This window comes from Phenylobacterium sp. (genome assembly GCF_004297125.1).
GTDB lineage: Bacteria > Pseudomonadota > Alphaproteobacteria > Caulobacterales > Caulobacteraceae > Phenylobacterium.
In genome coordinates, this window is record NZ_SCVD01000019.1 from 55941 (window position 1) to 111500 (window position 55560).

The 55560-nt window shown below is 69.5% G+C and carries 54 protein-coding genes (2 of these 54 running past the window's edge); 32 read left to right on the top strand and 22 right to left on the bottom strand.

Going from position 1 to position 55560, the window contains the following annotated elements; all coding sequences use genetic code 11:
* The 7 genes from EPO51_RS08575 to EPO51_RS08605 form a co-directional block, all read left to right on the top strand.
* Positions 1-1733 carry the 3' portion of a bifunctional helix-turn-helix transcriptional regulator/alpha/beta hydrolase gene (locus tag EPO51_RS08575; protein ID WP_293348749.1) on the top strand. Its footprint begins 109 nt before the window's first position, so the window shows 1733 of its 1842 coding nt (coding positions 110-1842); its start codon lies beyond the left edge, outside the window; the stop codon is at positions 1731-1733.
* Between the two features lie 81 nt (positions 1734-1814).
* The gene (locus EPO51_RS08580) at positions 1815-2288 is read left to right on the top strand and encodes a hypothetical protein (protein ID WP_293348752.1); all 474 of its coding nucleotides are present in this window, start codon (positions 1815-1817) and stop codon (positions 2286-2288) included.
* Positions 2289-2508: 220 nt separating this feature from the next.
* Entirely contained in the window at positions 2509-2913 is a 405-nt protein-coding gene (locus EPO51_RS08585) for a histidine kinase (protein ID WP_293348755.1), read from the top strand.
* 66 nt (positions 2914-2979) lie between these two features.
* On the top strand, positions 2980-3177 hold the full coding sequence (locus EPO51_RS08590; RefSeq protein ID WP_293348758.1) for a hypothetical protein: 198 nt from the start codon (positions 2980-2982) through the stop codon (positions 3175-3177).
* A gap of 48 nt (positions 3178-3225) precedes the next feature.
* Positions 3226-3414, top strand: coding sequence for a hypothetical protein (locus EPO51_RS08595; RefSeq protein WP_293348761.1), 189 nt, complete (start codon positions 3226-3228; stop codon positions 3412-3414).
* A 69-nt stretch (positions 3415-3483) separates the two neighbouring features.
* The gene (locus tag EPO51_RS08600; RefSeq protein WP_293348764.1) at positions 3484-4815 is read left to right on the top strand and encodes an amidohydrolase family protein; all 1332 of its coding nucleotides are present in this window, start codon (positions 3484-3486) and stop codon (positions 4813-4815) included.
* Positions 4812-5921 (top strand): dipeptidase, encoded by a 1110-nt coding sequence (locus EPO51_RS08605; protein WP_293348767.1) that lies wholly within the window; start codon positions 4812-4814, stop codon positions 5919-5921. Before EPO51_RS08600 ends, EPO51_RS08605 begins: the two co-directional genes overlap by 4 nt.
* Before the next feature lie 49 nt (positions 5922-5970).
* Here EPO51_RS08605 and EPO51_RS08610 read toward each other — a convergent pair whose 3' ends face one another.
* Entirely contained in the window at positions 5971-6204 is a 234-nt protein-coding gene (locus EPO51_RS08610) for a helix-turn-helix domain-containing protein (protein ID WP_293348770.1), read from the bottom strand.
* 249 nt (positions 6205-6453) lie between these two features.
* On the opposite strand from EPO51_RS08610, the gene EPO51_RS08615 reads away from it, so the two are divergent.
* The 3 genes from EPO51_RS08615 (at position 6454) to EPO51_RS08625 (ending at position 8399) form a co-directional block, all read left to right on the top strand.
* On the top strand, positions 6454-6690 hold the full coding sequence (locus tag EPO51_RS08615; RefSeq protein ID WP_293348773.1) for a hypothetical protein: 237 nt from the start codon (positions 6454-6456) through the stop codon (positions 6688-6690).
* A gap of 75 nt (positions 6691-6765) precedes the next feature.
* Positions 6766-7719: an aldo/keto reductase gene (locus tag EPO51_RS08620; RefSeq protein ID WP_293348776.1), complete on the top strand. Its 954-nt coding sequence runs from the start codon at positions 6766-6768 to the stop codon at positions 7717-7719.
* Positions 7716-8399: a polysaccharide deacetylase family protein gene (locus tag EPO51_RS08625; protein ID WP_293348779.1), complete on the top strand. Its 684-nt coding sequence runs from the start codon at positions 7716-7718 to the stop codon at positions 8397-8399. Before EPO51_RS08620 ends, EPO51_RS08625 begins: the two co-directional genes overlap by 4 nt.
* Here EPO51_RS08625 and EPO51_RS08630 read toward each other — a convergent pair.
* Entirely contained in the window at positions 8396-9226 is an 831-nt protein-coding gene (locus tag EPO51_RS08630; protein WP_293348782.1) for an FCD domain-containing protein, read from the bottom strand. The genes EPO51_RS08625 and EPO51_RS08630 overlap by 4 nt on opposite strands.
* A gap of 134 nt (positions 9227-9360) precedes the next feature.
* Positions 9361-11826, bottom strand: a complete 2466-nt coding sequence (locus EPO51_RS08635; protein ID WP_293348785.1) for a glycoside hydrolase family 3 C-terminal domain-containing protein — start codon at positions 11824-11826, stop codon at positions 9361-9363.
* Positions 11827-12095: 269 nt separating this feature from the next.
* Between EPO51_RS08635 and EPO51_RS08640 the strand changes: the two genes are divergently transcribed.
* Entirely contained in the window at positions 12096-14303 is a 2208-nt protein-coding gene (locus tag EPO51_RS08640) for a TonB-dependent receptor (RefSeq protein WP_293348788.1), read from the top strand.
* Positions 14304-14306: 3 nt separating this feature from the next.
* On the opposite strand, the gene EPO51_RS08645 is transcribed toward EPO51_RS08640, so the two are convergent.
* The 3 genes from EPO51_RS08645 to EPO51_RS08655 all read right to left on the bottom strand — a co-directional run bounded on the left by EPO51_RS08645 (position 14307) and on the right by EPO51_RS08655 (position 16905).
* Positions 14307-15170, bottom strand: coding sequence for a phytanoyl-CoA dioxygenase family protein (locus EPO51_RS08645; protein WP_293348791.1), 864 nt, complete (start codon positions 15168-15170; stop codon positions 14307-14309).
* A 13-nt stretch (positions 15171-15183) separates the two neighbouring features.
* Positions 15184-16002 (bottom strand): phytanoyl-CoA dioxygenase family protein, encoded by an 819-nt coding sequence (locus tag EPO51_RS08650; protein WP_293348793.1) that lies wholly within the window; start codon positions 16000-16002, stop codon positions 15184-15186.
* A 108-nt stretch (positions 16003-16110) separates the two neighbouring features.
* Positions 16111-16905, bottom strand: coding sequence for a phytanoyl-CoA dioxygenase family protein (locus tag EPO51_RS08655; protein WP_293348796.1), 795 nt, complete (start codon positions 16903-16905; stop codon positions 16111-16113).
* Positions 16906-17071: 166 nt separating this feature from the next.
* Between EPO51_RS08655 and EPO51_RS08660 the strand changes: the two genes are divergently transcribed.
* Positions 17072-18427 (top strand): MFS transporter, encoded by a 1356-nt coding sequence (locus EPO51_RS08660; protein ID WP_293348799.1) that lies wholly within the window; start codon positions 17072-17074, stop codon positions 18425-18427.
* Between the two features lie 18 nt (positions 18428-18445).
* Entirely contained in the window at positions 18446-19291 is an 846-nt protein-coding gene (locus EPO51_RS08665) for a sugar phosphate isomerase/epimerase family protein (protein WP_293348802.1), read from the top strand.
* Here EPO51_RS08665 and EPO51_RS08670 read toward each other — a convergent pair whose 3' ends face one another.
* The 3 genes from EPO51_RS08670 to EPO51_RS08680 all read right to left on the bottom strand — a co-directional run bounded on the left by EPO51_RS08670 (position 19292) and on the right by EPO51_RS08680 (position 23766).
* Positions 19292-20689 carry an MFS transporter gene (locus EPO51_RS08670; RefSeq protein WP_293348805.1) on the bottom strand — a complete coding sequence of 466 codons (1398 nt, stop codon included), beginning with the start codon at positions 20687-20689 and terminating at the stop codon, positions 19292-19294.
* On the bottom strand, positions 20686-21441 hold the full coding sequence (locus tag EPO51_RS08675) for a GntR family transcriptional regulator (RefSeq protein ID WP_293348808.1): 756 nt from the start codon (positions 21439-21441) through the stop codon (positions 20686-20688). The genes EPO51_RS08670 and EPO51_RS08675 overlap by 4 nt, the downstream gene beginning before the upstream one ends.
* A gap of 66 nt (positions 21442-21507) precedes the next feature.
* On the bottom strand, positions 21508-23766 hold the full coding sequence (locus EPO51_RS08680) for a TonB-dependent receptor (protein WP_293348811.1): 2259 nt from the start codon (positions 23764-23766) through the stop codon (positions 21508-21510).
* Between the two features lie 275 nt (positions 23767-24041).
* Here EPO51_RS08680 and EPO51_RS08685 point away from each other — a divergent pair, with 275 nt between their 5' ends.
* Genes EPO51_RS08685 through EPO51_RS08710 form a run of 6 tightly spaced genes read left to right on the top strand, consistent with a single transcriptional unit; the run spans position 24042 to position 29259 of the window.
* Positions 24042-24767, top strand: a complete 726-nt coding sequence (locus EPO51_RS08685) for an SDR family NAD(P)-dependent oxidoreductase (protein ID WP_293348813.1) — start codon at positions 24042-24044, stop codon at positions 24765-24767.
* Positions 24754-25800, top strand: coding sequence for an aspartate aminotransferase family protein (locus EPO51_RS08690; RefSeq protein ID WP_293348816.1), 1047 nt, complete (start codon positions 24754-24756; stop codon positions 25798-25800). The genes EPO51_RS08685 and EPO51_RS08690 overlap by 14 nt, the downstream gene beginning before the upstream one ends.
* On the top strand, positions 25797-26714 hold the full coding sequence (locus EPO51_RS08695) for a GNAT family protein (protein WP_293348819.1): 918 nt from the start codon (positions 25797-25799) through the stop codon (positions 26712-26714). Before EPO51_RS08690 ends, EPO51_RS08695 begins: the two co-directional genes overlap by 4 nt.
* Positions 26698-27258, top strand: coding sequence for a GNAT family N-acetyltransferase (locus EPO51_RS08700; RefSeq protein ID WP_293348822.1), 561 nt, complete (start codon positions 26698-26700; stop codon positions 27256-27258). The genes EPO51_RS08695 and EPO51_RS08700 overlap by 17 nt, the downstream gene beginning before the upstream one ends.
* 7 nt (positions 27259-27265) lie before the next feature.
* Positions 27266-28195: a glycoside hydrolase family protein gene (locus EPO51_RS08705; RefSeq protein ID WP_293348825.1), complete on the top strand. Its 930-nt coding sequence runs from the start codon at positions 27266-27268 to the stop codon at positions 28193-28195.
* Positions 28192-29259 carry a class I SAM-dependent methyltransferase gene (locus EPO51_RS08710; RefSeq protein WP_293348828.1) on the top strand — a complete coding sequence of 356 codons (1068 nt, stop codon included), beginning with the start codon at positions 28192-28194 and terminating at the stop codon, positions 29257-29259. The genes EPO51_RS08705 and EPO51_RS08710 overlap by 4 nt, the downstream gene beginning before the upstream one ends.
* A gap of 4 nt (positions 29260-29263) precedes the next feature.
* Here the strand turns inward: EPO51_RS08710 and EPO51_RS08715 are convergent, their stop codons facing one another.
* The 7 genes from EPO51_RS08715 to EPO51_RS08745 all read right to left on the bottom strand — a co-directional run bounded on the left by EPO51_RS08715 (position 29264) and on the right by EPO51_RS08745 (position 36655).
* The gene (locus tag EPO51_RS08715) at positions 29264-30304 is read right to left on the bottom strand and encodes a methyltransferase domain-containing protein (RefSeq protein WP_293348831.1); all 1041 of its coding nucleotides are present in this window, start codon (positions 30302-30304) and stop codon (positions 29264-29266) included.
* Between the two features lie 3 nt (positions 30305-30307).
* Positions 30308-31039 carry a hypothetical protein gene (locus EPO51_RS08720; protein WP_293348834.1) on the bottom strand — a complete coding sequence of 244 codons (732 nt, stop codon included), beginning with the start codon at positions 31037-31039 and terminating at the stop codon, positions 30308-30310.
* Complete coding sequence (locus tag EPO51_RS08725) at positions 31036-32157, bottom strand: DegT/DnrJ/EryC1/StrS family aminotransferase (RefSeq protein ID WP_293348837.1); 1122 nt, start codon at positions 32155-32157, stop codon at positions 31036-31038. The genes EPO51_RS08720 and EPO51_RS08725 overlap by 4 nt, the downstream gene beginning before the upstream one ends.
* A gap of 141 nt (positions 32158-32298) precedes the next feature.
* Complete coding sequence (locus EPO51_RS08730; protein WP_293348840.1) at positions 32299-33933, bottom strand: glycosyltransferase 61 family protein; 1635 nt, start codon at positions 33931-33933, stop codon at positions 32299-32301.
* Between the two features lie 59 nt (positions 33934-33992).
* Positions 33993-35003 (bottom strand): glycosyltransferase family 61 protein, encoded by a 1011-nt coding sequence (locus EPO51_RS08735; RefSeq protein ID WP_293348843.1) that lies wholly within the window; start codon positions 35001-35003, stop codon positions 33993-33995.
* Between the two features lie 28 nt (positions 35004-35031).
* Positions 35032-35235, bottom strand: a complete 204-nt coding sequence (locus EPO51_RS08740) for a hypothetical protein (RefSeq protein WP_293348846.1) — start codon at positions 35233-35235, stop codon at positions 35032-35034.
* 145 nt (positions 35236-35380) lie between these two features.
* Positions 35381-36655, bottom strand: a complete 1275-nt coding sequence (locus EPO51_RS08745) for a hypothetical protein (protein WP_293348849.1) — start codon at positions 36653-36655, stop codon at positions 35381-35383.
* A 255-nt stretch (positions 36656-36910) separates the two neighbouring features.
* On the opposite strand from EPO51_RS08745, the gene EPO51_RS08750 reads away from it, so the two are divergent.
* From EPO51_RS08750 to EPO51_RS08760, 3 genes are all read left to right on the top strand, one after another.
* Complete coding sequence (locus EPO51_RS08750; RefSeq protein ID WP_293348852.1) at positions 36911-37672, top strand: acyltransferase; 762 nt, start codon at positions 36911-36913, stop codon at positions 37670-37672.
* Between the two features lie 159 nt (positions 37673-37831).
* Positions 37832-38215, top strand: a complete 384-nt coding sequence (locus tag EPO51_RS08755; protein ID WP_293349962.1) for a sugar 3,4-ketoisomerase — start codon at positions 37832-37834, stop codon at positions 38213-38215.
* Complete coding sequence (locus EPO51_RS08760) at positions 38212-39312, top strand: DegT/DnrJ/EryC1/StrS family aminotransferase (protein ID WP_293348855.1); 1101 nt, start codon at positions 38212-38214, stop codon at positions 39310-39312. The genes EPO51_RS08755 and EPO51_RS08760 overlap by 4 nt, the downstream gene beginning before the upstream one ends.
* Here the strand turns inward: EPO51_RS08760 and EPO51_RS08765 are convergent.
* Positions 39293-40738, bottom strand: coding sequence for a glycosyltransferase family protein (locus tag EPO51_RS08765; RefSeq protein ID WP_293348858.1), 1446 nt, complete (start codon positions 40736-40738; stop codon positions 39293-39295). The genes EPO51_RS08760 and EPO51_RS08765 overlap by 20 nt on opposite strands.
* 164 nt (positions 40739-40902) lie before the next feature.
* Here EPO51_RS08765 and EPO51_RS08770 point away from each other — a divergent pair, with 164 nt between their 5' ends.
* The 3 genes from EPO51_RS08770 to EPO51_RS08780 all read left to right on the top strand — a co-directional run bounded on the left by EPO51_RS08770 (position 40903) and on the right by EPO51_RS08780 (position 43525).
* Positions 40903-42606, top strand: coding sequence for a glycosyltransferase family 4 protein (locus EPO51_RS08770; RefSeq protein WP_293348861.1), 1704 nt, complete (start codon positions 40903-40905; stop codon positions 42604-42606).
* 79 nt (positions 42607-42685) lie between these two features.
* Positions 42686-43066, top strand: coding sequence for a glycine zipper 2TM domain-containing protein (locus tag EPO51_RS08775; protein WP_293348864.1), 381 nt, complete (start codon positions 42686-42688; stop codon positions 43064-43066).
* Between the two features lie 3 nt (positions 43067-43069).
* Positions 43070-43525, top strand: coding sequence for a hypothetical protein (locus EPO51_RS08780; RefSeq protein WP_293348867.1), 456 nt, complete (start codon positions 43070-43072; stop codon positions 43523-43525).
* Positions 43526-43560: 35 nt separating this feature from the next.
* Here the strand turns inward: EPO51_RS08780 and EPO51_RS08785 are convergent, their stop codons facing one another.
* The 3 genes from EPO51_RS08785 to EPO51_RS08795 all read right to left on the bottom strand — a co-directional run bounded on the left by EPO51_RS08785 (position 43561) and on the right by EPO51_RS08795 (position 45592).
* Complete coding sequence (locus EPO51_RS08785) at positions 43561-43953, bottom strand: DUF3597 domain-containing protein (protein ID WP_293348870.1); 393 nt, start codon at positions 43951-43953, stop codon at positions 43561-43563.
* 62 nt (positions 43954-44015) lie between these two features.
* Positions 44016-44762 (bottom strand): ABC transporter ATP-binding protein, encoded by a 747-nt coding sequence (locus EPO51_RS08790; protein WP_293348873.1) that lies wholly within the window; start codon positions 44760-44762, stop codon positions 44016-44018.
* Positions 44759-45592 carry an ABC transporter permease gene (locus EPO51_RS08795; RefSeq protein ID WP_293348876.1) on the bottom strand — a complete coding sequence of 278 codons (834 nt, stop codon included), beginning with the start codon at positions 45590-45592 and terminating at the stop codon, positions 44759-44761. Before EPO51_RS08795 ends, EPO51_RS08790 begins: the two co-directional genes overlap by 4 nt.
* 124 nt (positions 45593-45716) lie before the next feature.
* Here EPO51_RS08795 and EPO51_RS08800 point away from each other — a divergent pair, with 124 nt between their 5' ends.
* The 3 genes from EPO51_RS08800 to EPO51_RS08810 are packed head-to-tail and all read left to right on the top strand — an operon-like array spanning position 45717 to position 48510.
* Positions 45717-46766 carry a glycosyltransferase family 2 protein gene (locus EPO51_RS08800; RefSeq protein ID WP_293348879.1) on the top strand — a complete coding sequence of 350 codons (1050 nt, stop codon included), beginning with the start codon at positions 45717-45719 and terminating at the stop codon, positions 46764-46766.
* Positions 46763-47122: a DMT family transporter gene (locus EPO51_RS08805; protein WP_293348882.1), complete on the top strand. Its 360-nt coding sequence runs from the start codon at positions 46763-46765 to the stop codon at positions 47120-47122. Before EPO51_RS08800 ends, EPO51_RS08805 begins: the two co-directional genes overlap by 4 nt.
* Before the next feature lie 26 nt (positions 47123-47148).
* Entirely contained in the window at positions 47149-48510 is a 1362-nt protein-coding gene (locus EPO51_RS08810; protein WP_293348885.1) for a hypothetical protein, read from the top strand.
* A 6-nt stretch (positions 48511-48516) separates the two neighbouring features.
* On the opposite strand, the gene EPO51_RS08815 is transcribed toward EPO51_RS08810, so the two are convergent.
* Positions 48517-49572 carry a sulfotransferase family protein gene (locus EPO51_RS08815; RefSeq protein ID WP_293348888.1) on the bottom strand — a complete coding sequence of 352 codons (1056 nt, stop codon included), beginning with the start codon at positions 49570-49572 and terminating at the stop codon, positions 48517-48519.
* A gap of 136 nt (positions 49573-49708) precedes the next feature.
* On the opposite strand from EPO51_RS08815, the gene EPO51_RS08820 reads away from it, so the two are divergent.
* From EPO51_RS08820 to EPO51_RS08835, 4 genes are read left to right on the top strand one after another with little or no spacing between them, the layout of a single operon-like run.
* The gene (locus EPO51_RS08820) at positions 49709-51667 is read left to right on the top strand and encodes a hypothetical protein (RefSeq protein WP_293348891.1); all 1959 of its coding nucleotides are present in this window, start codon (positions 49709-49711) and stop codon (positions 51665-51667) included.
* Positions 51664-53268 (top strand): glycosyltransferase family protein, encoded by a 1605-nt coding sequence (locus EPO51_RS08825; RefSeq protein WP_293348894.1) that lies wholly within the window; start codon positions 51664-51666, stop codon positions 53266-53268. The genes EPO51_RS08820 and EPO51_RS08825 overlap by 4 nt, the downstream gene beginning before the upstream one ends.
* Complete coding sequence (locus EPO51_RS08830) at positions 53265-54290, top strand: hypothetical protein (RefSeq protein WP_293348897.1); 1026 nt, start codon at positions 53265-53267, stop codon at positions 54288-54290. Before EPO51_RS08825 ends, EPO51_RS08830 begins: the two co-directional genes overlap by 4 nt.
* Positions 54287-55528 (top strand): hypothetical protein, encoded by a 1242-nt coding sequence (locus EPO51_RS08835; RefSeq protein WP_293348900.1) that lies wholly within the window; start codon positions 54287-54289, stop codon positions 55526-55528. Before EPO51_RS08830 ends, EPO51_RS08835 begins: the two co-directional genes overlap by 4 nt.
* Here EPO51_RS08835 and EPO51_RS08840 read toward each other — a convergent pair.
* Positions 55488-55560 carry the 3' portion of a DUF6270 domain-containing protein gene (locus EPO51_RS08840; RefSeq protein WP_293348903.1) on the bottom strand. The gene runs 737 nt beyond the window's last position, so 73 of the gene's 810 nt are visible here — the last part of the coding sequence; its start codon lies beyond the right edge, outside the window; the stop codon is at positions 55488-55490. The genes EPO51_RS08835 and EPO51_RS08840 overlap by 41 nt on opposite strands.

Genomic DNA, 55560 nt, shown 5'->3' on the forward strand with positions numbered 1-55560 from the left:
TCGCCGACAGCGCCGGCGCCCGAGAAGACTTCGCTGCGGCCGCCAACGCCCTGCCGCCGATCGCCGGGGCCATCGCCGACCGGCGGGCGCTGGCCGTCGCCGTCATGACCCCCCGCGGCCAAGTCTGTTTCGCCGACGAGGGGTACCTAGCCCTGTTCCCGGAATCGGGCGACCTGCGTCCCCTTCTGAAACGCGCGCTGCGTGAGGGTCCCGTCGTGGGGCTCGTGGAGGGCGCGGCGGGCGCCGCCTTCACGGCCTGGGTCGGCGACGCCGCCGCAGCGGCGCGCTGGCCGCTGGGCCCCGAGGCGACCCTGACCCTGCAGGCCGGCGCCGAGCGGCTGGTGGTGGTTGTCAGCGCGCCCTCCCGCTCCTCCGAGCTCGCCCGCCGGGCGGCGCGGGCGCTGGATCTCACGGCCCTGGAAGCGCGGCTGGCCGAAGCCCTGCTGTTCGCCCCCAACCTCGACGTGGCCGCCGCCGACGCCGGCGTGGGCCGAGAGACCGCCCGCGACGCGCTGCGCCGCATCAACGCCAAGGCCGGCGTGCGCCGCACGCCCGAGCTGGTCGGCCGGCTGATCGCGATCATGTGCGCCGTCGGCGATCCGGCCGCCGACCAGGGCGCGGGCGACGAGGCGCTGGCCGAGAGCGCCTTCCGCCTCACGCCCGGCGAGGCCCGTGTGGCGGCCCTGGTGGCCCGGGGCGCCACCGCGCCGGAAGCGGCCCAGGCGCTCGGCCTCAGCTCCGAGACGGTCAAGACGCACATGAAAGCCGTGCTCCAGAAGACCGGCGCCAAGGGCGCCAAGGATCTGGCCCGGATGCTTGTGGAGGCCCGCGAACTGGTGGCCGTGGCCTCGGCCGCCGAACCGCTGCTGGGCGACGAGGGCGGCGGGGGGCGTCTGCGCATCGTCGGCGCGCTGGACGGGGCCCGGCGCGTGGCGCTCATCGACTACGGCCCCTATGACGGCGAGCCGGTGCTGGTGTTCCACGGCGCCGCGGCCGGGCGGCGTCTTCCCGATGGCTTCCGCCGCAGCCTGATCGCGGCGGGCCTGCGCCCCATCGTGATCCAGCGGCCGGGATTTGGGCTGTCGGACCCGGCGGCGGACGACTATGCGGCGACCGGCGGCGCCGATATCGCCGCGGTGATCGACCGGCTGCGGCTGCGCCGAGTGCGGATGCTGGCCCGAGACACCGCCATACCGGTCGCCCTGCAGTTCGCGCACGACTACCCCGGCCTGCTGGGCCGGGCGATCCTCCTGAACCCGCATCCGCCGATGCACGTCGCCGACGACCGCACCACGCTCGGGGCCGGCATCCAACGCCACCTGCTGCGTAATCCGGACCTGGTGGTCACCTTCGCGGAGTTCCTGCGCCGACAGGCCACCACCCGCCTCCTGGAACAGATCCTGGACAAGGTGTTCAGCGATCTGCCGCTCGACGCTCGGACCCTGGACGACCCGGACGTCCGGGCGTTCCTGATCCGCGACATCCAGGCGCTCTGCGCCCGCTCGGTCTGGGGCTTCGCCGCGGAACATGCCGCCTACGCCAACGGCTGGCGGCCGCCCACGGGCCTCGGCGGCCACGACTGGACCGTCGTGCTCTCGACGGGGCTGCCCGGCCATCTGGATCCGGCCTGGCTGGGGATTCCGGGCGTGCGCTCCGTGGCCCTGCAGGGCGCCGGGGTCCTGCCTCAGTTCACCCACCCGCAGGCGTTGGCGGACCTGGTCGCGGAAGGCTGAACCGACACCCCCGATCGGGGGAGGCCAGGCTGAAATCCCCGCCCTACCCTTGGAACCTTAGAGGGTTTCATGGGGGAAATTATGCAGAAGATCATCATCGCCGGCGTGGCCGTGGCCGCGCTCTTCGCGGGCCAGGCGTCCGCCCAGGCTCTCCAGGTCAGCTATCCGGGCGACGCGTCCATGGACTGCGCCGCGATCGCCGCCGAGGGCGCGCGTATGGATCAGGTGATGGCCGGCGCCAACGCCCAGGTCTCCAAGGCCAACGGCTCGGCCCAGGGCGCCGGGCTGGCCTCGACCGTGGCCGTGGAAGGCATGTTGCGCACCGGCATGCTGGGTCGCGTGCCGGGCGCCGGCATGTTCGCCAACAACATGGCCAACATGGCCAAGCAGCGCGCCGCCCAGGTGCAGGCGCAGGCGCAGGAGACCATCCAGACGGCGACAACCCGCAAGGCGCTGCTGGCCGGCCTCTACTCGGGCAAGAGCTGCGACGCGGTCCCGGCCGCCCCCGCCGCCCCGGCCGAACCTGCTGCGACGCCGGCGCCGACCGGCCTCTGAGGCGCCCCGGAGCCGGGCTCGGCCCGGCCATCCACGATCCGTGTAGGCCGTGCGGATGGGGCGATCGCCCCCATGCGACTCCCCGACGGACGGCCTTTCGTGGGTGGTCGGACCCGGCCCGGCTCTGGCCCGGCGGTCCGAGCGCCCTATTCGAGGCGGGGTCTCGCCTCAGTGGCGAAGGTGGTTGCCTTGCCCTCGTCCGTTCGCCAAAGCTCCTCCCATGGCCACCCGTAAACGCCCGGGACAGATCGCCGTCCAGGCGCTGATCAGCATCGTCGTGGCGGCCATCCTGGTGGGTCTCGCCACCATGGCCCGCATGGCGCTCGGGCCGAAGCTGGGCGCGCTTTCGCCCTTCATGCTCTATGTGGCCGCCGTGCTCATCGCGGGCCTGGTGCGCGGCCCATTTTGTGGCGCCCTGGTGATGCTGGCCGGCGGCGGGGTCGGGTTCGCCCTCTTCCTCGCGCCGAACGGCGTGGCTCCGCCGGGCTCGGTGGCGGCTCTGATGATCTTCCTGGCTGTCTCCGCCCCGGTGCTGGTCACCGCCAACGAACTGCGCGTCCAGCTCGGCCGCGCCATGGCGCGGCTCACCGCCGCGGTCGAACGCAACGGACGAATCGCTTCTTAGGCGACGGTCGGCAATCCGACTCAACTTTGCGGCGAAAGGTGTATGGTGGCGCTCGGGAGATATGCCGTGCCGCTGTTCACCTTCTATCCCTGTCGCCCCGACGGTTCGTCCGCCGCCTTCGAAACCATCGAGTGCCGCGATGAGGCCCACGCCCTGGTCCGGGCCCGCCAGGTGCTGGACGATCATATGAGCGCCGTCGAGGTCGTCATCTGGCAGGGCGAACGCCAGGTCGGTGCGGTCGGCCGGGTCGCGGACCCCGCCTGACGCACGCCCGCCCTTGCCCTGCGCGGCCGCATCGGCCAAAGCCAGCGCATGTCGAGCGGCCGCCCGAAGCCAGATCGCACCGTCGCCACCGTCCGCGTCATGACCCTGGTCAGCGTCGCGCTGGCGCTGATGTGCGCCTTCCTCGCCTATGCCTGGAAGACCGAGCGCGAATCCGCGGCCTGCTGGCGCACCGCCGCCGAGTTCCAGTATCACCCCGAGGGCGACTGCCGGGGCTAGAGCCATTGCCCATTGCGACGCACCGGCCCCGGCCCTAACCCTGCCGATCTAGTTTTGGGGCGAGGGCGCATGATCCGATCCGTGCTGGCGGGGTTCGCCGCGACGTTGGCGCTATCGACCGCGACGGCGGCCGAGCCGGTCCTCTACCGCAACGCCACCGTGATCGACGGCACGGGATCGCCGGGCCGGGCCGGCATGTCGGTGCTGGTGGATGGCGAGCGCATCGCCAAGGTCCTGCCAAACGACCGGCTGCCCGCGCCGGCCGGCGCCCGGGTGGTCGATCTCACGGGCAAGTACCTGCTGCCCGGTCTGGTCGACAGCCACGAGCACCTGGCCACCCCGCCCAACCGCCGCCAGGCCGAGGCCAGCCTGCGCCGCGATCTCTACGGCGGCGTCACCACCGTCCGCGACATGGCCGACGACCTGCGCGCGGTGGCCGAACTGACCCGCGCCAGCCGCAAGGGCGAGATTCCGGCCCCCGACATCCACTACGCCGCCCTGATGGCTGGCCCGTCCTTCTTCGAGGACCCCCGCACCCTGGCCGTGAGCTACGGCTTCACCCCGGGCAAGACGCCCTGGATGCAGGCGATCGACGACAGGACCGACCTGCGCGAAGCCGTCACCCTGGCGCGCGGGACCTCGGCCACGGCGATCAAGATCTATGCGAACCTGCCCGCCGACCTGGTGCGGAAGATCACCACCGAAGCGCATCGCCAGGGGATGCAGGTCTGGGCCCACGCCGCAGTCTATCCGACCACGCCGGCCGAGGTGATCGACGCAAGGCCCGACGTGATCTCCCATGCCTGCTCGCTGGGCCATCAGGTCGCCGGCACGCCCCAAACCTATCAGTCGCGCACGCCCATGGACCCCGCGCCGTTCCTGGGCGCCGACAACCCGGTGGTCGCTGCGCTGCTCGCCCGGATGCGGGACCAGGGGACGATGCTGGACGCCACCACCAGCATCTACGCCACTATCGAGGCCCGCGCCGCCGCCGACCCGAAGATGAAGAAGCCGCTGTGCTCGGGCGCCATGTCCGACGCGATCACGCACCAGGCCTGGAAGGTGGGCGTCGACATCTCCACCGGCACCGACTGGGTCGCGCCCTGGAACGATCCCTGGCCCACCCTGCACCACGAACTGGCCGCCCTGGTGAAGCTGGGCATGCCGCCCGCCCACGTCATCCGCGCCGCCACCATCAACGGGGCCCGCGCCGCCGGCCAGGCCGACGACACCGGTACGATCCAGGCCGGCAAGCTTGCCAACCTGATCGTGGTCGCCAAGGACCCCACCGCCGACATCGCCAACCTCAAGACCCTCGAACTGACCGTCAAGCGCGGCCGTGAATACCGCCGCGCCGACTTCAAGCCGCTCACCAAGGTCGAGATGGAAGACGTTGAATGAACCGCCGAGACCTCCTGGCCCTGTCCGCCGCCGCCCTCACTGCGCCCGCCGCCGCCGCGGCCCCCGCCGATCCCATCGCCCGGATGATCGTCGTCAACGCCCTGGGCGGCCTGATCGACCCGAACCTTGAGGAGCCCAAGCGCGCCGCGGTCACCCCGCGCATCCTCAAGGACGCGCATGCCTCCGGCATGACCGCGGTCAACTGCACCATCGGCTACGTCGCCGGCCCGCAGGAGCCGTTCCAGCAGTCTGTGGCCGACGTCGGCCAGTACGACGCCATGATCCGGGCCAATCCGAAGGACCTGATCAAGGTCCTCACCGCCGCCGACATCGTCCGCGCCAAGGCCGAGAAGAAGATCGGTGTTATCTACGGTTTCCAGAACGCCGCCATGATGGGCGACGACCCGGCGCGCGTGGACATCTTCGCCGACCTCGGCGTCCGCATCGTCCAGCTCACCTACAACCTGCGCAACCAGCTCGGCGACGGCTCCATCGTCCCGGAAGGCCGCGGCCTCACGGACTTCGGCTACAAGGTAGTGGAGCGTCTGAACGGCAACCGCGTCATGGTCGACCTCAGCCACTCGGGCCGCCAGATCTGCCTGGACGCCGCGCGGGCCTCGAAACAGCCGATCTCGATCAACCACACCGGCTGCCGCGCGCTCACCGACCTGCCCCGCAACAAGACCGACGAGGAGTTGCGGCTGGTCGCCGAGAAGGGCGGCTTCGTGGGCATCTACTTCATGCCGTTCCTGAACCTGTCGGGGCACGCCCGTGCGGTCGATGTGGTGGCCCACATCGAGCACGCGCTGAACGTCTGCGGAGAGGACCACGTCGGCATCGGCACCGACGGCGGCACGACGCCCATCGACGACCTCGAGCTCTACAAGGACGCCCTCAGGAAGGAACACGAGGACCGCAAGGCCAAGGGCATCGCCGCTCCCGGCGAGCGCGCCGACACCCACCCCTTCGTCGACGACCTGCGCGGCCCCGACCAGTTCCGCAAGCTCTACCGCCTGCTGGCCGAGCGCGGCCACAGGCCCGCCCGCATCGAGAAGATCCTGGGCGGCAACTTTGTCCGCTACGCCAGGGACATCTGGGGCGCCTAGGTTTGGAGCCTCGTCGCTATCCGGGCCGAGGTTGAGGCGCCAAGGCGCGTCACCGCCTGTCGGCGGGCGGCGGTGGCGGATCGAAGCCATCCGGCAGGAAGCCGCGCAGCAGGGCTTCGACGGCGACGGTGACGGGACCGGTGAGCGGACGCTTGCCCGCCTCCATCTCGAGGATGCGGCTTCCCCCGTGGTTCGCGGCGAACCGCAGCGCGCGGGCCAGGTCGGCCGGCGTCCAGCCCATGGCCTCGCGGGCTTGTCGGAGGTGATCTCCGGTCTCGATCACGCCCTGGCTCCTGCATTGTCAACGGACGCGCCCGGGAGTGGCCGCGCCGCAAGCCCGCGACCTAGGAGGTTTCCCGCCCGCAATGCAATGGCGGCGGCGCTATTCCGCACGGCCCGGCGCAGGCTGCGAGTGTCGGGCGACCGGCGAGCTCAATCCCGCGGCGCCGAGGCTGGCGACCCTTGTGCGCGGGCGCGGCGTGACCGATACGGGGGCCGATGCGGCGCGGCCGCGTTTGCCCCGAAAGTCCAGATGTCCGGCAGCCGACAGCAAGCCCTGGTGGAAGCGCGGAAGCTCGTCCGCACCTTCGGATCGGCGCCCGACCCGCGGCGCCGCGCGCAGGCCGTGGTCTCGGAGTTGAGGCGCGCCGAAGGCTGGCCGCCGGCGGCGCAGCACGAGATCGCGGCGGCGGACGCCTGGCTCAAGGCCGCACCCGCAGCGACGGCGCTCGAGCCGCGTCTACGTGCCTTGTTGGCCCTGTTGTCCTGATATCCGGCTATGTCTCGCAATATAATCGAATATTCTGCACTGGACGATTTTCAATCGAAAACTTAGACCGGCGTCATGAATCGTCGCTCTTATGGCTCGACCGGCCTCGAGGTCAGCGTCCTCACCTACGGCGCGATGACCATCGCATTCGACCCGGGGCTGAGGGACAAGGTCGCGCCGTCGCTGCTGGCCGCGTTGGAGGCGGGGGTGAACCTGGTCGACACGGCCCGGGTCTATGGAAACTCCGAGGAGCTGGTCGCCGCGACGCTGGCCGCGTGGAGCGGGCCGCCGCCGCTGGTCTCCACCAAGGTCCGCTCGCGCTCGCGCGAGGCCTACCGGTTCGCCTGCCCGGCAGCCGAGGCCTATCCGGCGGAGGCGATCCGGGAGTCGGTCGAGACCAGTTTGAAAACGCTGCGGCGTGAGACGCTGGATATCGTCCATCTGCACCAGTGGCACTACGGCTGGACGCACGAGCTCGGCTGGCTTGAGACGCTGCACACGCTGCGCGACGAAGGGAAGCTGCGGTTCATCGCCGTCAGCGTGCAGGACCATGAGCACGACGCCGCCCTGGAGCTGGTGAGCCGCGGCCTCGTCGACGGCGTGCAGGCCATCGTCCATCTGTTCGAGTCCCGCCCGGCGAACGCCCTGCTGCCCCTGGCCCGCGACCGCGGCCTGGGCGTCATCGCCCGCTGCGTGCTGGACTCGGGCGGCCTCACGGGAACCCTGGGGGAGGCGGATTTCGCGGGCCGAAGTTTCCTGAAGCACGCCTCCTACGCCGACTATGCCGCCCGCCTGGCCGAGCTGGAGGCGCGGTTCGTGCCGCAGGTCGCCGCGTCGCTGCCCGAGCTGGCGCTGCGCTTCACCGCCTCCCTGCCGGGCGTCTCGACCCTCACGCTCGGCCTGCAGGAGGCGCGCTTCGTCGAGGTCGCCGCCGCGGCGCTCGCCAAGGGCCCGCTGCCGGACGAGGCCGTCGCGGCCATCCGCCGCGAGCACGTCTGGACGCGGAACTTCTACGAGCGGCTGGTGTGACCCGGACGGTCAGCTTCTGCTTCGACGACGGCTTCCGCGCAACAGCGGACAAGGTCCGGGCCCTTTTCGACGACCGTGGCCTGGGGACCAGCTTCTGCGTCCTGGCCCGGCCGGACCTGGCGGAGGACCCCTTCATTCGCGCGGCGCCCATCGCCGACTGGGCCTATTGGCGCGAGGCGGCCGCGGCCGGCCACGAGGTCGCGCCGCACGGCTGGGCCCACGAGCGCCTGGGCGACCTCGACACGGCCGCGGCCTGCGCCGGCCTGGACCGCACGCTGGACACCTTCGCCGCCGAGCTGCCGGGGTTCGATCCGGGCGATCAGCTGTTCCACCTGGCCTACCTCGCCGCCCCGGCGCCGGTGATCCGGCATCTCGGGGAGCGCACCCTGGGCGTCCGCCGCGCGGTGGGGCGCGCGGGCCTCAACCCGCCGGGCCGTCGGGACCTGGGCGGCGACGTGGACTGCATCACCTTCGGCGATCCGGCCGGCGACCTGATGACGGCGCGCCTGGACCGCTTCCTCGACGCGGAGGCTGGCTGGCTGGTGCTGGTGCTGCACGGCCTCGACAGCGAGGGCTGGGGGCCGGTTCCCGGGCCGACGCTGGAACGCCAGCTCGACCGGCTGCTGGACGCTGGCGTGCGGATCGTCCCGGCGGGACAGGCCGCGCGCGAACGGCTCTAGGCGCGCTTGCGGCCCTTGGCCTTTTTCACGGCCGGCTTCGGAACCGCAGGCCTCGCCGGCGCCGCGCGCCGCCGCCGGAGGCCGTTCTGGGCCTCGATCGCCTCCAGCCGCTGGACCACGATGTCGCGCATCGGCTGGGCGCCGGCGAAGAAGGTGCCGATCAGGCGGTGGAGGCGGTCTCCATCTCTGGCGATGAGGGCGTCGACGATCTCGCGGTGTTCGGCGTGGTGGTCCCGCTCGCGGTCGGCCTCGAAGTCGGCATAGAGGTTGAGGTAGCGCTCGGCCCGGTCGCCCAGGTTGGAATAGATCCGCTGCAGCACGGGCGAGCCGCTGCCCGACAGCAGCTCGCGGTGCAGGGCCTTGTAGGCCCGCTGCCAAAGCTCGCGCGCCAGGGGATCGCCGTCCGGCATCACCTTGCGGACCTTCATGGTGCGGTGGAGCACCACCACGACGCGCTCCTCCCAGGCCTCGTCGCCCCGCTCCACCGACTTGGACAGCACCAGGTGGTAGATCGCCTGGTAGGCGTCGAGGACGTCGAGGTAGTCGGCCACCGAGACGGGGGCCACGCGGTAGCCTTTCTGGTGCTCGTGTACGACCAGTCCCGTGGACGAGAGCAGCAGGATCGCCTCGCGGATCGGGCTGTGGCCCAGCTTGTAGAACTTGGTGAGCTGCTCGACCTTCAGCCGCTCGTAGGGCTGGAAAACGCCGCGCACGATGTCCCGCTGCAACCAGAACGCAGCCTTGTCCGTCGGACCCGCCAGCTCCGGGCTGAGCGCGTCGAGCTCCGGGGCGTGGAAGGTGGCGACGGAGGGCAGGGATGTGGGCATGTGACGCTGTTTTCTCGAATCCGGCATCGTGAAGCCTAAAGTCTATCGGCGACGCTTGAAAGGCGGCGGCGACACACGCTCGCGTGCGGTTCCATGAAGGGCCGCCCAGGGCCTGAAAATGGATCCGATCGAGATCAGCCGAGCCGAATCGGCGCAGTCAGCCGGATGTCGCCCGCTGAGCGGCCCACCAGGAGCGCGTAGTCGCCGGGGTCGACCACCCAGCCCTTGGCCTCCAGGTCCCACGCGGCGAAGGCGCCCGCCTCCAGCTCCAGGACCACGGTGCGACTCTCGCCCGCGGCCAGCTCGACCTTGGCGAAAGCCTTCAGCTCCTTGGGCGGCCGCGGCAGGCGCGGGGTCCTCGGCGCGACGTAGAGCTGCACGACCTCGTAGCCGGTCCGCGCGCCGGTGTTGGCGACGGTCACCTCCACCCGCACCCGCTCGCCGGGCCCCGCGGTCGCCGGCGCCTTCAGGTCGCGGTGCTCGAACGTGGCGTAGGACAGGCCGTGCCCGAACGGAAACAGGGGCGCCACGCCGCTCGTGTCGAATCCGCGATAGCCGACACCCAAGCCCTCGGCGTAGTCGCAGACCGCTGGGTCGGGGCTGGCCGCATGGGACGGGTGGTCGCCGAACGCCTTCGGATAGCTGATCGGCAGCCGTCCGCCCGGATCGCGCGCGCCGAACAGGACGGCGGCCAGCGCGTCGGGGCCGGTCTCGCCCGGCAGCCACATCTGCATCACGGCCGGCGCCTGGTCGAGCCAGGGCAGCTCGAAGGGCGAGCCGGTGTTCATCACCACAACGGTCCGCGGGTTGGCCGCCAGCACGGCGCGGGCCAGCTCGTTCTGGGCGCCCGGCAGGTCCATGTCGGCGCGGTCGTAGCCCTCGGCCTCGGTGATCACCGCTGAGCCCAGCACCAGGATCACCGCGTCGGCGGCCCTCGCCGCGTCGATGGCGCGGTCCATCGGCTCCACCGGCGGGCGTACGCCGAGGCCGATGTATTCGTGCCCCTTCTGCAGCGGGACATAGTCGATCTGGATGCGGTAGCCGCGGCCGGCCTCCAGCTCGGCGCTCGCCAGCCGCCGCGGCACAGTGCGGCCGACCACGTCGAAGGAGTCGTCATTCGAAGGCGTGTCGGCGTCGATGAAAGGCTTGCCGTCCAGGGTGAACCGCGCGTCGCCCGTGGCCCGCAGGCCGAACTCGTGGAGGCCGCTCTCCTCCGGCCAGAACCAGCCGCTCCAGCGGAACGAGCCGTAGGGCGGACGCGTGGCGCTGGCGATGTTGGGGCTGACCCGCCGCACCATCCCGCGCTCGAGGTTGGCGTGGTTGGGCTGGCCCGAGCAGTCGAAGCTGTCGAAGTACTCGGCCCGGAGCCCCTCAGCGTCCCGCGCCTCGGTGGGGCTGAACAGCCAGGCGTCCGGCGTCGGCGGATAGGGATCGTTGTCGACACCGCGGGCGGTCAGGATCTCCACGCCCGGCCCCAGGTGGTCGCGCAGGCCCTCCAGCGTGGTCTTCACCCGGTCGGTCACCACCCGCGAGCTGCCGCCGCCCTGCAGGAGGCAGCGATGGGCGTTGGGGCCGATCAGGGCGACGGTCTTCAGCCTCGGATCGAGCGGCAGCAGGCCGCCGTCGTTCTTTAGGAGCGTCATGGCCTCGCAGGCGGCGTCCAACGCCACGGTCCTGTGCCGGGCGGTGCGCAGCTCGCCGGCCGGACGGGGCGTCCCGTCCATCAATCCGGCGCGGAGGATCAGGCGCACGACGCGGCGGGCGTTGTCGTGGACCTGGGCCTCGGGGACCTCGCCCGCCTTCACCGCCGCCAGCAGCTTGTCGCCCAGGAAGCGGGCCGGCCCCGGCATCTCCAGGTCCAGGCCCGCATTGGCGGTCGGCGCGGTCGAGTGCACGGCGCCCCAGTCGGAGACCACCACGCCCTCGTAGCCCCACTCATCCTTCAGGATGCCGGTGAGCAGGCGGCGGTGCTCGGAGGCGTAGGTCCCGTTGATCTTGTTGTACGAGGCCATGACCGTCCACGGGTCGGCGTCCCGGACCACCCGTTCGAAGGCGGCCAGGTAGATCTCGCGCAGGGTCCGCTCGTCGATGCGGGCGTCCACGACGAAGCGTTCGAGCTCCTGGTTGTTGGCGGCGTAGTGCTTGAGCGAGGCGCCGACGCCCTCGTCCTGCAGGCCGCGGACGTAGGCGGTTCCCATGATCCCGGCCAGGTACGGGTCCTCGGAATAGGTCTCGAAGTTCCGGCCCCAGGTCGGGATGCGCATGATGTTGATGGTCGGCGCCAGAACCACGTGGTCGCCGAGGGCCTGGGCCTCGCGGGCGATGGCGGCGGCCACCTTCCCGGCGGTCTCCGGATTCCAGGTGGCCGCGATGGCGACGCCCACGGGGAAGACCGTCGCCGGCGTCCCCTTGATCGACCGCACGCCCGTGGGGCCGTCGGTCATCTGCAGCGAGGGCACGCCGAGGCGCTCGATGGGGTGGAGGTTGAACGAGCTGGCGCCCGCCAGCAGCAGCACCTTCTCGTCCAGCGTCATCCGGGACAGCAGGTCGGCGACGCGGTCGTCCAGGGGGGCCGCGGGATCCAGATACGTCTCGGTCATGCTCGTCCACCCACAAGGTTGTGCGCTCCGGCGCGCCGGAAGCTGAGGGCCGCGCCGCCATAAGGCCATAGCCGAAACGCGGTCGCGTCGGCCCGCGATGGGACTCAGCGGTGCGGCGAAGCCGTATATCAATTCAATTTAGCTCAGGAATGCGAATGATTGACAATAATCGGCAATAGGCAACAATTAGATAAATTATCAGCGACACGCCCAAAGAGCGTCGCAGGGGGAAATGCATGTCCACGCCGAATGGTCGCTCCGATCCATGTATGCATCGCCTGATCGCGGGGGCCGCGACGGCCGCGCTCATGGCAGCGGCGGGCGCGGCGCACGCGCAGGCCCGCGCAGTCTCCGAGGTCGAGGAACTGACCGTGACCGCGCAGAAGCGCGAGGAGCGCCTACAGGACGTGCCGATCTCGGTGGCCGTGGTGGGCGGCGACACCCTGCAGCGCCTGAAGTTGAACGAGAGTTCGGACCTCCAGTATCTGGTGCCGGGTCTGACCCTGAACAGCAGCTCTGGGCCGCGGTCCTACGGCTTCTTCATCCGCGGCATCGGCACGACGACCTTCTCGACGGAGACGATCGAGAGTTCCACGGCCTACATCGTCGACGGCGTGGTCTACGGCCAGGCCGGGGCCACGGCCATGGACCTTCCGGACATCGAACGGATCGAGGTGCTGCGCGGGCCGCAGGGCACGTTGTTCGGCAAGAACGCCTCGGCCGGGGCGATCAACATCGTCACCAGGCGGCCTTCCGACACGCTCACTGGCACGGCTTCCCTGACCTGGGCCTGGCCGGACGACGAGCGCAAGCTCAGCGCCTATGTGTCGGGCCCGATCACCGACACCCTGAAGTTCAGCCTGTCGGGCCGGATGAACAAGCGCGACGGCATCGTCGACAACGTCTTCGACGGCCGCAAGCTCAACGACCGTAACGATCGGGGCGTGCGCGGCAAGCTGCTGTGGGAGCCGAACGACAAGCTCGATGTGACCGCCATCGCCGACTACTACCGGCGCGACGCCCACTGCTGCGTCTGGACGCTCCGCCGCTTCGCGCCCACGCGCTCGCCCGGCGAGATCGAGAGCGCTACGGCCGGGATCGTGCCCGGCCCGAGGAACCTCGAACAGAACATCAACGGCGGGGTCTTCACCGACCTCTCGAACGTCGGCCTGTCGGTGGAGGCCAACTACGACATCGGCGACCACGTGCTGACGTCGATCACCTCGTATCGCTTCTGGGAGACCAAGGACGGGCTCGACACCGACAACAGTCCGGCGAACCGCTTCGACATAAACTTCGCGGCCTTCAAGCAGGCGCAGTGGACGCAGGAGCTGCGCCTCACCTCGCCGGCCGGGCAGTTCTTCGAGTACGTCGCCGGGCTCTATTTCTTCAACTCGAACGTCAACTCGGCCAGCTTCCAGTATCAGCCGCTCTCGACCGCCGCCTTCGGCAGCGTCGAGACCTACAAGTACGCCGACAACCGCAACGTCGCGGCCTTCGGGCAAGGCAATATCAACTTCACCAAGGACCTGCGCGGCATCGTCGGCGCGCGCTACCTAAAGGAGCGGCTCGAGTATGATCGCATCCGCCGCGACGCGCGCTCCGGCGTCCAGCAGCCGTTCTCGGGCACGCGCAAGGAGAACGGCTTCGTCTGGCGCCTGGGCCTGCAATACGACGTCACCGACGACATCATGACCTTCGCCACCGTGACGCGCGGCTACAAGGCCGGCGGCTTCGACGGGCTTTCGGTGACGGTCGTCGAGGTCGAGCCCGAGATCCCCACCAACTTCGAACTGGGCGTGCGCACCAGCTGGCCGTCCGTCCGCGCCACCGTGAACGCGACCCTCTTCCACACCACGGTGAAGGACTATCAGGTCTCGGCGCGCGACCCGGAGCTCAACGCCTACTTCCTGACCAACGCCGCGAAGGTCCGCTCCCGGGGCGTCGAGGTGGACGCCACCTGGCGGCCGTTCGCCGACCACGACCTGACCCTGATGGCCAGCGCCGCGGCGATCGATGGGGAGTGGCAGAGGTTCAACAACGCCGCCTGCTACGCCGGCCAGACGGCGGCCCAGGGATGTGCGGGAACCCCGGCCACCCAGGACATCAGCGGCGGCGCCCTGCCGCGTCTCCCGCACTGGACGGTCAGCGCCAACGCCCACTACGAGCGCGAGCTGCCGGGCTCGGGCCTGAGCGGCTCGCTGGACGTGGGCCTCAGCCACCGCTCCAAGGCCAACGTGGCCTATCCCAGCGCGCCCTTCACCTTCCAGGACAACGTGACCCTGGTGAACGCCACAGTGGGGATCGGCGAGGCCGAGGGGCGCTGGCGCGTGTCGCTCTATGCGCGCAACCTCTTCGACGAGCACTATGTGCTGAACATCCTGGCGACGCCCACCGGCGGCGTGGGGTCCACGTCACAGACGCCGCTGTACGAGGCGCAGCGGGTGGTGGGCGTGGGACTGGACGTGCGGTTCTAGGGCTCAGGCGCCCGGGATCACGCCCATGCGGCGGCTGCGCAGGAACTTCTCGTCGGTGCTCTCCGGCCACGGCGCCGGCTCGGGGAAGCGGCCGTCTTCCAGGGGCCAGACCACCGGAGTCGCCGCCCCGCCGATCCTTCCGCCCAGGGGGATGCGGTCGCGATCGACCGACGGGTGGGTGCGGTCTCCGGCGCGCGTGCAGCCGTCCTTGAAGTAAATGGCGGTGTAGACGCGGCGCATGTGGCCGGAGTTGTTCGGCTTGGCCATGTGGACGGTGCGGCCCGAGTGGAACAGCACGTCGCCGGGCCTGGCGGGGACGAACACCGCCGCCCGTGTCTGGCGGTCCATCAGCTCCAGGCCGGCGCCGGGGCTCCGGAAGATGTCCACGAACTCCAGCTCGGCGCGGTGCGAACCGGGGACGTAGCCCATGCAGCCGGTGACATCGTCGACCGGGACCAGCGGAATCCAGGCGGTGATGGTGTCGTCCTCGGCGATCGGCCAGTAGGCGTGGTCCTGATGCGCCTCCGTCTCGCGGCCGCCGGGCTCCTTGTAGAGCGCCTGATCATGCCAGAGGCGGACCTTCTCGGCGCCCAGCAGCGCGCCAAGCGCCTCGCCCAGCTTCTGGTGGAACGTCAGGCCGCGCACGCCGGGAAAGTCCTCCCACAGGTACTGGCACTGGATGAACGACTGCTCGTACGGCGTCTTCTCGTCCAGTGTGCGCGTGTCGTGCGCCTTGCGTTTGGCCACCGCTTCGTCGACCGCGGGGGTCAGCGCCTCGAGGTCCGCCGCCGGGATCAGGCCTTCGGCGTGGACGAAGCCGTCGCGTCGGTAGCGTTCGGCGAGGTCCGCGAGCTGCTGCGGGGTCATGGGCGACGCCTCCCTAGCGGCCGTTCTCCAGGATCTTGAACTGGCGGACGGGATCGTTCTGCTCGATCACCTGGCCATCGGGCAGGGTCGTCTTCGCGCCGTCGGGCGCATACTGCAGGATGTAGGCCTTGCGAACGGTGTCCTGCTTCAGGTTCGGACCCGTCCGGTGCGGCGCGAGGGACGAGAAGACCACGATGTCGCCCGCCTTGGCCGGGGCGGACACGGCGCCCTCGACATCGTCGAGGCACACCTTGCCGATCGGGGTCAGCCAATGCTCGAAGGTGCCCTGGCGGTGGAGCTTCGGCGCGATCCAGGCGCAGCCGTTGTCCTCGTCCACGTCCACCAGCGGGATCCACAGAGTGAGGTACTGCTGCGGCTCGATGTAGGTGTAGCCGTTATCCTGGTGCCACGGGAATTCCTGAACCTTTTCGGTCTTCTTGTAGACCGACTGGTCCCAGTAAAGGCGCACGTCCGGGCCAATCAGGTCGTGGCAGACGCCCTGGATCGCCGGATGGCGCGCGAAGTCCTGCAGCACCGGCGACTTGCCGACGATGTGGGCGGTGAAGGTGATCGTGCCCGTCTCCGTCAGCCGGAAGCGGCCGCCCTGCTCGTCGCGCACGAAGTCCTCGTGCGCCTTCTCCAGGGGGTCGATGGCGGCGGTGACCGCGGCGATCTCCGCCGGCGTGAAGGCGCCGCGATAGATGAAGAACCCATCGGCGTTGAACTGATCGACCTGTTCGGGACTCAGCGCGCGCATTCCCGTGCGGGGAGCGTCTTTCCAGACGAAGTCCTGGTTCAGCGGGTGAAGGCGCGGGGCGGCGAACGTCTGCATGGCTTACCTACTCGTCGATCTTGACGTCACCATAATTCCATCGAAAACGTCGCGTCAATCGATTTTAGATCTAAATAGCATATTAGATCGAATCTGTGATGGAGCGAGTCACTCCGCTCGCCGGACCGGGATCCAGCGGTTGACGCGAGAGAGGACGAACGCGCTTTCGGGGGTGGACGCCTGGGTGCCCACGCGGCCGTAGTGGTAGACCATCGCCGAGCGCCGGTAGTCGGCCACGTTGTCGGTCGACATGTGCATCAGGTAGCTATGGAAGATCAGCACGTCGCCGGGCTCCATCAGCGCCGAGACCTTCGCCGTGGTGTCCTGGCTCACGATCTCCTGGTAGCCTCGGTTGGCGGCCGGCCGCCGGTCGGGGACATGCTCGAAGATCTCGCCCGACCGGTGACTGCCGGGCGCCACCCAGAGGCAGCCGTTCTCCAGCGTCGCCCGGCTGAGCGCCACCCAGACCCCCACCTGCGGCTGCTTGTCGAACTTGAAGTAGTAGCTGTCCTGATGCCACGGCTGGCCGATGACGCCGGGGTTCTTGAAGATGAACTGGCTCTGGAAGCAGTCGACGTCGGGGCCGATCAGGCCCGCGACGACGTCCACGATCTCCCGACGCTCAGCCAGCTGGCGCGACAGCCCCTCGGCGTGGCAGTTGAACACCTTGGAGACCAGATCCTCGGGGTTCGCGGCGCCCGGGGACGGCTCGGTCTCGGGATAGATCAGGTAGTTGTCGCCGGACGAGTAGGTCTGCTCCCCCGGGTGCGCCGCGGGCGGATCGGCGCGGATGCGGCCGACCACCTCGTCCTCGACCGCCGCCGCGAAGGCGGGGTCGATCGCGCTTCTCAGGAAGAAGTAGCCCTCCCGGTCCCAGGCCTCGCGTTGCGCCGGCGTGATCATGTGCGGACCTCCCATTGTGCTTGTCCGATGGTATCGAGCCCGTTGTTTTAAAATCAATCTAAAATGGCGAATTGACGATAATCCTAGATGTTTCCGATTGAGAGCTGCGGCGGCCCCGGCCATAGTCAGCGACAGCCCGGCGCAGACCGGTCGCGAGGGGGAGTCGATGTTCAAGCCCAGGGCAGGGTTCCAGCTCAGCTTCGCGCGCAAGGCCGGATTCTCGCTCGGCGACTACGCCTGCAACCTCTATTGGCAGAGCGTCTCGCTCTTCCTGATGTTCCACTACACTGACGCCCTGGGCCTCTCGGGAGGGACAGCGGGCGCGATCTACATGGTCGCCTCGATCTTCGACGGGATCTCGGACCCGATCATGGGCGCGGTCGCCGACCGCACGCGCACCAGGTGGGGTCGCTACCGGCCCTACATCCTGCTGGGCTGCGTGCCGCTGGGCCTGTCGTTCGCCGGCCTCTACTGGGCGCCGGCCGCCGATGGCTTCGGCCTGGTCGCGGTGGTCACCGCCGCCCACCTCGTGTTCCGCATCGCCTACACAGCGGTCTCGGTGCCCTACAGCTCGCTCACCGCGCGGATGACCTCGAGCTCCGAGGAGCGCTCGTCGCTGGCCGGTTTCCGCATGGTGGCCGCGACCCTGGCGGCCATGACCGTCTCGTACCTCACCCAGCCGATGGTGGCCGAGTTCGGCGGCGGCGATCAGGCCAAGGGCTTCTTCTATGCCGCCGTGGTCTTCGGCCTGATCGCCACGGGCATCTTCCCCCTGGTGTTCCTGGCCACCCGCGAGCCGCCCGAGCCCCCGGGCGAGGTGGTCCACCTGAAGCTCGGCGACCATTGGCGGGCGATGGCGAGGAACCGCGCCTTCTGGGTGCTGATGGTCGGGATCAGCCTGGGCGCCATGTCGTCCACGGCGCTGGGCAAGTCGCTGCTCTACTACATGAAATACATCGCCGGAGACGAAGGCGCGGCGCGCTACGCGCTCTCGATCAAGGCCGCCCTGGGCGTGGCGATCATCCCCACCTGGGTCATTGTCACCCGCTTCATCGGCAAGCAGGCCGCCTGGCTGACGGCCGCGGCGTGGGGCCTGTCCGGAGCGGCCTTCCTGCTCTTCACCGACGTCCAGACCGCGCTGGCCGTGACGTTCTTCTACATGTTCATGCACGTGGCTTCGCTGGGCGTCGCCACGACCTACTGGTCGATGATGCCGGACACGGTGGAGTACGGCGAATGGCGCTCGGGCGTGCGGCCGGAGTCCTTCATCTTCGGCCTGGGCATGTTCTTCCAGAAGGTGGCCCTGGGCCTGGCCGCGGGGGTCTTCGGCCTGGCGCTGGACCTGATCGGCTACGTCGCCAACCAGCCGCAGAGCCCTGAGACCCTGCAAGGCCTGCGGATGGTGGTGGTCGGCTTCCCGGTCATCGGCCTCGGCGGCTCGGCGCTGGCCATGCTGTTCTACCCGCTGCGCAAGGGCGTCCACGACCGGATCGTGGGCGAGCTGGCGGCGCGGAAAACCTGACGTGACACGGAGACCGCCATGCGCCGCCTTCTCGTCTACCAGGCCCTCTGGGGCATGGAGAACCTGCCCGGCTTCGACATGGAGGCCGACATGGACGGCGTGCTGGCGAGGATCTTCGCCGAGGGCTTCGACGGCGTGGGCGTGAGTCTGATGCGCGCCGATCGCGCCGAGGCCGTGGCGCGCGCCGTGCAAGCCCATGGGAAGTCATTCGAGGCCATCGGCTTCGTCTTCGACCGCGCCGACCTGGCCCGCTGGATCGACCGCGCCCAGGAGCTGGGGGCGCACCACCTGAACATCCAGATCATGACCAGGCCCGACCGGGTGTCGGACGCCGTGGCGCTGCTGGCCGAGTTCGGGGCCGAGGCCGCGCGCGCGTCGATCCCGGTGAATTACGAGACCCACCGGGGGCGGCTGACCAACGACGCCCTGTTCACCTGTCGCATCCTGGACGAACTGCCCGACCTGCGGCTCACCGGCGACCTGTCGCACTATCCGCTGGCGCACGAGATGCCCTTGCCCGTGCCCGCGGCCGACCTGGCGCGGATGTCGAAGATCATCCGCAACTGCTGGGCCTTCCACGGCCGGGTCCCGGGCTCGCACCAGATCCAAGTGTCGATCCGGGCGCCGCAGCACCAGGGCTGGGTCGACCAGATGAGGGCATGGTGGCGCGAGGGCTTCGAAAGCTGGATCGCCCGCTCGGGCCCGGACGCCGACCTGACCTTCATGCCCGAGCTGGGGCCGCCCCACTATGCGATCACCGACCTCGACGGTCGCGAACTCAGCGACCGCTGGGCCGAGGCGCTGATGCTGAAGGACATGGCCCGCGGGATCTGGGCCGAGGTCACGACGCCGGTGGCGGCCTAGCTAGGGCAGTTCGGCGACCGCCTCGGGCGGCACGGCCCGGCGCGCGGCGAGCTGTTCCACGATGTCCTCGTGGACGCCCTTCTTCATCGGGTAAATCAGCATCGCGAGGCCGCCGAGCACGAGGCCGGAGAGGGGCAGGGCGACCATGATGGTCTTCATGCCCTGCAGCGTCTCGGGCGTCTGGGCGACGTTCGGATGGAAGCCCACGAGGTCCAGGCTCCATCCGAAGATTCCGGCGCCCAGGCCCAGGGCCGCCTTCAGGAAGAACTGGCCGAGGCCGAAGATGAAGGACTCGGCCCTGAGACCCGTGCGCCACTCGCCGTACTCGACGGTGTCGGGCAGCATGGACCAGAAGGTCAGCGCCAGGCCCAGGCCGCAGACCTGCATCATCACCAGGAAGACCATCATCAGCCCCGGGTCGCGGACATCGACCAGCGCGAAGCCGGTCAGGCAGACCAGCCCCCAGGCCACGCCGGTGAACCAGGCCGCGCGCTTGCCGATCTTCTTGGTGACGTAGATCCAGGCCGGGATGACGACGAGGCCAACCGCCGCGTTGAGTGACAGCGCCGTGCGCGCCGCCGCTTCGTCGTGCAGGTAGTACTTGAAATAGTAGAGCACCGACTTGCCGAGCGCCGTGGTGCAGATCACCGCCGCCGCGATCCCGGCCATCACCGCCCAGAAGGCGCGGTTGCCGCGCACGGCGGCCCAGTACTGGGACATCGAGATCACCGGCGCGGCCTCGCCGGGCGTGTCCTGCGGCTCGCGGGTCGTGGCGTAGACGAAGGGGAAGATGGCCGTGGCGATGAGGGCATAGGCCACGGCGGCCAGGGTGAAGCCCTTGCCCACGTCACCGCCGCCCAGGCTGGCGGCCAGGGGCTGGGTGGTGGAGGCGATGGTGAGGCCGGCGAGCGTGGCGAAGATCATCCGGAAGCCGGCCAGGGTCGAACGCTCTGCCGAGCTGTCGGTGATGCGCGCGTTCAGCGAGGTGTAGGGGATCGACAGCGCCGTATAGGCCACCCGGAAGATCAGGTGCGCCGCCAGCATCCAGGCCGCCAAGCCCAGGCCCTCGAACGGCGGCCGGTAGTAGAGCAGCACGAAGGCGAAGCCGAGCGGGACCGCGCCCCACAGCAGGTAGGGCCGGTAGCGGCCATGCTTCGTCCGCGTCTTGTCGGCGATGGCGCCCATCGCCGGATCGATCGAGGCGTCGAAGATCGAGGCGATCATGTAGATCAGCCCCGCCGTGCCGGCCGAGAGCCCCACCACGTCGGTGTAGAAGAACAGCAGGTAGATCGAGACGCTCTGCCAATAGAGGTTGCAGGCGTAGTCGCCGACCGTGAACGAGGCCTTGCGCGCGATCGAGAGGCGATGCCCCGCTGGCGGCGTGAAGAGATAGCTCATGCGCCGTCCTTTGTTTCCAGGTCGCGGAGCGCGGCCTTGATCGAGTCGTGGACCGGCTGGGTGGTCACGAAGAAGCGGTCGACCAGCGCATGCAGCCGCTTGGCGTTACGGTCCATCAGCGCGTCCACGATCGCGCGGTGCTCGGCGTGGTGGTCGCGGTCGCGGTCGCTTTCCAGGTCGCCGAACAGGTTCACGTAGCGCTCCAACCGTCCGCCCAGCGCGGAGAACTGGTCCAGCAGGATCGGTGAGCCACAGCCGTCGAGCAGCGCGCGGTGCAGGCCGATATAGGCCATCTGCCACATCTCCCGGCGCTCGGGGTCGCCGTCCGGCAGCACCTTGTGGACCCGCAGCGACCGGTGGAGCTGCACCACGACCTGCTCCTCCCAGGCGTCGTCGCCGCGCTCGAAGGCCATGTTCAGGGCCAGGCGGTAGATGCGTTGATAGATGTCGAGCAGGTCGCGGTAGTCCGCCAGCGACACGTCGGCGACGCGGTAACCCTTGAGGTGCTCATGGGCGAGCAGGCCGCTGGTGCTCAGCATCAGGATCGCCTCGCGCACGGGGCTCTGGCCGACGCCGTAGAACTGCGAAAGCGGCTCCACCTTCAGCCGGTCGCGGGGCTGGAAGACGCCGCGGATGATGTCGCGGCGCAGCCAGTACGCGGTGGCCTGGCTCGGATGCCGCGCGGGGTCCGCCGGCGAGGTCACCAACGGATCCGTGAAGCGCGAGACCGAGACCGGCCCCTCGCGGCTCATCGCCTGCGCCCGGGAAGGGCGACACGGGGCCGGAGCCTCGCGTCAGGTCGGTGAGGAAACGCCACGTCAGAAGTCGAGGTCCAGGGCGACGCCCACCACGCGCTGGGATTCGTAGACCTGGAACTGGCTCAGGCTGCGCGCATGGCCGAAGGGCGTGGAGAACATCGCCGCGCGGTAATCCTGGTCGAACAGGTTCTTGGCGAATAGCGAGGCCTTCCAGCGCCGGTCCTGCGGGCCGACGCCGATCGCCGCATCGACGATCGCGTAGCCCTTCTGCTCGGTGCGCGGGTTGTTCGGGAAGGCGATCAGGGTGTCGGAGCGGTAGCTCACGTTGCCGTCCAGGGTGAGCCGCCAGGTGTCGGCGACGTCGGTCTCGTAGTGGCCGGCGATATTGCCCTGCCACATCGGCGAGAACGGCAGGCGCGCGCCGGTCAAGTCCTGCTGGACCCCGCCGATGCATCCCTCCGCCACGGTCTGGCCGCCGAAGCAGGGGGCGTTGGGAAAGTCGCCCCACTCGGCGTCGACGTAGGCGCCGCCAGCGATCAGGGTGAAGTCGACGTCGCGGAACGGACGAGCCTGGATGTCGAACTCGAAGCCACGCGATTTCGCCTCGCCGTTGGAGATCGGATAGGTCGCGGTGACCGGGTCGCGACCAGCGCTCTGGTAGTCCTTCACCTTCTCGTAGAAGGCCGTGAGGTTCATCACCAGCCGCAGGTCCGGCCAGGTGGTGCGAAGGCCTATCTCGTAGGCCGTCGGCTTCTCGGGCCGCACGTCGCGCAGGGTCGAAACACCGATGTTGGTGTCGTAGCCCCCGCCCTTGAAGCCGCGGGTGACGGTGGCGAAGGCCATGACGTCCTGGTTGAGGTCGTACTGGGCGCCCAGGCGCCAGACGAGGGCGTCCTTGTCCTTGGAGGCCGAGGCGCTGTCGCGCAGGTTCAGGCGCGGGTCGAAGCGGGACTTGTCGGCCTCCACCCGCTCGTTCAGCAGCCGCGCGCCGGCGATCAGGCGCAGGTCATCGGAGAGGTTGAAATTGGCCTGGCCGAAGGCGGCCATGTTGCGGGTCTCCGCGTCGATCGCAGCGACCCGGGCGAAGAAGGGCAGGGGCACCGTCGCGAAGATCTGCGTCGAGGCCGAATGCACGCCGGTCCGGAAGTAGTAGAGGCCGGCTACATAGTCGATGAAGCCGCCGGTCGGCGAGGCGATGCGCAGCTCCTGGCTGACCTGGTTCTGCTTCAGGTCGGCGTAGTTCACGTTCAGCAGGTTGAGCGGCGAGGAGTCCGAATCCAGGCCGTCGCGGGTGAACCAGCGGCGGTAGGCGCTGATCGAGGTCAGGGTGAAGCCGCCGCCCAGTTCGTAGTCCACCTGCAGCGAGGCGCCGTAGCTCTTGCCATTGGCGAAGACGTCGCCGTCCAGGTTCTGCTTGAAGTTGTCCGGCCCGGCCACGATGCCGGCCGCGGCGCCCAGCGTCTCGGGCGCGCCCGGCGCGCCGCCCACCACCGCGAACGTCCAGAGGCAGCAGTCGGCCTGGCGCTTGTAGTAGTCGGTGGTGAACGTGGCGCGCAGCGCGTCACTCGGTTCCCACTCCAGCTTGCCGCGCACGCCGCCATCGTTGCGGTCGTTGAATTTGCGGCCGTCGCGGACGTTGTCGATGATCCCGTCGCGCTTGTTGCGCCGGCCCGACAGCGAGAACCGCAGGGTGTCGGTGATCGGGCCCGAGATGTAGCCGCTGATCTTCCGCTCGTCGTCCGGCCAGGCCCAGCTGGCGCTCGCCCGGACGTCCAGCTCCTCGGAGGGGCGGCGGGTGACGATGTTGATGACGCCGGCCGAGGCGTTCTTGCCGAACAGGGTGCCCTGCGGTCCGCGCAGCACCTCCAGCCGCTGAATGTCGGGCAGGTCGGCCAGCGCCGAGCCCGCCTGGCCCAGCACCACGCCGTCCAGGACGTAACCGGTGGAGCCTTCGATGGTCTCGGCCGCGAAGGTCGAGGTGCCGATGCCGCGCACGAAGAAGCCGAAGTTCCGCGGGCCGGCCGAATTGATGAACGTGACGCTGGGCGCCAGTTTCGAGATGTCCGTCGCCTCGTTCAGCTTCAGGTTCTCGAGGGTTTCGCCCTGCACGACCGCGATCGACAGCGGCACGTCCTGCAGGTTCTCCGCGCGCTTCTGGGCGGTGACCGTGATGGCCTCGAGCTCGTTGGCCTCCCGGGCCGTCTGGGCGGCGGCGGGGGCGGCCATCAGGGTCAGCGCCGCGCCGGAAGCGAGTAGCGCAGCGCGCCCGCCGTCGACAAGCGAAAGAACAGCGGATTCACGACCGCGCATCCGGATCATCTTTGATTCCCTCCCCGGTGGAACGGCTCTATTGGAGAATGGCCGTTGAATCAAATTCGATCAGAAGTGGCGCCAATGTCAACGATACGATTTCAAATACCCGATCTGCAGTGGCTTCGGTCGGAGACGAAAGGCGGCCGCGATGGCGTGGAGCTGCGACGAGCCGGGGCGAGGGGATCTTCCAGGCTCCGTAGGAGCAGCGGTCAAAATCCATTGGCGCCGTCCTCGACGCCGTCCTATGCCAGCGGCCTATGCAGACCGAGAGCGCATCGCCGATGGCCGAGCTCCCTAGCATCCTGATCATGGGGGCGGCGGGTGTGATCGGCCGGGCGGCGTCGAGGCTCCTGTCCGCTCAAGGCTATCCGCTGGTCCTGGCCGACCGCGACGCTGCGGCGGTGGAGGCCCTGGCGCAGTCCCTGAACCACGCGTCGTGGCTTCGCGGCGATGCGACCGACCCCGGCGACGTGGCGGAGATCTTCGCGAAGGCTGGGCCAGGTCTAGGGTGCGTCGTCCTCGCGGTCGGTAGCGAGGGTCCGGTCGGGGCGCTGGAGGATTGCGCCGACGACGACTTCCACCAAGCCATGACGCTCAACGTGACCAGCGTCTGGTTGGGCCTGAAGGCGGCGCTGAAGGTCCTGAAGCCCAAGGGCAAGGGCAGTATCGTCGTGCTCTCGTCGATCTCCGGGACCATGGGCATGCCGATGATGAGCGCCTACGCCGCCGGCAAGCATGCGGTGCTGGGGCTGGTGCGCTCGGCTGCGCGTGAGGCGGCGGCGTCCGGCGTCCGGATCAACGCGGTCTGTCCCGGTCCGGTCGTATCGGACATGATGCGGCGCGTCGACAATGGCCTCGGCCGTGCCGATGCGGCCGGGTCGATCCCCATGCAGCGCTACGCCGAACCGGACGAGGTCGCCCACATGATCGCCTTCCTCTGTTCCGACGCCAGCAGCTATTCGACAGGTTCCAGCTTCATGCTCGACGGCGGGTATGGCTGCCGGTAGGGCGGACGGCCCGATCACGCCCATCGGTGGGTTCTTCGAGCTCCACCGGCCCGGTAGCGACGCGACAGGCCCCAGCGTTCTGGAGACCTGGACCGGCGGGCGCCCCTTCGCCGCCTACGCGAATGCGCGGTCGGCGTTCGCGGCCCTGGCGGCCCTGCTTCCGGAGGCGACGATCTGGCTGCCGGCCTTCCTGTGCGTCGATCTGATGGGCTCTGCGTTCCGCGACCGGCTGCGCTTCTATCCGGTCAGGGATGGCTTCGAGCCGGACCTCACGGTCGTCGAAGCCGAAGCCACGACGGCCGACTTGGTCCTCCTGGTCGCCCAGTTCGGCCTGCCGATAGGGGACAGCGCACGGGATTTCGCTCGCCGCCGGCGCGACCTGTGGATTGTGGAGGACCGTGCGCAAGCGCTGGGCCCGGGCCTTGGTCCGTGCGCGGGATATGCGCTGTACAGTCCGCGCAAGCTGCTGGGCGTCGCCGACGGCGGCATCCTGGTCGCGCCGGAGGGCCGCGCCCCGTTGCCCCAGCCCGCCGCTGTGGCGGATGAGGACAAGCTGTGGCGCCCAGCGCTCCTGCGGCATGCCGATCCGCATGGCGCCGACAACGCCCGCTGGTACGCCGCCAGCCGCACGAAGGAGGCGGCCATGCGCGCCGGGCCGGAAGCGATCACGGCGCGCAGCCTCTCCATCCTCTCCGAAACGCCGATCGCCGGCCTGGCTGCCGCAAGGTGGGCCAACTGGCGGTTCCTGGACGCGCGCCTGCGCCGCTGGTCGGCCCTGCCCCCTGATCCGCAGGCCCCGCCGCTGGGCTATGTGCTGCGCTTGGCCGCTCGCGCCCGCGACCACCTGCTGGCGGCCCTGCACGCCGAACGCATCTTCGCGGCGGTGCATTGGCCCACCATCGCGGCGGCTGAGGCGGATTTCCCTCGCGAAGCCGGCTGGACACGGGAGCTGGTCACCTTGCCTTGCGACCATCGCTACGGCGAGGCCGAGATGGTGCGGATAGCCGAGCGTGTCGTGGAGGTCCTAGCGTGACGCATCCCTACGCCACAGAGGCCTATGCTCGCGGTTTGGCGCACGCGGGAGCGGCCATCTGGGCGCCCGAGTGGGGCTGCCACGTCCTGACCCGGCCTATTCCTGGCGTCGACCTGCTGGACGCGGCCGGCGCCTATCCCCTGGCGGTGTTGACGCCCGACGCCGACATCGCGGGCGGGTTGGCGGGCCTTGCGGCCGCCGGCCTGGTGTCTGTGGTGCTGGTGGTCGACGACCGCCTGCGGCCGGCTCTGGAGAGCCTGGAGTCGGCGTTTGGTATGGTCCGGCGGTTCAAGTCGCATTTCGTCTACGACCGCGCCTTGGGGCCGCAGGCCTATGACAAGCACCATCGCTACGAGATCCGCCGCGCCGCCGGGCGGGTCGAGGCTCGCGAGATCGCGTTGGCCGAGCACCTCCCGGCGTGGGAGGAGCTCTATGGCGAGCTCTCCGCCCGCCACGGGCTCGGTGGCCTTCACGCCTTCCCCGCAGCGCACCACCAGGCCCTGGCCGGGATGCCGGGCCTGCGGACGTTCGGGGCGTTCCTGGACGAGAAGCTGGTCTCGGCGCACCTCTTCGTCACGCACCAGGGCTATGCAGTGAGCCATCTGGCGGCCTCCTCGCGCGAGGGCTATCGCAGCGGCGCGGCCTATGCGGTGAACGCCTTAGCGATCGATGCCCTGACCGACTGCGACGCGATCAATTTCGGGGGGGCCGCCGGGGCGGGCGACGATCCGACCGATGGACTGATGCGGTTCAAGAAAGGTTTCTCAAACAGAATCGCCGCCTCCTGGCTGTGCGGCGCGGTCCTGGACGCCGCGGCGTACCGGGCGCTGAGCGCGGGCGCCGAAGACAACGGCTTCTTTCCGGCGTACCGGGGCGGCCGCGAGGTGGAGCGATCCGATGAGCATCAAGGGTAAGGTCGTCACGCTGCGGGCGGTGGAAGAGGAGGACCTTCCGATCCTGCACCGTTGGGGCAACGATCCCGACCTCTGGGCGCTACTCGGCGGTTGGCGCTTCCCGAGTTCGCTCCGCCAGACGAGGCTGTGGTTTGATAGTCTGGCCGGGGACCCGCTCAACCAGCGCTTCGCCATCGACTATCCCGGAGTCGGCTTGGTCGGCACGGCGAACCTGGTGGACATCAATTGGAAGGACAACAACGCCTTCCATGGCATGATGCTGGGCGACCCTTCCATGCGGGGCAAAGGCATTGGGGTCGACGTCATCATGGCCACAATGCGCTACGCCTTCGACGAACTGCACCTGAAGCGGCTGGACGGTTCGATGGTGGCCTACAACGACGCCTCGTTGGCGGTCTATTGCGGTAAATGCGCCTGGAGGGAAGAGGGCCGACAGCGCGATTGGTACTACCGCGGCGGCCGCTACTGGGATCGGATCCTGGTCGGAGTCACCTGCGAGGACTACCGCGCCCTGGTCGCGGCAAACGGCTACTGGGAGCGTTGAGCGTCCGATGGCCTGGAAGCAACTTGGCGCGGTATTCAAGCCGAATGGCGATCTTGACTGGTCGCGTACGCACGCCCAGGCGCCGGCGGCGATTCTGATCGGCGACCGCATCCGCGTCTACTATGGCACCCGAAACGCCGAGAACCGCAGCCGTACGGGCTTCATCGAGCTGGACCGCGCCGATCCCACGCGCCTGCTCTACGTGCATCCCCAGCCGGTGATGGACTTCGGCAAGCCCGGCACCCACGACGAGGACGGGGTCATCGGCAGCCAAATCGTGGCCGTCGGAGAGGAGCTGCGGCTCTACTACGGCGGCGTCAGCCGTGGGGGCCACGTGCCCTATCGGATGTCGGTGGGCGTTGCCCGCAGCCTGGACGGCGGCCTTACCTTCCAGCGGGTTTTCGAAGGCCCCGTCGTCGACCGCACGCCCGACGAACCCTACATGACGATGGCGCCCAACATCCTCATCGAGGATGGCCTCTGGACCATGTGGTACGGCTCCGGCACGGGCTGGGTCGAGATCGACGGCAAGTTCGAGCCCACCTACCAGATCCACGTGGCCTATTCGGACGACGGTCTGCGCTGGCGGCAGACCGGCCACCCCTGCATTCCCAAGCTGCACGAGTTGGAGGCCAACACCCGGCCATCGGTGATGCGGACAGCGGAAGGCTACGAGATGTGGTTCAGCTATCGCAACAGCCGCGAGTATCGGGACGGCGCCGGTTCGTACCGGATCGGCTACGCCACCTCGACCAACGGCCGGGACTGGGTGCGACGGCCGGATCCTGAGGGTCTGCAACCCACCGGCGTCGGCTGGAACTCCGCCACCATGTCCTATCCCAGCGTCGTCGCCGCGGATGGGCGCAAGATCATGTTCCACAACGGCGACGGCTTCGGCACGACGGGGATCGGCTGTGCGATCCTGGAGGACGCATGACCATCCTGGTCTTCCCCTCGGCTCTTGAGGCCGCCGCGAACTTCGCCCGCGAAGCCGGCCAGTGGGGCCGCCGCGTGGTCGGCGCTTCGTCACTCGAGGTCGATCCCAATACGCCGGCCTTCGATGCCTGGGCGCGGCTGCCGTTCATCGGGGCTCCGGACTTCTTCGACGCTCTCGCCGCCCTGGTGGCGCGGGAACAGGTCACCGAGTTCTACACGCCGCATGCGCCCACATTTCACCTGCTGGAGCATGAGCTGCCACGCCGGCTGCCCGGGCTTAAAGTGATCGGACCGGGTCCGTTCAGACGGCAGATGGACCGAGTGACCGATGCGCTGGCCGATGGCCAGGCTGGTCTTGGGATCGCGTCCGCCTACGCCCAGGCTCCCTCGCCGCTCCCGGCTGCGCTCTTGGGCGGACTGCTGGCCCAGGTGGAGACGATCCACGGCGAATGCTCGCGCGAGAAGGTGCTGGCGCTGTGCGGCATCGTGCCGACAGCGCCCAGGGGCGACATCGTCGAGATCGGCGCCCTTTACGGCAAGAGCAGCTACGTCCTGAACCGCATCGGCGCGTGGTGCGGGATTGGCGCGACCCTGTGCGTCGATCCCTGGAATCTCGGCCTGTCCGTCCAGACCGACGCGCCCACCCATATCCAGGAGGCGTCCGGCGGCTGGGACTGGGACGTAGTCTATGCCGGCTTCTTGGTGGCGATGCTCGCCTGCGCCAGCGCGCCGTTCAACTACCTGCGGATGGCCTCGGCCGATGCTCATGCGCTCTATGTGAATTCGCGCGCGGTGACCTCGGCCGAGTTCGGGGAGACGCCGCTCGCCGGTTCCATCGCGGTGCTCCATCTGGACGGCAACCACGATGAGGCCGCTGTCGCCGAGGACTTCGCCCTCTGGGGGCCGCTGGTCGCGCCCGGCGGCTGGATCATCTTCGACGACTACAATTGGCCCCACGGCGATGGGCCGCGGAAGGTCGCCGACCGCGCGATCGTCGAGTACGGCCCTAGGGTCCGCCGCAGCTTCGTGGGCGGCGGGGCGATGTTCATCAACCTGACGGCCTGAGCGGTCAGCCCCCCGCCTTCCGCGCCGTGCAGATGTAGTAGAACTGGTAAACCTGACTGACCCGCACGTCCGTCAGCTCCGGCGGAAAGGCTTCCACCGGACAGCGGTGGATGACGTTGTGCGCGGACAGCACCCTCATGAAATAGGCTCGTTCGACGGGCGTAGGGTCCGAGTACATCTGTTCGTCGAGGAACAGCAGCACGCCCCCGGGCTTGGCCACGCGGGCCATCTCCGCGATCGCCTTCGGTGGATCGGTCAGCCCGTTCACCGCGCCGTAGCTGGTGACCACGTCGAACTGGCCGTCCTGGAAAGGCAGCGCCATGGCGTCGCCCAGCACGAGGTCCACCGGCACGCCGGCGTCGCTCATCATGTCGCTGCCCTGTTTCAGCATGGTCTCGGACAGGTCGATGGCGGTGTAGTCTGCGTCGAGGCTCATCCAGCCGTGCCGGTAAAGCGAGTTGCAGGACCCGGTGGAGACGTCCAGCACCTGCAGCCGCCGGCCGGCCGCGCGCAACGGCGCCAGGACGCGCTCATGCACTTGGGGGAAGGATTCGGCTGGAGAGAAGGGCCTGCGCGCCAGCGAGAGCCAGGCTGGGACCGCCACCCAAAGCAGGTGCAACAGGTAGCGCTGCTTGGCGAGGAATAGCGCGATCAGGACGAGAACGGCCAGCGAGATCATGCCAAGGACCAAGCCGTGGGGGCTGGTCGCCGCCCGAACAACCGCGGCGACCAGCCCCAGCAATACCACCCAGACCACCGCGAAGGCGCTCCAGTAGGGCCACGACATGGAAAGCGGCCGAACGGGCATGACGATCGCCGGCATGGTCACTTGGTAGAGCCGGCCGAACAGGCCATCGTAGAGGGTGTCGCGCAGCTTGCGGTCCTGGGCGCCCAGGGTTTCATCCAGGAACAGCTTCGGGATCCCGGCGGAGCAGGCGTAGGCTTGGCCGCAGCTTCCACAGGTCCACCGGGTGGTGGTGATCGCGAAGTCGCCCGACCCGCACTTGGGGCACCGGTACTTGCTGGCCTTGAGCTCGGTCGGCATCGATCAGCCTTTGGGATCGAAGTAGGCGAAGGTGGCCACCCAGCGGCCAGCGTCGCTGGTCCAGTCGAACTTGTCCTTGAGGTCGGACTGGGTCACCCAGTGGGGGTGGTCGTAGCGCCAGACCAGTATGTCGCCGATCTCCTGGTGAGCCTCGGTGTCCACCACGTCTCCGTCGATCTCGAAGCAGGTCCCGCCGTTGCGGAAGTCGCGACCGCGCTTCGCCATGGAGACGATGAAGCCCAGCTTCTGTGGCTCCAGGTTGTGCCAGTGCCGGGCGAAGAAGCCGCCGCCGCTGGGATAGTGGATGAGCTGCGGATGCACGTATGGCCCTGACGCCGGAATCTCGAAGCGCACCTCGTTGGCGGTGAGGGCGTTGTAGAGTTCACGGAGGGGCTCGAAGAATCCGCGCAGCGTCCTCTGCAACTCGTCAGGCACCGCGGCCAGGTCGTTGAAATTATAGTCGTGGAAGACGTGCGGCGCCTGCTGGATGCGGGCCACATGGACTCTGCGGCGATGGTAGTTGCCCGTGAAGTCGTCCAGCTCTGCCGCGGCGACCTGTCGCCCCCAGTCGGCGACGGCCGTCCGGACGCCCGTTACTGTTTCGTCCGTGAAGGCCTGCTTCAGGATCACGAGCTCACCGCGCTCCATCACCCGTTCGGCGATCTCGTCCCGCGACATGGCGGTCGCGATGAGGCCGTCCCGCAGGGCCGCGGGTGTCTCGACCACGCGGCTCAAGCGCCGGACTCCGGCCAGCGGCGCAGTTCCTGGCGCAGGGCCGCGCACACGGTGTCGATCTCCTCGAAGGTCATGTCGATGTAGAACGGCAGACCCAGGATCGTCTCGGCGAGCCGCTCGGTGACCGGCAGGGCGAGGCGCGGATAGCCGGCGAACGCCCGGTGGGTGTGCATGCCGCGGCCCCACCACGCGCGGGTCTCGACACCGGCCCCGTGAAGGGAGTCGAGAACCGGCATGAGACAGGCGGGCTCCGGCAGCCCGACGACACAGGTTGTGGAACACCAGTCCTGACCCCAGCCGGCCGGCAGCCAGGCGCCCGGAATATCCGCAAGATTGTCGCGATAGCGCTGCGCCGCGGCCTGGAACGCCGCACGCCGAGCCGGCCATTCGTCGAGACCCGCCAAGCCGACAGCGGCGGCGTACTCGCTGAGCTTGCCGTTGGTGGCCTGCGTCAGCGCTTCCCGGCTGCCTTGGAAGCCAAAATTGGACTTCAGACGGACAGAGGCGACGAGGTCGGGATCCGACGACATCACGAAGCCACCTTCACCGACGCCCAGGATCTTGGTCGCGTGCAGGCTCACCACCGACAGCAGGTTGCCGGCGCGTGCGCCATCGAAGCCCGGCGCCGCGTCCAGCACCACGGGGATGCCGCTCTGCTGCGCGACGCGGCTCCAGACCGCGGGATCGATGGGCTGGCCGCAGACCGCGACCGGCATGATCGCCCCGACCTCGGAGGGTGCCGCCGTCAGGGCCTCGTGTACGAGATCCGGTGTGATCAGGCCCTGGTCGTCCACGTCCATGAAGCAGGGAATTAGGCCGGCTTCGAGCACCGCATGCACCGAGGCCGAGAACGTCCAGCTGGGCAACAGGCACAGGGTTCCCGGCTTGGCTCCCGCCGTCCTCAGGGCCAGTTCCAGGCCCAGGGTCGCGTTCGAGATCGTGCAGATCCCCGCCGGCGAAAGGCCGAATCTGGCCGCCAACCGAGCCTCGAACTCCATGCATAGGGGGCCAAAGTTCGAATACCAGCGCGCGCCGTCGATCCGCTCGATGTACGGCGCGAGGGCGCCCGCGGGGGGCAGCCTCGGCCTGGCGACGGGGATCTTCTTCGGGGTGATCATGCGATGGCTCGCTCGCCGCGGCCGGTTCCGGGGTCTGTGGCTATCCGGCGAGCGCGCCCGAACGCCTAGGCTCGATGTCGGCGACTAATCCGTGCGCCGTCGACGTTGTCAATGTGCCGCCGCGGGAGGCTACGGACGAGGTCATTCCGACATCGATTCCAGCGCCGCGAAGAGGTCGGGAATCGCGATCGCATAGTTGGCGTGCTTCTGCTGCGGGTCGCCGTCGCCGCAGACGAATATCATCTTGTAGCCCAGCTCGGTCATGCAGCCGTTGAACGTGCCCCAGTTGAACAGACCGCGCTGGGACAGCACGATCAGCTTCAGGTCGCTCGGGGAGTAGATGGCGTTCAGCAGGGACGAGCCGTTGGGGGCGACGACCACGCTCGCGGACTGGAACATCTGGACCTGTTCGATGAAACTCATGTCGCCCGGATAGATGATCTCGAAGCCACGGGCGGCCAGGGCGGCGGTGATCTCGTCTTCGTTCGTCAGCAGGCGCCAGGTGCTGCTTTTGCGCGAAAGGTAGAGCTTGCGGTCGCGCGTGGGAGGCGGGTTCACGCGCTCCAGGATGCGGGACTGGATGAAGCGGAAGCAGCGGGTCGGCATGCCGCCCTGGTTCTCGCGCGGGACCTCGTGGTTCGCCGTCAGGTGGACGGGGAAGAACGTCGACGGCGACGCCACGAGGAGCTCGCGGCATCGCAGAGCCGTGCCGGCCGGGATCTCCACGATCGGGTTGGGGACCAGCAGGCCGAGGAATTCCACGTGCTGGGGCGGCATGTCGGCGTCGACGATGATCGGCAGGTCGGGGAAACGCGGATGCTGCTCCAAGTAAGCCAGCTTGCAGAGATACTCGGGCACCCAATGGCCGAAGTGCTCGGATGCGCCGCCCGACAACATGACGCCGGCGTCGAGCTCCGTCACCTGATACCTGCCGACGTCGAGGAGTAGCCGTTCCTCGTCGCGACAAATCACCATGGTCTCGTGGGGGATGTGGACGAACCTGCCGAAGCGCTCGTCGGCCAGGGTGTCGTTGAGCGCGACGCCGTCGGCGGTGAGGACGATGCTGGACTTGGCGAAGATCGTCGCGTCGCGCAGGATCGATGCATAGATGCCGTAGCCTCGGACGTCGACCGCCGGCGTGGTGCTCGGGGGTTCGCCGAAAATGAGGGGGTCTTCGACCCGGATCACCTCTTGCTCGCCGGCGAAATCCAGCGTTGACCCGGTTCGGGACACCCACGTAGGCACCGACATGTAGGGCGCCGACACCACGCCAAACGGCATCTCGTCGTGCAACTCGGCGTCGAAGAGTATCCTGGCCCAACAAGTCGTCACGGCGTGGTCAGGCAACCGGCCGCACGCCTCCTCGTACGCCGCGCGCCCAGCTTCGATCCCGTGAGCGGCGACCGTTTCCTCAATCAGCATGATGGCCGCGTCGGTACGGTCGGGAAACTGCCGCGAGGCGGTGAGCAGCGCCTCGGCGGCTTCGGCGTGGCGGCCGCGGTTACGGTGCGAGACGCCCAGCACCAGCACCGCCAACGGGTCCTCCGAGCCCAGGCCGATCGCTTCCGCCGCGACGGCGCCAGCCCGCTCGCTCTCGCCCATCCGCAGCAGGATGTAGGACTGCATCGTGGCGAGCCAGGGGTCGGCTGGAAAGGCGTGCCGAGCCGTCGCGCACAGCTGCTGGGAGTCCAGGAGGCGGTTCTGGTTGACCAGGTCTGCGATGGCCTCCCGGGCGGCCAGCACTTCGTCGGGAGGTGTGGCGGAAGAGCTCTCCATGATGGTTGTCTGCCCCCGAGAGGCGAGTCTGGCAACCTCACCGCCAAGGGCGCCCCAGCTCAGATCCTCCGGCGGAGAAGATCTCCGAGCAAGTCGAGCGGAACGCGGAAATCAGAGTGGATCGGGAATGGCGCGTGAACGCGGGTGACCGGACAATAGATGTCGTTGACGCTGGCCCCTAAGGCCTCTCCAAGGGTTCCCCAGACCGTCTTCGGCGTGCGCGCGGTCTCGGGGTAGAAGACGTCGATGCTGGCGTTCTGGGGTGCGAAGAGCAGGTTGGCGGCCCAAGCTCCGGTCGGCCCCATGATGTGCGAGGCATGGCTGAACAGCCGGACTTGCTCGAAGAAGCCCATGCGCTCCGGCTGGACGACAGTGTAGCCGGCCTCCTGCGCCAGTTGCTCGACCTCAGGCGCGTTGCTCAGGCTCCGAACGCGCGAGACCCTTCGCACATAGATCTTCCGCCGTGGCTGTTCGGCCGCGGTCGCCCAGAGCGGTTCGAAGCGCCGCCGCAAGGCTCGCAATTTCGGACTGTCGTACTGCCAGTCGGACGTGCCGCCCTCCAGCAGTTGGGCGGCATGTGACGCAGGTTGCGATGTCACGACCTTGTCGCAGGTGACCATCTGCATCTGGCGCAACTGGAGGACCGGCATCTCGGCGTTCGACAGCAGGTATCTCAACGCCGTCCACATGTTCGGATGCAGCAAGCCCGAGACGATGATCGAACTCCCGCCGATCACCTGCCGCTCAAGCAGAAACAGTAGGCTAGGTAGCGCCTCAATGAGGAAGTGGTAGTAGTTGTGGGAATGCATCAGATTGAGCGGGACGGCGTCCTGCTTCAGATGGGCCATGAATTGAACGGGTTGCGTCAGCTCGAACTCGACCTGACCGCCGTTCGTAACGCGGCGCATGCGCGACATCACCTCATCCTGCAGATACTCCTCGGCCGTGTTGAGGGGAAACGTCGCGAACCCCTTGTCCAGGGACGGGGAATAGATCAGCGAAGAGCCGGAGATGAGCGCCATGTTCGACAGGGCGTAGACTGCCCCGGCGCGGAGTTGCGAGACGATCATCGACGGGACCGGCTTCCGGGACGCATGTTCAGGCGCGCGGCCGCAGCGCAAGCTCCGCGGGCGGGACCAAGGCGTCGGAGCGGCTCGGCTCGGGTTCTTCGCCACGCGTGACGGGACGACAAACCTCGTCGAACTCGACCCCCCAGACCTCGCGGGTGACCCGACGCAGGTTGATCGTGGGCTCGAACGGCGTCGGGATATAGGTGTCCGGCAGGTCATGTGAGAGCGTCATCGGCCCCGCCGCCGGGACGCCGGGGCCGATGACGCATGCGGGTTCATCTCGAAGCTCGGAGACCGGCAAGGCGGGTGTTTCTCTGGATTGGAAGCGCCGAATCGGCAGTCTTTGCGATAGCCGCCCATGAAGCAATCCCGTTGCCCTAGGTGGGGACGCCCGACCGGACGTAGTCTTCGAAGCGCGAGAATTCGGCATGAAGAGCGGCTTGCCCGTCCGGCGAACGCAGCGCACTTGAGAGTTCGAAGCTGCGTGCGATGGCGGCCGGCATCTCGTCCGGGGTGTTAATGCGCACCCAGTAAGGAAGGGCCATGTCGAAGTGCAGGAGCGGGCCAGCTTCGGCGGCCGTCGGGACGATGGGCGCTAAGCCGGCGGCAAGCGCCTCCAGGTTGGCGCGCCCGCCGCTGTCGGGATAGCTGGCTAGGTAGACATCGATCTCTTCCTCGATGAGCGCTTCGCGCAGATCAGGCGCCGGTCCTGCAAAGCGGTAGCGGGCCGGGTCGATGCCGGCCGCCAAGAGCGGGTCGTGGACGCTCCGCGTCAACGCCTCGTCGACAGGACCGATATGGATGATCGTGGAGTCCGGGGCTGATCCCAGCGCGGCCGCCGCGAACGCGCTCCAGGCGTGGTTCGCCGGGTGCATGTACTTGTGCTTCGAGCCACAGGTGGCGAAGCGCAGGCTCCGGACGGGCCGGGGCGCCGGGGGAGGTGGGGCGATGCCTTCGGCTAGCACGGTCATGCCCGCCCAGACGGGATCGAGCCCCGCGCTCTGGCAGGCCCGGTGACAGGCGTAGGTGAGGTCCACGTGCGACGAGAAGGGGAGCGTTGCGCCGAGACCCGGCTGATGGTCGGCGTGATGGAGAAACTCGACCACGCTGCGGAACGGCCAGACGCCCGCCACGGCCACCGGATCCATATGGTTCTGCATCAGGAAGATGCGGCTGGGCCGGATGGCGGCCAGCAGCATGTACAGCTCGACGATCTTCTCGACCATGGTCGGCGCGGACAGAAGGGCGAGCGCGCGGCAGGAATGGGCCGCGGGAAGACCCGATATCAGCATCTTTTGGCTGAGCTGGCGGTAGAGGTCCGTAAGCACGATGGTCGTGGGCTCGCGACCGATCAGTCGGCCGATGTCGGAGGCCACCTTGCTGTGCCCCCCTGTACCGTAGAAGCGGGTCGCAACGATGCAGACGTTGTCGTTGCTCTTCTCAATGAAGACATCCTGGAGCTTTAGCCGGCGCGGCAGGTCCGCGACCTGTTTGTCGAGACCAGGGCAGAAGGTCTTCCAGCCCCGCACGTCAGGTTGCATGAACGTGGGCACCAATTCGCTGAGCGCCCGGAGCGCGCGCTCGAGATCGTCCACATTGCCCGCCCGGCCGATGGCGGCTTCCAGCTCGGGATTCTCGTAGGCGAAGTCCAAGGCTCAGCTCTCCTATCGGCGCGTGGATCGGGTCTAGTCTCCCACGTGGCGTTGAGTGTAGGATTTTGTCGTCAGGCTCGGGCTGTCGTCTGCAGGATGTGCTCGCCGCCGAGTGGCCGGCCCCCCCGGGGAGGTCTACCTTCGCGTCGACCTGGAGGAGAATCCGATGAACCTGTCAACTGCGCGCCGATCAGCGGGCCGGCCGCGGTATTGCGCGTTTGCCGAGGTGGTTGGCGGCGATGGGACGCCGCAGCCTTGAGCACGCCGCTCATTCACCCGACCGCCCATGTCGAGCCGGGCGCCAAGCTGGGCGAGAACGTCTCGGTCGGTCCCTTCGCGGTGGTGCATGCCAACGTCGAGATCGGCCGCGATACCGAGCTCGGCTCGCATTGCGAGATCGGGCTGCCGAGCCCGCTGTCGGGCGGCGGCCCCCTGGTCGTGGGGCCCGGCAGCGTCATCCGCTCACATAGCGTGCTTTATGAGGGCTCGACTTACGGCGAGCGCCTGATCACGGGCCACCGGGTCACGCTTCGCGAGCGCACGACGGCCGGCCGCAACGCGAGGTTCGGCACCCTGACCGATATCCAGGGCGACTGCGAAATAGGGGACTTCTTCCGCGCACACAGCAATGTCCACGTGGGGAAGCATTCACGCATCGGCAATTTCGTCTGGATATTCCCCTACTGTGTTCTCACCAACGATCCGCATCCGCCCAGCCACATACAGATGGGCTGCGTGATCGAAGACTATGCGGTCGTCGCGACGATGTCGGTGATCCTGCCGGGAGTCCGTGTCGGGAGTCACGCGGTGGTCGGCGCCCATACCCTCGTGAACCGGGACGTACAGCCCTACACGCTGGTCGCCGGTAATCCGGCCAAGCCGATACGAGCGACCCGCGAAATCATGCTGCGCGATGGCACCGGCCGTCCGGCCTATCCCTGGCCTAGCCATTTCCGCGAAGGCTACCCGGACGATGCGTTCGCGGACTGGGACTCAGACCAGCCTGCGGCCGGCTGAACGCGAGAGGGGCTTGGCCGTGATGACTGGCCAAATGCCGTGCCGGGCCACTATTTTCCTCTGCATCACCTCTGATGGTTCCGCCCGGCCGTGGCGACCCTCCCGACGGCCCAAGGCCTCAGCCCACCAGGAGACCGCGTTATTTCCCTCGCCCAATACATCGATCTCCCGGTGGTCGCCGACCCCCGTGGCAACCTGTGCTTCGTCGAGTCGGGCGAGCACGTGCCGTTCGAGATCCAGCGGGTCTATTATCTCTACGACGTGCCCAGCCAGTCAACGCGCGCCGGTCATGCGCATCATGCGCTGCACCAGCTTCTGATCGCGCTGTCGGGCAGCTTCGACGTGCGCCTGCACGATGGGGCGCGCGACGAGCGCGTCACCTTGAACCGACCCAACCGCGGGCTGCACATCGGCCCGGGGACTTGGCGCGACATCGACAACTTCTCGTCCGGCGCGGTGTGCCTGGTGCTGGCTTCGGCCCACTACGACGAGGCGGACTACATCCGCGATTTCGACGAGTTCCTGCGGATCGCGCGCCCATGAAGTTCTTCGACCTGGGCCTGGACGAGCCTGGTCTTCGCGCGGCGCTGGACGAGGGCTACCGGCGGGTGATGGATCGCGGTTGGGCGATCCTCGGTCCCGAGCTCGAGGCGTTCGAGGCCGAGTTTGCCGCCTATTGCGGCGCCGACCAGGCGATCGGCGTCGGAAACGGCCTTGACGCGCTGGTGTTGGCCCTGCGCGCTGCGGGCGTCACGCCGGGCGCGGAGGTCATCGTGCCTGCCCACACCTTCGCAGCCACCTGGCTGGCCGTGGAGGCGGTGGGCGCCGCCGTCGTGCCGGTGGAGGTCGATCCCGAGTCATTCGTCCTGACCGCGGCGGCAATCGCGCCGGCGATCACCCCGCGGACGGCGGCGGTGATCCCCGTGTCGCTCTACGGCCATCCGGTGGACATGGCCCCGATCCTGGAACTGGCCGCCCGCCACCGGCTCTTCGTGCTGGAGGACGCCGCCCAGAGCCACGGGGCGCTGAGCCACGGCCGGCGCACCGGCGGCCTCGCCCACGCCACGGCGTTCAGCTTCTACCCGACCAAGAACCTGGGGGCGGTGGGCGACGCCGGCGCGGTGACGACCTCCGACGCCGGCCTGGCGGAGAAGATCCGCATGCTGCGCAACTACGGCTCGCGCCGGAAGTATCTCCACGAGATAGCCGGCGTGAACTCGCGGCTGGACGAGCTGCAGGCCGCGTTCCTGCGGGCGCGGCTGGAGCGGCTGGACGAGGCCAACACGCGGCGTCGCGAGCGGGCGGCCCGCTACAGTTGGCGGCTGGCCGGCGCCAACGGCCTGAGCCTTCCTGCGGAGGCGGCCTGGGCCCGCCACGTCTATCACCTGTATGTGGTCCGCTCGCCCGAGCGCGACGCCCTGCAGGCGCGGCTCGCGGCCGAGGGGATCGAGACTCTCATCCACTATCCGACCGCCTGCCATCTCCAGCCGGCCTTCGCCCACCTGGGATATCGGCGCGGGGATTTCCCTATCGCCGAGGCGCTGGCGGACGAGGTGCTGTCGCTGCCGCTGTGGCCGGGCATGCCGCTGGAGGACGTGGATCGGGTCGCCGCGGCGATCTCTAGCGGTTCATCCGGGTGAGCATGGCCGCGTTCAGCGCCTCGCGACGCGCCCAGAGGTCGCGATACCAGTCGTGCCGCGCCCGGACCTGGTCGGCGAACATCCGCGAGCCACGGACATAGTCCCAGGCGTTCCGCGCCATCCGCCGCCGCGCATCGTCGTCGCGCAGGGCCTCGGCCAGGGTCGGCGCCCAGTCGGAGATCGCCGGTGCGATGAGGCCATTTTCGCGATGTCGGATCACGTCCGAATAGATCGTCGGCGAGGCGATCGTGAGGACTCCGCGCGCGGCGGCGTCGAGGAACTTCGCGTCGCTCTTGGCCGCGTGCAGGTCGCTGGCCTCGATCGGCGACAGCGAGATCGCGCAGGTCCCCATCAGCTTGAGGTAATCCTCGTAGGGGAGAACTTCATGGTAGCGCTTACGGACGGCCGGCAGGGCGTCGAACACCGCCCGGTCCCCGACGACCACGAACTCCACCCCAGGGAATTCGGCGATCGCCGGGCCGAGGGAGGCGGCGGTCTCCACTGCATGCGCACCCCGCCCGAACGCGCCGTAGAACACACGCTTGGGTAGGTTCTCGGGGAACTTCTCGAGCCGGAAGACGGCGTTCGGAAACAGCCGGGTTTCCGGGTTGTGTTGGCGGAACAGGTCCAGGAGAAGCGGGGTCGAGGTCTGGACCGCGTGGGCCCAGGAAAACCGGATCCAGTCCGCGTCACGCATCTCGCGGTTGTTCGCCCTGGCGGTCAGCGCAGGGTGGTCGTCGAACTCGAGGACCGTGATCCAACCTTCGCGGATGCGCGCCAGCATCGCGTTTTTCCAACCCTCGACATCCAGTGGCGGCGCTGGCCGCTGCAAGAGGAAGATCTTCGGCTGGTCCAGCGGCGCGGGCGGCAACTGTCTCACCGGCCGCGTGTGCTGCAGGAGGATCTCGGGTTCCGAGCGCATGGCCTCGGCCGGCAGCCGGGTGCGGATGTCCATCAGGTTGGGCGCGAAGGTGAACATCGAGAGCAGGAGGCGCGGTCGCCCCTCGCCCCGGCGCGCGACGGCGACCAGGGCGCGCGGGGTCGGCTCCGCGGAGAGCCTACCGGCCCGCCAGGGCTCCACGAGATCGTCCGCGATGTCGTCGAAGTAGGCGTCCGGTTCCGCCACCGCCTGCAGATGCAGCATCGTGAAGCCGCGGGTGGTCAAATCCGACAGCAGCGCGCCGGCGTCCCTGGTCCCGCCGGGGATCGCCGAGGTCAGCACCTGAGTGTGGCCCAGCAGGGCGCTGGCGACAGGGTCGGCAAGGAGCCGGCCGAGGTCCTCTGCAGCCAGGACGTCGACGGGTGCAGCCTCGGCCGCGCCGGTCAGGACCTCAGCGCGGGGATTGCGGGCCCGGACGGCGTCGGCGAAGGCCGCGTCAGCGGTTCCGACGTAGCGCACGCGCTCCGCCGCCGCCGGCGTGCGCATCAGCAACGTTCGCTGGACAACATCCATTGCACGCGGCCTCGCGGCCTTGCTCGCCCCCATCGCCCCCACTCGCCTTCAGGCCGTCACGCCTGCCTAGCCGCTTCGGCGGCACGAGGGAACCGGGCGGGTCGACGCCGGTCGGCCCAACGTTCTAAGAAGATGCGATGAGCGGTGGGCCGACCAGTGCCGGCGGCGGGCGGGGCCGTCTCGCAATCCTGCACCCGGCGGGACACACGGCGCTGGGCCGCAATCCGTTCGGCAAGGACGTCGCCAACCTTCAACTGTGGCAGGCGCTGGCCCGCCACGGCGGCTACGCCCGGCTCGACGTACTGACCACGCAGGTCGTCGACGCGGCCGAGGTGGCGACGGGGCTTCTGGAGGGGGCCTCGTCGGCGACGGAGATCGCCTCCGCGCTCTACCTGTCCTCGCGCGCGGCCATCGAGGCCGGAGCGCTTCTGCGCGGCCAGCCAGACCTCTCCGACCTGGCATGGTCGAGGCGACGGCGGGCGTCGGATCGGGCGTACAGCCTGCTCGGCGTGATCCACACCCTGGCGCCGCCGACGATCCGGCAGATCATCGCCGCCGCCTCGACCGCGCCCATGCATAACTGGGACGCACTGATCTGCACCTCGCCCAGCGTGCGGGATGCGGTGGAGACCATGTTCGCCGAGTGGGGCCAGCACCTGGCGGAGCGCACCGGCGGCCGGCCTCCGCCGCGTCCCGCGCTGCCCATGATCCCACTGGGCGTCGATGCGGAGCGGTTCGCCGCCCAGGCCGACCGGCCGGACGCCCGCGCCCGGGCGCGAGCCGCGCTCGGCCTCGCGCCGGACGATGTGCTGGTCCTGTGGGTGGGACGGCTTTCCTACTACGAGAAGGCGTTTCCGCAGGCGATGTTCAAGGCTGCGCAGCAGGCTGCGGCGTCCACCGGCGTGCGCACGGCCTTCGTCATGGCAGGCTGGTTCCCGGCGGCGGACGACCGCGGCCATTATGAGCAGGCCGCCCGCGTCTACGCGCCGGATGTCGAGACACACTTCGTGGACGGCAACGACCGGGAGCGGCTGGCCGATCTCTGGGCCGGGTCCGACATCTTCCTGTCGCTGGTGGACAATATCCAGGAGACCTTCGGGATCACCCCGCTGGAAGCTATGGCCAGCGGCCTGCCGGTCGTGGTGAGCGATTGGGACGGCTACCGCGCCACGGTCCGCGACGGGATCGAAGGCTTCCTGATCCCCACGCTGGGTGGTCCGTCCGGCGGCGGCCTGGGCGGCGTGCTGGTCGAGCGGCACACGATCGATGGTATTGCGTATCAGGCCTACGCGGGCGCCGTGGCGCAGCACACGGCCGTGCATGTGGGCCGCGCGGGCGCGGCGCTGGACGCGCTGATCCGGTCGCCCGAGTTGCGCCGTCGGATGGGGGAGGCCGGCCGGGCGCGGGTGCGGGAGACCTACGATTGGCCGGTGGTGGCCCGTCAGGTCCATGCCCTGACCGATGAGCTGGCCGCGGTGCGCGCCGCGGCCGCCGATCCGGCGCACCGCGTGGGCCAGGATCCGGTGAAGGGCGACCCATTCCGGGCCTTCGCAGGTTTCGCCTCGCAGGTCCTGACCCTCGAGACGCGGCTGGCGGCGACGCCGGGGGTGACGAGCGAAGCGGTCGGAGGCGCTGGCCGGGACGTGGCGCTGGACGCAGGTTTCCCGGACTTCCGCGCCGCACCCGCGCTCTGCGCCCGAGCCTTCGAGCGGATCGCCGCGGCGCCGGGCGGCCTGGCCGTGCGCGACGTCCTGACCGCCTTTCCCGTTCAGCAACGGAGGGCGCTGGAGCTGGGCCTGGCCTGGATGGCGAAGTGCGGCTTTGTCGACTGGCTGACGTAGGCGACGCATCCAACTGCGCCGTTCGGCGTTTTCTTCCCCTGAGCCGACGAGGGACGGCTCACGGATGAGGAGAGATACTATGCGGACGATCGCCATGATCGCCGGCTTGGCCATTGCCGTGGCCGCCGTCCCAGCCGCCTCGCAGGCGGCCTGTCAGAAGCGCACCAATGGCACGGTCATCGGCGCTCTCGGCGGCGCCCTGCTGGGCAGCACCGTCGCGGGTCGCGGCGACCGGACCGAGGGCGCGTTGATCGGCGGGGCCGCGGGCGGCCTGGTCGGCAATCAGGTCAGCAAGTGCAAGAACAGGACCTATTCCAGCCGGTCCTATCAGCGCGCCCGCACCAGCGAACGGGCGTCCTACGATCGGCCGCGTTCCGCTCCGGCCTGCCGGATGGAGACCCGCGCCTACTACGACTCGTACGGCCAGCGAGTGTACCAGCCGACCCGGGTCTGCAACTAAGCCATGCGCAACATCCTGATCGTCACCGTCGCTTGCGCCGGCCTGGCCGCTTGCCAGGGCGAGCGCCGCCCCGTGGCCGGCGTCTGCAAGCCGTTTCCGGAAGCCGCCCAGCCCGCGGCCACGGACGGGGCCGCCGTGCTCGAAGACTGCCTCCATCGCTGGGGGTACACCCTGGCCAAGGGGCCTGACGACGCCGGAATGGTGGCCGACGCCGCCGTCGCGGCCTGCACGGGGCCGCTCACGCGCTGGAACCAGCAGAGCCTGGCCGCCGCGGCCGCCGCGCCCGAACAGTCGCAGGAGGGCCTCAGCCTGCTGACCGGCGAGCCGAGCAGTCCGATCGCCGAGCACCGCAAGTTCGCCTCCGACCGGGCCCTATTCTATGTCGCCCAGGCGCGTGCGGGATCGTGCAAGGCGCCGCCACGCCGCGAGGGCGCACCGATGACCAGTCCGGACAAGTGAGACGACGGGCGCGCCACGCCGGCGCGCCCTTCTTCTCAGCGCAGCGAATCCGGAACGATGCCGCCGTTCTCGGCGAGTTTCCGCATGACCGCCTTGTGCAGCCAGACGTTCATGGCGGCGCTGTCTTCCGTGTCGCCCGTGTAGCCGAGCTCGGCAGCCAGCGCCTTGCGGTTGGCGAGGCTGGAATCGATGGACAGCAGCTTCAGCAGGTCGACGATGGATTGGCGCCAATTCAGCGGTTGGCCGTTGTCCTTGGCCATGACCTCGAGCACCGCCTCGACATCGACGGCCGGCGCAGGAGCCGTGGGCGCAGCGGGCGCAGCCGCGGGCGCCGCAGCGGCGGGAACGGGCTGCGGTGCGGTTTGCGGCGCGGCCTGGGCCTTGGGGTGGTGGAAAATCTTGGAAAGGATATCGCCGAACACGCTCATCTGCAGCCTCCTCTGCCGGGAAGGCGGAACGCGGGGGCGCGTGGTTGGATGCTAAGGCGCCGCTAAGTCTTCAGCAGCTGGTCCAGTTTTCGGATATCGACGATCTCGGAGGCGACGCCGCCTTCGAGCTTCATGACCTTGTTGCAGTAGAGCTTGAGCAGCGGCGCCTCGTGCGTGGCGAGGACCAGGATCCCCGCCCGCTCCACCAACTTCAGCAGGCGCTTGTGGGCGATCTTCTGGAAATCGGCGTCGCCCACCGCGATCCACTCGTCCATCAAGAGGACGTCGCAGTCGACTGCGGTGGCGGCGGCGAAGGCCATCCGGCCCTTCATGCCGGCCGAATAGGTCTTCACCGGCATCGAGAGAAACGGGCCCAGGCCGGTGAACTCGGCGATCTCGTCCATCCGTGCATCGATCTGCTTGGAGGAGAGCCCAGCGATCCGGCAGCGCAAACGGATGTTCTCGTAGCCGGTGGCGGAAGGATCGATACCGAGACCCAGATCCAGCAGCGACGCGATCCGGCCGTTGACCTCGATCGAGCCGTCGTCGGGCTCGTAGGCCCCCGAAAGCGCGCGTAGCAGCGTGGTCTTGCCCGAGCCGTTGTGGCCGATCAGGCCCAGGCGGTCGCCCGCCTGAAGCTTGAGGTTCACGCCTTCGAGAGCGGTGACGTCGGTCACTCCGGCGTGGCGGCCCAAGGCGCCGCCCACGGACACGGCCCGGGCCAGCGCCTTCTTCAGCGACTTGGCGTCGGCGCCGTAGACCGGGAAACGGATGGTCAGGTCCGTGCAGGTGATGGAAGCTGCGGTCACAGGTAATGCACCAGGCGCCGGCGTGTGCGGGCGAAGATCATGAACGTCACCAGCCAACCCAGCAGGGCCATGGCCACCAGCACCACATAGCTGTGCGCCTGCACGGACTGGCCCAGCAGCGGCGCGCGGACCGCCTGGAGCAGGTGGTAGAACGGGTTGAGGTCGAGGAAGACCTGGTGTTTGCCGAACCGGCTCGGCATCCAGAACACCGGCGTCATGAAGATCGCGAACTGCATCACGGAGACCACGATCTGCGGGATGTCGCGGTAGCGGGCCGAGGCGATGGCGGCGAGGAGTGCCAGCCAGCTCGCGTTCAGCAGCATCAGCAGCACGCCGACCAGGGCCAGGGGCAGGTTCGCGGTCTGCCAGTAGCCGTAGAAGGTCAGCATCGCGACCACGATCACCAGGTGATGGGCCAGGTTGATCAGGTTGCGGAACACCGTGCGCCACAGGAAGGTGAGCATCGGCAAGCTGGTCTGCGACAGCATCCCGGAGGCCAGGACGAAGGTTTCGCAACCCTCGTTGATCGTGCCCGTCATCACGCCGAAAAACACGATCCCCAGGGCCACGTAGGGCAGGAACTCGTTCAGCGGCAGGTCGAAGAGGCTGGCGTAGAGGAAGCCGATCCCCAGCACCATCAGGCCCATGCTGAGCGTGATCCAGAACGGCCCCAGCACCGAGCCCCGATAGCGCGACGCCACGTCGTGCCAGGCCAGAGACCACGCCAAGCCGATCCGCTGGAACGAGTTCCGCAAGTCCCGCAGCGCCATCTGGAATTGGAACAGCGCGCCGCGCTGTCCGGTCCGCAGCATGTGGGTGGCGGTTTCCATGGCCTCTCCGACAGAAGGCGCCGGAGGTAACAGCCGGTGTTTGACCGCGCAAGGAACACCGCCAGTCGCACGAACTTTGCCAGCCCGCGCGCTTCCGTGTTAGCCCCGCGGCGTGCCCTCCGCCGTGACCGCTCCGCCCATCGAACGCCCCGTCCGCGACCCCGCGGCGCCCGCCCTGTCGCTGGAGGGCGCGGGCGTCTGGCTGGTGGTGCCCTGCTACAAGGTGACCGGCCACATCCTGCGGGTGATCAAGCGGACGCCCGTCTGGTTCGAGGGCATCGTCTGCGTCGACGACGCCTGCCCCGACAAGTCCGGCGACTTCATCGAGGCCAACAACACCGATCCGCGGGTGGTGGTGGTCCGGCTGGCCAAGAACCAGGGCGTGGGCGGGGCCATGCTCGCGGGCTACGCCGAGGCCGCCCGGCGCGGCGCCCGGGTGATGGTCAAGGTCGATGGCGACGACCAGATGGACCTGGGCTACGCCGCCCAACTCGTGGCGCCGATCCTCCTGGGTGAGGCCGACTACGCCAAGGGCAACCGCTTCACCTCGATCAGCCACCTGACCCGGATGCCGACCGTCCGGGTGCTGGGGAACGCGGCCCTGAGCTTCGCGGCCAAGCTCTCGACCGGGTACTGGAACATCTTCGACCCGACTAACGGCTACACGGCGATGGAGGCCAATGTGGCCCGGCTGGTGATGGAGAAGCGGGTGTCCCGGCGGTTCTTCTTCGAGACCGACCTGCTCTATCACCTGGGCACCCTCAGGGCCGTGGTGCGCGACGTGCCGATGCCGGCCCGCTACGCCGACGAGGTGTCCAACATCCGGATCGGCGCCATCGTCGGCCCCTTCGCGCTGAAACACCTGCGCAACTTCGCCCAGCGGGTGGTGGGCCAGTACTTCGTGCGGGACTTCAACGCCGCCAGCGTCGAGCTGGTCTTCGGTACGTTCTTCTCGCTGTTCGGCCTCGCCTATGCACTGAGCTACTTCGCCAACCGGGTGCCCGGCCAGGCGGCGTCGGCCGGGGTGGTCATGCTGGCCGCCCTGCCGGTGATCCTGGGCGTGCAGTTCCTGCTGCAGGCGATGAACTTCGACGTGCTGAACGTGCCCAACCGACCGATCCACCCGTATCTCAACGTGATCCGGGAACTGGAATCGCAGGACGAGCCGAAATGACGCCGCGCGACATGCTGATCTGCGCCGGGTTCTCGCTCGCCCTGCCGATCGGCCAGATCATGTTCAAGTTCGCGGCGATCCAGAATGCGCGCCAGGAAGGGCCGCTGCTGATGAGGCTGGCCACCAACGGCCCGCTGATCGGCGCCCTGGCCTGGTACGGCCTGACGGCGCTGTTCTGGTTCTACATCCTGACGCGGGTGCCGCTGTCGCGGGCCTATCCCTTCGCGCTCGCCGGCACCGGACTGATCCCGATCCTGGCCTGGCTGATCTTCAAGGAACCCATGTCCTGGCGTATCGCGGCCGGCTACGCCCTGATGCTCGCAGGCCTGTTCGTGGTGCAGAGCCAAGCCGCCTAAAGCTTGGCGTGGGACAGGAGAGTCGCATGGGCAGGATTCAGTTTGATGCGCGGCCGGCCTACTGGCTGACGCTCGCGGGCGGCTACGGCCTGCTGCTCTATTGGAACCTGCCCGGCCACCTGACGGTCGATTCGGTGCTGGCCCTGCACGAGGGCCGGTTCGGCGTCCGCACCACATGGAACCCGGCCTTCTTCGGCTGGCTGCTGGGCGTGCTGGACCGCGTCCATACGGGCACGGCCCTCGCCGTTGGGCTGGCCGGGGGCCTCCTGTTCGGCGCCTGGGCCCTGCTGCCGGCCCTGCGACCCCGTACGAGCTGGCTGGCGCCGATCGCGGCCGTCGGCCTGGTGGCCCTACCCCAGGTGATGATCTATCCGGCCATCGTCTGGAAGGATGTCCAGTTCGCCGTGTCGGCGGTCGCGGGGTTCGCGCTGCTGGCGTTCGGGGTGCGCGACCGGTCGCACGGGACGCCCTGGCTCAGCTTGGCGTTCGCCGCCCTGCTGTTCGCCGCCGCCGGACTGCTGCGCCAGAACGGCCTGATCCTGGCGCTGCCCGCCGCGCTGGCGATCGCCTGGGCCCGCTCCGGCCACCGCGGCTGGCCGCGCGGTCTGGTGCTGGCCGGGGGCTGGCTGGCCGTGGTGGCCTGCCTGACCTTCGTGCTCAGCGCCGTCGCCCAGCCGCAGGGCGCGGGCGCGCCCGACGACGCCGGCAGCAAGGGTCTGCGCATCCTGGGCACCTACGACGTCGTCGCGGCCTCGGCGCTGCAATCGGGCCGTCCGACCCCGCACATCGACGCCGAATCGCCCGAGGCCGGCGCCTATCTCCGCCAGCAGGCGCACCGGCTCTATTCGCCGGAGCGGGTCGACCAGATCGGCCAGGACCCGAAGATGGGCGAGCTGATGAGGACCGTGTCGAGCGAGGCGATTCGCGCGGAGTGGCTGGACCTGATCCGAGACCAGCCCGGCCTCTATCTGCGCGTCCGCGCGCTGGCCTTCGGCCAGGTGGTCGGTACGCCGGTGATCGATCGCTGCCTGCCGGCGACCGTCGGCGTCGAGGGCCCGGCCGAGGCGCTCAAGGCGCTGAAGATGCCTCGCCGCCTGACGCAGGAGGACCGGAAGCTCTTCAACTACCTCACCTGGTACCTGGACACCCCGGCCATGTCCCACCTGGCCTATGCGGCCGTCGCCCTGTTGGTGGGCGTGCTCCTCCTGCTGCGGCGCGATCCGGCCGACCTGGTGATCGCGGGGTTGATGGCGGGGGCCCTGGGGTTCGCGGCCAGCTTCTTCGCCATCTCGCTCGCCTGTGACTATCGCTACCTCTACCTGCTGGACCTGGCGGCGATCACGGGCCTGCTCTACCTGGCCATCGACCCGCGCCTGCGACGGACCTAGGCGCGCTCACTCCTCGGCGAGCGCGGCGTCCAGTTCGGCGTCGATGCTGTCCAGCAGGCTTTGGGCCGCCCGCCAGCCGTCTTCCAGGCGGGCGATGCTGGCCTTGGCCTCGGCTTCGAACGCCCCGGCCACCTCTAGCCGCGCGCGGGCGTCCAGCAGTTCGGCGCGGACGGCGGCGAGGTCCCGGGTCGTGGAGGAGATCAGCGCGCCCATGTCCCGGGCCCGCTCGGCCAGCCTGGCGGCGGCCCGGTCCAGCAGCCTCTGGTCCGGATCCCGGCCTGCGGCCTTGGCCTCGAACCAGGCGAACACATCGCCGGCGATCTCGCCGGCCCAGCCCAGGCGCTTCAGGCCGTCGCTGACGGCGTTGTGGCGCAGGTCGGCCGTGAGGAAGCCGTCGATCTCCGTAGCGGCCTTGGCGGTCAGCTTCGGCAGCGGCGCGCCGTGCGCGGCCTCGATCCTCGCCACCTCGGCGCGCCAGTCGGCCAGCAGGGCGTCATAGCCCACGAAGGCTCTGGGCAGGTCGCGGGTGTAGGCCTCGGCCGCCAGCATGTAGGCGCTCCAGACCAGCACCGACTTCTCGTCGGCGAAGCCGTCGCGGCGGCGCAGCGAGCCGGCCACCGCCAGGGGATGGCGCACGGGGATCACGCAGCGGGCCTCGACCCTCTTCCTCGCCAGCACCTCGCGCCACATGGGCAGCAGCACCGTGGCGCGGGGGTCCTTCATCAAGGGCCAGGCCGCCTTGGGGAATTCCTCGTCGAACAGGGCCGTGGCGGCATCCAGCCAGGCCTTGTCGTCGTCCGGCGTCAGCGCCCGGTACGGGTAGGCGAAGGGGTCGTCCCAGGCGGAGCCCGCAGCGCGCAGCCGCTCGTCGTTGAAGATCGCGATCTTCCAGGGCTCGAAGTAGCCCTTGGCGTTGTGCTCGTCGCCCGGCATCACATGGGTCGGCAGTTGGGCGCCGGCCAGGGCCAGAAGCTGGGTCACCGCAGAGGTGCCCGAGCGGTGCATGCCCAGCACGAGATAGGCGGTGCGCGGCGTGGCGGTCTTGGCGGGTTGGCGGCTCATCCTGTCGCCGGTGGTACGAGGCAGGGCGCGCGGCGGCAAGTCCGTACGGATCGCCCGCGATCGTCGGCCAAGGTTGAACCCCCGGGGCATCTGTTGCACACCACCCCGCGCCGCCGCTCTCAGGAACCGGAACTCCATGGCCGTGATGGCCCAAGCTGACGATCGCCCGCGGGCCGCGGAAGCGCACCGGGTGATCGCGCCCGCGTTCGATCCCGACTTCTATCGGGCGATCTACACCGACCTGCCGGCGGACATCGGCCCGCTGTGGCATTACCGCATGGCCGGCTGGCGGGAAGGCCGCGACCCGGCGCCGTGGTTCTCGGTTGAGGGTTACCTGGCGGCCCATCCGGATGTGGCCGCCGCCGGGCTGGAGCCCTTCTCCCACTTCCTCAGCGACGGTCGGCACGAGGGGCGCGAGGTCGCGCCGTCGCGCCATGCCGCGACCTATTTCGGCCAGGTCGGCTGGGCGCCGGATCCGTGGAGCCACGAGAGCTTCGCGGCTTCCGCGGCGCCCACGACGGGCTGGTCCGGCCGGCGGCGCGGGCCGGCTATTCCACTGACGCCGGAGCAGCGCGAGGCGGTGGCCGCGGAGTTCGACGCCGCGTTCTACCTCGCCATGAACCCGGATGTGGCGGCCTCGGGCATGGATCCGGTGGAGCACTTCATCCGCACCGGCTGGGTCGAGGACCGCGACCCGAACCCGCGCTTCTCCGTGCTCGACTATCTCGAGGCCAACCCCGACGTGGCGGCGGCCAACCTGAATCCGTTCGCGCACTATCTCGTCGCCGGCCGCGCCGAGGGTCGCGCCCCCCGCCACGCGCTCGGTTTCCGCTACGACGTGATCGCGCGGCTGAAACCGGTGGAGGCCCGGATCGCCGCGGCCGCCGCGGCCGCGGCGCGCCTGCGCACCGACCCGCCGGGACGCCTGACCGTGGCGCTGGGCAAGCTCGGCGACCTGCACGTCACGCTCAGCCACGACAACTACGTCGAACATTCCGGCGGCCTGCAGTTCTGCGTCCGGCGCGAGGCCGAGCAGTTCCGCCAAAGAGGTGTCGCCCACCTGCACCTCTATCCGGCGGTGGTCTGGCCGTCGGTGCGCGCGGCCGGCGAAGCGGGGCCGCTGGGCGTGCTGCTGAACGGCCGGCGGTTGGGGTTCTTCACGCCCGAGGCGGTCTGCGACGCCCTGCGGGACGCCGCCGCCGGGCCCGGCCGTCGCAGCTTTGCGATCCACAGCCTGCTGGGGCACGAGCCCGACGCCACCGCCGACATCCTGGCCGCCGCCGGCCTGCGCGACGGCTTCTTCTGGCTGCACGACTTCGCGAGCCTGTGCGTCGGCTTCCACCTGCTGCGCAACGACGTGGAGGACTGCGCCGCCCCGTCGGCCGAGAGCCCCGCCTGCGGGGTCTGCGCCTACAGTCCGCAGCGCGCCCGGCACACGGAGGCGCACCGGCGGCTGTTCGAGAGGTTGAACATCACCGTCGTGGCGCCGTCCCAGACAACCCTCGACTTCTGGCGCGCCCAGGGCGACCTGCCGGCTCAGGCCGCGGTCGTGCTGCCCCACGCCCGGCTGGCCGCTCGCAAGGCGCCGAGGAAGGTCGCCCGGGATGGGCCGTTCCGCCTGGCCTACCTCGGCATGCCGACGCCCCTGAAAGGGTGGCCGGTGTTCCGCGACCTCGCCCAGCGCTTCGACGGCGACCCCCGCTACGAGTTCCTGCACCTGGGCGGCGCGCCCGACCCCGCCGCTCCGGCCGCCTTCCACGAGGTGGTGGTCACTGCCGAGCGGCCCCGCGCCATGCAGGAGAGATTGGAAGCGCTGGACATCGACGCCGCGCTGATCTGGCCGCTGTGCCGCGAGACTTTCTCGTTCACGGCCTACGAAGCCGCCGCCGCCGGGGCCGCGGTGCTGACCGGGCCGGACAGCGGCAACGTCGCCGCCTTCGCCGCCGATCCCGCCATCGGCCGCGTGCTCATCGACGACGCGGCCCTGGCCGAGGCCTTCGCGTCCGGCGAGATCCTTGCCCTCGGCCGTGGAGCCCGGAGAGCTGTGGTGTACGACCTGGTCTACAGCGGCATGACCTCGGAGCTGGTGGCATGAAGCGCCTGCTCGCCGCCGCCGTACCCATGCGCCTGCGTGGCCGCTTCCGCCGGTTGCATCCCGACCACGCCATCGCCGCACGGGCCTTCGACGCGGCCTTCTATCTGAGGACCTATCCCGACGTGGGCGAGGTGGGCGCCGACCCGCTGGACCACTTCATGACCTACGGCTGGCGCGAGGGCCGCGATCCGTCACCGGACTTCTCGGTGCGGACCTATCTCGAGGCCTTCCCCGAGGTAGCCGAGTCCGCGGCCAATCCGTTCGTCCATTGGATCACCAGCGGCCGTCCACGCGCCGTGCAAGCCGAGTCGCCCTACGGTTTCCGCTACGACCTGATCGCGCGGCTGAAGCCGGTGGAGGCGCGGTTGCCGCCGGGGTTCGACGGGGTCGTTGGCGGGGAGGCCGACCTGTCGGCCGCGTTGGCCCGTTCGCGCGGCGGCCTGGCCAGCCTGCACCTGACCTTCAGCCACGACGACTACAGCGCCAACCTGGGCGGCCTGCAGTTCGCGATCCAGCGCGAGGCCGCGCGCCTCGCGGAGCTGGGGCGTGACCATCTGCATCTCTACCCGGCCCAGCCTTGGCCGGTGGTGCGGACCGCGGCGGATCCCGGCGTCCTGGGCGTGGTCTGGAACGGCGAGGCCCTGGGCCTGTTCACACCCGCCGGGATCGCTCGGGCGCTGGCCGCGGCGGCGGGGGCGGACGCCTCCGGCCGCAGCTTCGCGATCCACAGCCTGCTGGGCCACGCCGCCGACGAAACGGCGGACATCCTCGCCGCCGTCGGCCTGACCCGGGGCGTCTTCTGGCTGCATGATTTCGCCAGCCTGTGCGCGGGCTTCCACCTGCTGCGCAACGACGTGGAGGACTGCGCCGCGCCGCCGCCGGACAGCGCCGCCTGCGGCGTCTGCGTCTATGGTCCCTGGCGCGGCCGGCACCTGGCGGAGCACGCGCGGCTGTTCGAGCGATTGGAGCTGACCGTGGCCGCGCCTTCGCGGGCGACCCTGGACCTCTGGAGCGCCTCGACCGCCTTGCCCGCCGCGGGCGCCGTCGTCCTGCCCCATGCCGTGCTCGAGGCGCGCGAGCCGGCGCCCGCCGCGCCGGACGGCCGGCCGCTGCGGATCGCCTATGCGGGCCTGCCCGTCGCGCACAAAGGCTGGCCGATCTTCCGCACGCTGGCCACCCGGTTCGCCGACGATCCGCGCTACGAGTTCCATCACCTGGGCGCCCGCGGCGACGCGACCCTGCCGGCGGCGTTCCAGCCGGTGAGCGCGGGCGCGGCCCAGCCCCTGGCCATGCGCGACGCCCTGCAGGCCACCGGCATCGACGCGGTGCTGGTCTGGCCGCTGTGCCGGGAGACCTTCTCGTTCGTGGCCTATGAGGCCGTGGCCGCCGGCTGCGCCGTGATCACCGGCCCGGACAGCGGCAATGTCGCGGCCTTCGTCGTCGAGACCGGCCACGGCCGGGTGCTGGACGAGGCGGCGCTGACCGGGGCCTTCGAGAGCGGCGCCGTACTCGAACTCGGCCGCGCGCGCCGCGCGCCGATGCTCTACGACCTGCGCTACAGCGCGCTCACCCTCGATCTCGCCGCGGCGGCAAGCGAATGAAGATTCTCTGCTATTCCAGCTTCACCTTCTCGTACCTGAACCGGGCGCGCGTGCTTTTCCAGACGCTGCGCCAGCACCATCCCGACTGGGAGCTGGCGGCGCTGATCACCGATCGGCCACCGGAAGGCTTCACCTTCGATCCGGCGGCGGAGCCCTTCGACCGGCTGGTCTGGGCGGACGACCTGGGCATTCCGAATTTCCAGAGCTGGCTCTTCAAGCACGACGTGGTCGAGGTCTGCACCGCGGTGAAGGGACCCTTCATTCACCAGGCCTGCGGCTGGGGCTTCGACGCGGTGATCTACATGGATCCCGACACCGCCGCCCTGGCGTCCCTGGCGCCGCTGGAGGCCTGGCTGGAGGATCACGATATCCTGCTGACGCCGCACCTGATCGACCCCAATCACGACGACACCTCGATCCGCGACAACGACCTGTCGGCTTCGCGCACGGGGATCTTCAACCTGGGCTTCGTGGCCATCCGCACGACAGGGGAGGGCGCCAAGTTCGCCAAGTGGTGGAACGACCGGCTGCTGTCGTACTGCTATGACGACATGCCCAATGGTCTCTTCGTCGACCAGCGCTGGTGCGACCACGTCCCGGCGCTGTTCGACAAGCTGAAAGTGATCCGCGACCCCGGCTACAACGTCGCCAGCTGGAACCTCTCCACGCGCAAGGTGGCGGTGCAGAAGGACGGGGCGATCACCGTCAATGGTGCGCCGCTCCGCTTCTGGCACTTCACCAAGCTGGGGGCCATCGGCGACGCCATGACCAAACGCTACGCGGGGAGGAACTTCCCGGTCTACGAGATCTGGGCCTGGTACAAGCGCCAGGTGACGGCGGCCACCGACCCGGCGATCCCGGAGCGGTGGTGGGCCTTCGGGGCCTATGACGACGGCCGCCCCATCGCCAAGAGCGATCGCGTGCTCTATCGCGAGCGCACCGACCTGCAGCAGGCTTTCCCCAACCCCTTCGCCTCCGGGCGCGGCAGCTTCCAAGAATGGCTCGAACACGAAGGCGCGTGACGGCGGCGGCCCCGGCCGCGACCGACACCGCCCCCACCGCCCAGACCGCCCACGGGGCGATGCTCGACAAGGCCCGCGCCGTGACGGCGAAGGTGGGCCGGCTCAGCCGCGACTTCGCCGGCGCCCATCGACTGGCGCAGCAGGCGCAGGTGCGCGAGGCCCTGACCCGCACCGAACTGACCCTGGCGCTGACCGAATCGTTGGTCGCCCGCGCCGAGCTCGAGGCGCGCCTGCGGGACCAGGCGGTCGCCGCGTTTCGGGCCCGCGGCGGGGGCCGGCTGCGCCGCCACAATCGGCTGAGCCAGATCCTGGACCGGGTGCTCTCGCGCCTCGGTTCGCCGGGACAGGCGCTGGTGATCGCCCGCAGCGGCGTCTGGCGCGGCACGGGCCGCCGGCTCCACGACCTGCGCCACATGGCGGCCTATGCGCGCCGGCGCGCCAGTCCCGAAGCGGCCCCGCGCGCGGCGCTGGACCAGGCCTGGTACCTGGCGACCAACGCCGATGTCGCCGCCGCGCGGAGTTCGCCGCTGGTCCACTACCTCGTGATCGGAGGGCGGGAGGGCCGCGATCCCGGCCCGCTGTTCCACAGCGCCTGGTACCGGCGCGAGAACGCGGCGGAGCTGGCCGCCACCAGCCTGACGCCGCTTGAGCACTATGCCCGGGTCGGCGCCGCGCGAGGCCTCTCCCCGCACCCCGCGTTCGATCCGGCCCACTATCTGGCGCAGGCTCCCGTGCTGGCGCCCGGCGACGAGCCGCTGTCGCACTATCTGAGGGAAGGCTGGCGCGGGGGGCTCAGTCCTCACCCGTTGTTCGACCCGGCCTGGTACGCCCAGCAGGCGCCGGACACCGGCGGACAGGCTCCCCTCGCGCACTACCTGGCGACCGGGTGGAAGGCGGGGCTTTCGCCGCACCCGCTGTTCGACCCGCGCTGGTACGTCGAACAGCACGCCGGCGTGGCCGAGGCCGGCGTGGAGCCGCTGACCCACTTCCTCTCCAACGGCGGGTTCGAGGGCGCCAGCCCCAGCCCCTGGTTCGACCTGCCGGCCTATGTCGAGGCGCGGGGCGGGGACTTGGCGCCGGGCGTCCATCCGCTGATCGACTATCTGCGTGGCGGGGCCTGGGCCGTGGCCGAGGCGCGGCCAGGCTTCCCCACCGCGGCCTACCTGGCCACGCGTCCGGGGGTCGTGCGCAAGGGGGTCACGCCGCTGGAACACTGGGCTCGGCGAGGCGGTCGCTGAAGGAGTCCTCCAGGCCGAGCGCCGCGAGCTGG

Excerpts from the sequence above, each read along its gene's own strand:
- EPO51_RS08580 (WP_293348752.1), top strand. The coding sequence starts at position 1,815 with ATGCAGAAGATCATCATCGCCGGCGTGGCCGTGGCCGCGCTCTTCGCG.
- EPO51_RS08585 (WP_293348755.1), top strand. The coding sequence starts at position 2,509 with ATGGCCACCCGTAAACGCCCGGGACAGATCGCCGTCCAGGCGCTGATC.
- EPO51_RS08595 (WP_293348761.1), top strand. The coding sequence starts at position 3,226 with ATGTCGAGCGGCCGCCCGAAGCCAGATCGCACCGTCGCCACCGTCCGC.
- EPO51_RS08600 (WP_293348764.1), top strand. The coding sequence starts at position 3,484 with ATGATCCGATCCGTGCTGGCGGGGTTCGCCGCGACGTTGGCGCTATCG.
- EPO51_RS08605 (WP_293348767.1), top strand. The coding sequence starts at position 4,812 with ATGAACCGCCGAGACCTCCTGGCCCTGTCCGCCGCCGCCCTCACTGCG.
- EPO51_RS08615 (WP_293348773.1), top strand. The coding sequence starts at position 6,454 with ATGTCCGGCAGCCGACAGCAAGCCCTGGTGGAAGCGCGGAAGCTCGTC.
- EPO51_RS08620 (WP_293348776.1), top strand. The coding sequence starts at position 6,766 with ATGAATCGTCGCTCTTATGGCTCGACCGGCCTCGAGGTCAGCGTCCTC.
- EPO51_RS08630 (WP_293348782.1), bottom strand. The coding sequence starts at position 9,226 with ATGCCCACATCCCTGCCCTCCGTCGCCACCTTCCACGCCCCGGAGCTC.
- EPO51_RS08635 (WP_293348785.1), bottom strand. The coding sequence starts at position 11,826 with ATGACCGAGACGTATCTGGATCCCGCGGCCCCCCTGGACGACCGCGTC.
- EPO51_RS08640 (WP_293348788.1), top strand. The coding sequence starts at position 12,096 with ATGCATCGCCTGATCGCGGGGGCCGCGACGGCCGCGCTCATGGCAGCG.
- EPO51_RS08645 (WP_293348791.1), bottom strand. The coding sequence starts at position 15,170 with ATGACCCCGCAGCAGCTCGCGGACCTCGCCGAACGCTACCGACGCGAC.
- EPO51_RS08650 (WP_293348793.1), bottom strand. The coding sequence starts at position 16,002 with ATGCAGACGTTCGCCGCCCCGCGCCTTCACCCGCTGAACCAGGACTTC.
- EPO51_RS08655 (WP_293348796.1), bottom strand. The coding sequence starts at position 16,905 with ATGATCACGCCGGCGCAACGCGAGGCCTGGGACCGGGAGGGCTACTTC.
- EPO51_RS08660 (WP_293348799.1), top strand. The coding sequence starts at position 17,072 with ATGTTCAAGCCCAGGGCAGGGTTCCAGCTCAGCTTCGCGCGCAAGGCC.
- EPO51_RS08665 (WP_293348802.1), top strand. The coding sequence starts at position 18,446 with ATGCGCCGCCTTCTCGTCTACCAGGCCCTCTGGGGCATGGAGAACCTG.
- EPO51_RS08670 (WP_293348805.1), bottom strand. The coding sequence starts at position 20,689 with ATGAGCTATCTCTTCACGCCGCCAGCGGGGCATCGCCTCTCGATCGCG.
- EPO51_RS08675 (WP_293348808.1), bottom strand. The coding sequence starts at position 21,441 with ATGAGCCGCGAGGGGCCGGTCTCGGTCTCGCGCTTCACGGATCCGTTG.
- EPO51_RS08680 (WP_293348811.1), bottom strand. The coding sequence starts at position 23,766 with ATGATCCGGATGCGCGGTCGTGAATCCGCTGTTCTTTCGCTTGTCGAC.
- EPO51_RS08685 (WP_293348813.1), top strand. The coding sequence starts at position 24,042 with ATGGCCGAGCTCCCTAGCATCCTGATCATGGGGGCGGCGGGTGTGATC.
- EPO51_RS08690 (WP_293348816.1), top strand. The coding sequence starts at position 24,754 with ATGGCTGCCGGTAGGGCGGACGGCCCGATCACGCCCATCGGTGGGTTC.
- EPO51_RS08700 (WP_293348822.1), top strand. The coding sequence starts at position 26,698 with ATGAGCATCAAGGGTAAGGTCGTCACGCTGCGGGCGGTGGAAGAGGAG.
- EPO51_RS08705 (WP_293348825.1), top strand. The coding sequence starts at position 27,266 with ATGGCCTGGAAGCAACTTGGCGCGGTATTCAAGCCGAATGGCGATCTT.
- EPO51_RS08710 (WP_293348828.1), top strand. The coding sequence starts at position 28,192 with ATGACCATCCTGGTCTTCCCCTCGGCTCTTGAGGCCGCCGCGAACTTC.
- EPO51_RS08715 (WP_293348831.1), bottom strand. The coding sequence starts at position 30,304 with ATGCCGACCGAGCTCAAGGCCAGCAAGTACCGGTGCCCCAAGTGCGGG.
- EPO51_RS08725 (WP_293348837.1), bottom strand. The coding sequence starts at position 32,157 with ATGATCACCCCGAAGAAGATCCCCGTCGCCAGGCCGAGGCTGCCCCCC.
- EPO51_RS08730 (WP_293348840.1), bottom strand. The coding sequence starts at position 33,933 with ATGGAGAGCTCTTCCGCCACACCTCCCGACGAAGTGCTGGCCGCCCGG.
- EPO51_RS08735 (WP_293348843.1), bottom strand. The coding sequence starts at position 35,003 with ATGATCGTCTCGCAACTCCGCGCCGGGGCAGTCTACGCCCTGTCGAAC.
- EPO51_RS08740 (WP_293348846.1), bottom strand. The coding sequence starts at position 35,235 with ATGACGCTCTCACATGACCTGCCGGACACCTATATCCCGACGCCGTTC.
- EPO51_RS08760 (WP_293348855.1), top strand. The coding sequence starts at position 38,212 with ATGAAGTTCTTCGACCTGGGCCTGGACGAGCCTGGTCTTCGCGCGGCG.
- EPO51_RS08765 (WP_293348858.1), bottom strand. The coding sequence starts at position 40,738 with ATGCGCACGCCGGCGGCGGCGGAGCGCGTGCGCTACGTCGGAACCGCT.
- EPO51_RS08770 (WP_293348861.1), top strand. The coding sequence starts at position 40,903 with ATGAGCGGTGGGCCGACCAGTGCCGGCGGCGGGCGGGGCCGTCTCGCA.
- EPO51_RS08775 (WP_293348864.1), top strand. The coding sequence starts at position 42,686 with ATGCGGACGATCGCCATGATCGCCGGCTTGGCCATTGCCGTGGCCGCC.
- EPO51_RS08780 (WP_293348867.1), top strand. The coding sequence starts at position 43,070 with ATGCGCAACATCCTGATCGTCACCGTCGCTTGCGCCGGCCTGGCCGCT.
- EPO51_RS08785 (WP_293348870.1), bottom strand. The coding sequence starts at position 43,953 with ATGAGCGTGTTCGGCGATATCCTTTCCAAGATTTTCCACCACCCCAAG.
- EPO51_RS08795 (WP_293348876.1), bottom strand. The coding sequence starts at position 45,592 with ATGGAAACCGCCACCCACATGCTGCGGACCGGACAGCGCGGCGCGCTG.
- EPO51_RS08805 (WP_293348882.1), top strand. The coding sequence starts at position 46,763 with ATGACGCCGCGCGACATGCTGATCTGCGCCGGGTTCTCGCTCGCCCTG.
- EPO51_RS08810 (WP_293348885.1), top strand. The coding sequence starts at position 47,149 with ATGGGCAGGATTCAGTTTGATGCGCGGCCGGCCTACTGGCTGACGCTC.
- EPO51_RS08815 (WP_293348888.1), bottom strand. The coding sequence starts at position 49,572 with ATGAGCCGCCAACCCGCCAAGACCGCCACGCCGCGCACCGCCTATCTC.
- EPO51_RS08820 (WP_293348891.1), top strand. The coding sequence starts at position 49,709 with ATGGCCGTGATGGCCCAAGCTGACGATCGCCCGCGGGCCGCGGAAGCG.
- EPO51_RS08825 (WP_293348894.1), top strand. The coding sequence starts at position 51,664 with ATGAAGCGCCTGCTCGCCGCCGCCGTACCCATGCGCCTGCGTGGCCGC.
- EPO51_RS08830 (WP_293348897.1), top strand. The coding sequence starts at position 53,265 with ATGAAGATTCTCTGCTATTCCAGCTTCACCTTCTCGTACCTGAACCGG.